General features: G+C 45.2%; 40 protein-coding genes and 2 tRNA genes (2 of these 42 running past the window's edge). 20 read left to right on the top strand and 22 right to left on the bottom strand.

Going from position 1 to position 57,671, the window contains the following annotated elements:
• The 3 genes in view from GFS24_RS22045 to GFS24_RS22055 are tightly spaced (at most 56 nt apart) and all read right to left on the bottom strand, a layout consistent with a single transcriptional unit that may run on beyond the window.
• Positions 1 to 76, bottom strand: the beginning of a protein-coding gene (locus tag GFS24_RS22045; protein WP_173003157.1) for a DUF5000 domain-containing lipoprotein. It extends 1,136 nt beyond the left edge of the window; 76 of the gene's 1,212 nt are visible here — the first part of the coding sequence; the start codon lies at positions 74 to 76; the stop codon falls past the left edge of the window.
• Between the two features lie 56 nt (positions 77 to 132).
• Complete coding sequence (locus GFS24_RS22050) at positions 133 to 2,055, bottom strand: RagB/SusD family nutrient uptake outer membrane protein (RefSeq protein WP_153663335.1); 1,923 nt, start codon at positions 2,053 to 2,055, stop codon at positions 133 to 135.
• Between the two features lie 20 nt (positions 2,056 to 2,075).
• A complete protein-coding gene (locus GFS24_RS22055) occupies positions 2,076 to 5,255 on the bottom strand; it encodes a TonB-dependent receptor (RefSeq protein ID WP_153663337.1) in 3,180 nt (1,059 codons plus the stop codon).
• Positions 5,256 to 5,922: 667 nt separating this feature from the next.
• On the opposite strand from GFS24_RS22055, the gene GFS24_RS22060 reads away from it, so the two are divergent.
• Complete coding sequence (locus tag GFS24_RS22060) at positions 5,923 to 7,575, top strand: NADP-dependent glyceraldehyde-3-phosphate dehydrogenase (RefSeq protein WP_371731301.1); 1,653 nt, start codon at positions 5,923 to 5,925, stop codon at positions 7,573 to 7,575.
• Between the two features lie 198 nt (positions 7,576 to 7,773).
• Here the strand turns inward: GFS24_RS22060 and GFS24_RS22065 are convergent, their stop codons facing one another.
• Complete coding sequence (locus GFS24_RS22065) at positions 7,774 to 8,334, bottom strand: helix-turn-helix transcriptional regulator (protein ID WP_153663339.1); 561 nt, start codon at positions 8,332 to 8,334, stop codon at positions 7,774 to 7,776.
• Positions 8,335 to 8,428: 94 nt separating this feature from the next.
• Between GFS24_RS22065 and GFS24_RS22070 the strand changes: the two genes are divergently transcribed.
• Positions 8,429 to 9,304, top strand: a complete 876-nt coding sequence (locus tag GFS24_RS22070) for a cytochrome c (protein ID WP_153663341.1) — start codon at positions 8,429 to 8,431, stop codon at positions 9,302 to 9,304.
• Between the two features lies 1 nt (position 9,305).
• Positions 9,306 to 9,854 carry a cupin domain-containing protein gene (locus GFS24_RS22075; protein WP_153663343.1) on the top strand — a complete coding sequence of 183 codons (549 nt, stop codon included), beginning with the start codon at positions 9,306 to 9,308 and terminating at the stop codon, positions 9,852 to 9,854.
• Positions 9,855 to 9,897: 43 nt separating this feature from the next.
• Here the strand turns inward: GFS24_RS22075 and GFS24_RS22080 are convergent, their stop codons facing one another.
• The 5 genes from GFS24_RS22080 to GFS24_RS22100 form a co-directional block, all read right to left on the bottom strand.
• The gene (locus GFS24_RS22080) at positions 9,898 to 10,227 is read right to left on the bottom strand and encodes a hypothetical protein (protein ID WP_153663345.1); all 330 of its coding nucleotides are present in this window, start codon (positions 10,225 to 10,227) and stop codon (positions 9,898 to 9,900) included.
• A 101-nt stretch (positions 10,228 to 10,328) separates the two neighbouring features.
• A complete protein-coding gene (gene clpX / locus GFS24_RS22085) occupies positions 10,329 to 11,570 on the bottom strand; it encodes an ATP-dependent Clp protease ATP-binding subunit ClpX (protein WP_153663347.1) in 1,242 nt (413 codons plus the stop codon).
• Positions 11,571 to 11,735: 165 nt separating this feature from the next.
• The gene (clpP, locus tag GFS24_RS22090) at positions 11,736 to 12,443 is read right to left on the bottom strand and encodes an ATP-dependent Clp endopeptidase proteolytic subunit ClpP (RefSeq protein ID WP_153663349.1); all 708 of its coding nucleotides are present in this window, start codon (positions 12,441 to 12,443) and stop codon (positions 11,736 to 11,738) included.
• A complete protein-coding gene (locus GFS24_RS22095) occupies positions 12,433 to 13,803 on the bottom strand; it encodes a trigger factor (RefSeq protein WP_153663351.1) in 1,371 nt (456 codons plus the stop codon). The genes clpP and GFS24_RS22095 overlap by 11 nt, the downstream gene beginning before the upstream one ends.
• 178 nt (positions 13,804 to 13,981) lie before the next feature.
• Positions 13,982 to 14,063: transfer RNA gene (locus GFS24_RS22100), tRNA-Leu, on the bottom strand.
• A 131-nt stretch (positions 14,064 to 14,194) separates the two neighbouring features.
• Between GFS24_RS22100 and GFS24_RS22105 the strand changes: the two genes are divergently transcribed.
• The 4 genes from GFS24_RS22105 to GFS24_RS22120 all read left to right on the top strand — a co-directional run bounded on the left by GFS24_RS22105 (position 14,195) and on the right by GFS24_RS22120 (position 19,707).
• Positions 14,195 to 16,429, top strand: coding sequence for a bifunctional (p)ppGpp synthetase/guanosine-3',5'-bis(diphosphate) 3'-pyrophosphohydrolase (locus tag GFS24_RS22105; protein WP_153663353.1), 2,235 nt, complete (start codon positions 14,195 to 14,197; stop codon positions 16,427 to 16,429).
• A 74-nt stretch (positions 16,430 to 16,503) separates the two neighbouring features.
• Complete coding sequence (locus GFS24_RS22110; protein ID WP_153663355.1) at positions 16,504 to 17,766, top strand: adenylosuccinate synthase; 1,263 nt, start codon at positions 16,504 to 16,506, stop codon at positions 17,764 to 17,766.
• A 96-nt stretch (positions 17,767 to 17,862) separates the two neighbouring features.
• Complete coding sequence (locus GFS24_RS22115) at positions 17,863 to 18,408, top strand: hypothetical protein (protein WP_153663357.1); 546 nt, start codon at positions 17,863 to 17,865, stop codon at positions 18,406 to 18,408.
• A 60-nt stretch (positions 18,409 to 18,468) separates the two neighbouring features.
• Entirely contained in the window at positions 18,469 to 19,707 is a 1,239-nt protein-coding gene (locus GFS24_RS22120) for an anthranilate synthase component I family protein (protein ID WP_153663359.1), read from the top strand.
• Here GFS24_RS22120 and GFS24_RS22125 read toward each other — a convergent pair.
• Positions 19,696 to 20,622, bottom strand: a complete 927-nt coding sequence (locus GFS24_RS22125) for a TIGR01777 family oxidoreductase (protein WP_253906556.1) — start codon at positions 20,620 to 20,622, stop codon at positions 19,696 to 19,698. The genes GFS24_RS22120 and GFS24_RS22125 overlap by 12 nt on opposite strands.
• Positions 20,623 to 20,810: 188 nt before the next feature.
• Here GFS24_RS22125 and GFS24_RS22130 point away from each other — a divergent pair, with 188 nt between their 5' ends.
• The 5 genes from GFS24_RS22130 (at position 20,811) to GFS24_RS22150 (ending at position 26,698) form a co-directional block, all read left to right on the top strand.
• On the top strand, positions 20,811 to 22,325 hold the full coding sequence (locus tag GFS24_RS22130) for a hypothetical protein (RefSeq protein ID WP_153663361.1): 1,515 nt from the start codon (positions 20,811 to 20,813) through the stop codon (positions 22,323 to 22,325).
• A gap of 15 nt (positions 22,326 to 22,340) precedes the next feature.
• The gene (locus tag GFS24_RS22135) at positions 22,341 to 23,321 is read left to right on the top strand and encodes a hypothetical protein (RefSeq protein WP_153663363.1); all 981 of its coding nucleotides are present in this window, start codon (positions 22,341 to 22,343) and stop codon (positions 23,319 to 23,321) included.
• 102 nt (positions 23,322 to 23,423) lie between these two features.
• Positions 23,424 to 24,116, top strand: a complete 693-nt coding sequence (gene purQ, locus GFS24_RS22140) for a phosphoribosylformylglycinamidine synthase subunit PurQ (RefSeq protein ID WP_153663365.1) — start codon at positions 23,424 to 23,426, stop codon at positions 24,114 to 24,116.
• Positions 24,117 to 24,146: 30 nt separating this feature from the next.
• Positions 24,147 to 24,602, top strand: a complete 456-nt coding sequence (locus GFS24_RS22145) for a protein-disulfide reductase DsbD domain-containing protein (protein ID WP_153663367.1) — start codon at positions 24,147 to 24,149, stop codon at positions 24,600 to 24,602.
• A 104-nt stretch (positions 24,603 to 24,706) separates the two neighbouring features.
• Positions 24,707 to 26,698, top strand: coding sequence for a protein-disulfide reductase DsbD (locus tag GFS24_RS22150; RefSeq protein WP_153663369.1), 1,992 nt, complete (start codon positions 24,707 to 24,709; stop codon positions 26,696 to 26,698).
• Between the two features lie 57 nt (positions 26,699 to 26,755).
• Here the strand turns inward: GFS24_RS22150 and GFS24_RS22155 are convergent, their stop codons facing one another.
• A complete protein-coding gene (locus GFS24_RS22155) occupies positions 26,756 to 27,673 on the bottom strand; it encodes a hypothetical protein (RefSeq protein WP_153663371.1) in 918 nt (305 codons plus the stop codon).
• Positions 27,674 to 27,819: 146 nt separating this feature from the next.
• On the opposite strand from GFS24_RS22155, the gene GFS24_RS22160 reads away from it, so the two are divergent.
• From GFS24_RS22160 to GFS24_RS22180, 5 genes are all read left to right on the top strand, one after another.
• The gene (locus tag GFS24_RS22160) at positions 27,820 to 28,503 is read left to right on the top strand and encodes a response regulator transcription factor (RefSeq protein ID WP_153663373.1); all 684 of its coding nucleotides are present in this window, start codon (positions 27,820 to 27,822) and stop codon (positions 28,501 to 28,503) included.
• Positions 28,500 to 29,825 carry a HAMP domain-containing sensor histidine kinase gene (locus GFS24_RS22165; RefSeq protein ID WP_153663375.1) on the top strand — a complete coding sequence of 442 codons (1,326 nt, stop codon included), beginning with the start codon at positions 28,500 to 28,502 and terminating at the stop codon, positions 29,823 to 29,825. The genes GFS24_RS22160 and GFS24_RS22165 overlap by 4 nt, the downstream gene beginning before the upstream one ends.
• A gap of 63 nt (positions 29,826 to 29,888) precedes the next feature.
• Positions 29,889 to 31,256: a TolC family protein gene (locus GFS24_RS22170; protein ID WP_253906557.1), complete on the top strand. Its 1,368-nt coding sequence runs from the start codon at positions 29,889 to 29,891 to the stop codon at positions 31,254 to 31,256.
• A 10-nt stretch (positions 31,257 to 31,266) separates the two neighbouring features.
• On the top strand, positions 31,267 to 34,506 hold the full coding sequence (locus GFS24_RS22175; protein ID WP_153663379.1) for an efflux RND transporter permease subunit: 3,240 nt from the start codon (positions 31,267 to 31,269) through the stop codon (positions 34,504 to 34,506).
• Positions 34,490 to 35,587 carry an efflux RND transporter periplasmic adaptor subunit gene (locus GFS24_RS22180; protein WP_153663381.1) on the top strand — a complete coding sequence of 366 codons (1,098 nt, stop codon included), beginning with the start codon at positions 34,490 to 34,492 and terminating at the stop codon, positions 35,585 to 35,587. The genes GFS24_RS22175 and GFS24_RS22180 overlap by 17 nt, the downstream gene beginning before the upstream one ends.
• Before the next feature lie 195 nt (positions 35,588 to 35,782).
• Here GFS24_RS22180 and GFS24_RS22185 read toward each other — a convergent pair whose 3' ends face one another.
• From GFS24_RS22185 to GFS24_RS22215, 7 genes are all read right to left on the bottom strand, one after another.
• The gene (locus tag GFS24_RS22185; protein WP_153663383.1) at positions 35,783 to 36,787 is read right to left on the bottom strand and encodes a sensor histidine kinase; all 1,005 of its coding nucleotides are present in this window, start codon (positions 36,785 to 36,787) and stop codon (positions 35,783 to 35,785) included.
• A gap of 153 nt (positions 36,788 to 36,940) precedes the next feature.
• Positions 36,941 to 38,644, bottom strand: a complete 1,704-nt coding sequence (locus tag GFS24_RS22190; RefSeq protein ID WP_216647488.1) for a hypothetical protein — start codon at positions 38,642 to 38,644, stop codon at positions 36,941 to 36,943.
• Positions 38,641 to 39,915 carry an MFS transporter gene (locus GFS24_RS22195; protein ID WP_153663385.1) on the bottom strand — a complete coding sequence of 425 codons (1,275 nt, stop codon included), beginning with the start codon at positions 39,913 to 39,915 and terminating at the stop codon, positions 38,641 to 38,643. Before GFS24_RS22195 ends, GFS24_RS22190 begins: the two co-directional genes overlap by 4 nt.
• Positions 39,908 to 40,963, bottom strand: coding sequence for a glycoside hydrolase family 130 protein (locus GFS24_RS22200; RefSeq protein WP_153663387.1), 1,056 nt, complete (start codon positions 40,961 to 40,963; stop codon positions 39,908 to 39,910). Before GFS24_RS22200 ends, GFS24_RS22195 begins: the two co-directional genes overlap by 8 nt.
• Positions 40,964 to 40,974: 11 nt before the next feature.
• Positions 40,975 to 42,462 (bottom strand): RagB/SusD family nutrient uptake outer membrane protein, encoded by a 1,488-nt coding sequence (locus GFS24_RS22205; RefSeq protein WP_153663389.1) that lies wholly within the window; start codon positions 42,460 to 42,462, stop codon positions 40,975 to 40,977.
• A gap of 23 nt (positions 42,463 to 42,485) precedes the next feature.
• On the bottom strand, positions 42,486 to 45,572 hold the full coding sequence (locus tag GFS24_RS22210; protein ID WP_153663391.1) for a TonB-dependent receptor: 3,087 nt from the start codon (positions 45,570 to 45,572) through the stop codon (positions 42,486 to 42,488).
• 124 nt (positions 45,573 to 45,696) lie between these two features.
• On the bottom strand, positions 45,697 to 49,755 hold the full coding sequence (locus tag GFS24_RS22215; RefSeq protein WP_153663393.1) for a two-component regulator propeller domain-containing protein: 4,059 nt from the start codon (positions 49,753 to 49,755) through the stop codon (positions 45,697 to 45,699).
• Positions 49,756 to 49,821: 66 nt separating this feature from the next.
• Between GFS24_RS22215 and GFS24_RS22220 the strand changes: the two genes are divergently transcribed.
• The 3 genes from GFS24_RS22220 (at position 49,822) to GFS24_RS22230 (ending at position 53,902) form a co-directional block, all read left to right on the top strand.
• Complete coding sequence (locus GFS24_RS22220) at positions 49,822 to 51,060, top strand: NAD(P)/FAD-dependent oxidoreductase (RefSeq protein ID WP_153663395.1); 1,239 nt, start codon at positions 49,822 to 49,824, stop codon at positions 51,058 to 51,060.
• Between the two features lie 132 nt (positions 51,061 to 51,192).
• Positions 51,193 to 53,325 (top strand): catalase, encoded by a 2,133-nt coding sequence (locus GFS24_RS22225; protein ID WP_153663397.1) that lies wholly within the window; start codon positions 51,193 to 51,195, stop codon positions 53,323 to 53,325.
• 238 nt (positions 53,326 to 53,563) lie between these two features.
• Positions 53,564 to 53,902, top strand: coding sequence for a hypothetical protein (locus GFS24_RS22230; protein ID WP_153663399.1), 339 nt, complete (start codon positions 53,564 to 53,566; stop codon positions 53,900 to 53,902).
• On the opposite strand, the gene GFS24_RS22235 is transcribed toward GFS24_RS22230, so the two are convergent.
• The 4 genes from GFS24_RS22235 to GFS24_RS22250 form a co-directional block, all read right to left on the bottom strand.
• Positions 53,886 to 54,755, bottom strand: coding sequence for a DUF4349 domain-containing protein (locus tag GFS24_RS22235; protein ID WP_153663401.1), 870 nt, complete (start codon positions 54,753 to 54,755; stop codon positions 53,886 to 53,888). The genes GFS24_RS22230 and GFS24_RS22235 overlap by 17 nt on opposite strands.
• Before the next feature lie 66 nt (positions 54,756 to 54,821).
• A tRNA-Ala gene (locus tag GFS24_RS22240) sits at positions 54,822 to 54,894 on the bottom strand.
• 108 nt (positions 54,895 to 55,002) lie between these two features.
• The gene (locus tag GFS24_RS22245; RefSeq protein ID WP_153663403.1) at positions 55,003 to 57,363 is read right to left on the bottom strand and encodes a TonB-dependent receptor; all 2,361 of its coding nucleotides are present in this window, start codon (positions 57,361 to 57,363) and stop codon (positions 55,003 to 55,005) included.
• A 111-nt stretch (positions 57,364 to 57,474) separates the two neighbouring features.
• Positions 57,475 to 57,671 carry the 3' end of a LytTR family DNA-binding domain-containing protein gene (locus tag GFS24_RS22250; RefSeq protein WP_153663405.1) on the bottom strand. It continues 517 nt past the right edge of the window, so only the last 197 of its 714 coding nucleotides appear in the window; the start codon falls outside the window, past its right edge; it ends in the stop codon at positions 57,475 to 57,477.

Genomic DNA, 57,671 nt, shown 5'->3' on the forward strand with positions numbered 1-57,671 from the left:
CAAGCTGGCCCTTTTCTTTACAGGAAGACCAAAGGAAAAGCCCCAGTAATAGTATAAGAATGTGATGCCTGTTCATATTGAATATTTTTATGTGAAGCATTGAATGATCAATTGAGTTGTAATGATTACATGTTACCAACCCGGAGATTGCAACAGGTTCCTGTTCACGGTAAGGTTATTTTCCCTGATAGGCCAGAAATAATCCTTGAGACTAAAAGTCATTGTGTAAATAGGACGTACGCGGTAATATGCTTCCGGTGTAGCCTGCTCAAGGTCCCATCCCGTGATAGGTTGATTGAGCACACTCATCGCTTCTTTCCAACGACGCAGATCATAGAAACGGTGGCCTTCAAAAGCCAGTTCTATCAGGCGTTCCTGGTGAATGATCTTGCGCAGACCATCTTTGGTTTGGTAAGCTGCAGGATTTTTTGCGTAGGTGGTCCATGCCGTTTCCACAGAAGGAATAGCCGCTCTTGTTCTTACAAGATTGATCCAGCTCAGGGCGTCCGCGGTAGGGCCATCCTTTTCATTCAATGCTTCAGCGTACAGCAGGTAAAGATCTGCCAGCCTTACTTCAGGCCATGGATAATCCCTGATGGTGAGCGTGGAGTTGGCGCCAATGATATTCTGATAGTTTACCAGTTTCTTTACCCAGTAACCAGTAGTGGAGTAAGAAAAGTTTACCTGTGCAGAAGATGCCTGTCCCTTTTTTGCTTTGAGGGTAATACTTTTAGTATCATCCGGAATACCATAGCCATACCATTTGCCGCCGTCAAAAGCGATGTTGGCATAAAAACGGTTTTCCCGGTCAAAGTGTAATGCTGCTGTAGTGTAACCTTCTTCAATATTGAACCGCTCGGAGTTGAGGGCAGTACGCAAACCATAACGGCCAGTATAATCCCATGTTCTATCCTCACTGATCGGCAGCCCGTTCTTTGTATAGAACAACTCTGCCATTTTCAGTGGTGGCGCCATTTGCCCGCGGGGAGCAGTGTTGCCGGCCTGTGCAGGGTCCAGTCCGCGTGGAATATTGAGGATCTGCAGCGGGTTGCTCATACTGTTCGTGTTAGCCCAGATGATCTCGGAGTTCCATTTTTCGGTTACGGCACTACGAAGGCTCATTTGTGTGACCGTTTCGGGAGCAAGCGGTGTTGCCAACGCGTCCGGCTTAAAAATGAAAAGTTTTAAACCTACTTCGTGGCAAAGATCAACCGCCTCTTTACAGGCTTCTGCGGCTTTGGCCCATTTGGTGTCATCTTTCGTTGTGTTGAACAATTTTATGCCCCTGTTATCTATATAGGAAGAATAATCTGCATTACCGTTGAACAGTGGGCTGGCTGCCGTAACCAGTATCTTTGCCTTTATGGCAAGGCAGATAGGTTTGGTGATACGACCCAGTTCGTCTGTTTCATTGGTAATTGTTACAGGCAGATCATCCTTTGCCTCATCCATCAGTTGAACGATATACGCAAAGCAGGAATCCACGGGATCACGGTAAACCCTAACGGCTTCATTGCTCGCTTCCAGCGGCAAATTTTCCTTGATCAATGGAATGGGACCATAATTACGCAACAGGTAAAAATGATAGTAGGCCTTCAGGAATTTCACTTCTGCAATCCAGCGCCTTCTGTCGTCAGTATTGATGTCCGGTACTTTGTGAATATTCTCAAGAAAAATATTACAGTCCCGCAGGCCAAGGAAAAGCTTTTTTCCTTGCTGTGTGCCGTCCCAGTAATTAGCATAAGGGTCTACCACATTCTGGAAACCACGTGCTATATGGTAAGGAGGAGGTTGCAGTGCACTCGCTACAAACGGATAAATAAGAGAAAGTTCATCGCCGCTTGTAATCCCGGGATTGGCAGAAGGGTTGCCAGTTGCAGGCATATAAGAGTAGCAGGTAAAAAGATATTTTTCTGCTTCCTTGCGCATGGTGAACGCATTCTCAATGGTGGCTATGGAATCAGGCACCACGTCCAGGTATTTTTTGCAGGAATTCAGCAATGGCAATACCAATATTGCCCCCACTATGATCCGCCATGTATATTTGATATTCATTTCTTGCTGTTTTTAATGGCTTAATTGAATGTGATGTTCAGACCAATGTTAATTACCCGTTGCAGCGGATAACCAAGACCATTTCCGCCTTGTTCCACATCCCATAATTTGAAGCTGGAAAGCACGAACAGATTGGTCGCATTCAGATAGAGGCGCAGAACACTGGTATGCAGTTTTCTCTGGAAGCTTTTAGGAACATTGTATCCAAGTTCCATTTGTTTGAGCCGCAGGAAACTACTGTTGCGCATAAACCAGGTACTTCTTTGTATGTTGTTATTCATCTGCGTCATGCTAAGCCTTGGCCATAGGGCATATATATTACGATTGTCCTCAGACCAATGATCATCTGCGTAAGCTTTCAGCAATTGTGATTCACCCACAAAAGGTGCTGTTTCTGCTGCATTTATCCAGAAAGATTCCCGGGCGGAACCCTGGAAGAATACAGAAAAATCAAAGGCTTTATATCCCGCTGAGAAACCTATTCCGTAAGTGATCTCCGGATTGGTAGGGTAGCCAATAGGTACCCTGTCTGCCGTGGTGATCTCTCCATCCCTGTTCACATCCGTGTATTTGATATCACCACCACCATATGGGCCAAAGTTTTGCCTGGGGGAATTCCTTGCTTCCTCATCATCTACAAAAAGCCTTTCAGCAATATATCCCCATTGTTGGTTAACAGGATAACCAACGCGGGTGCGATATGCTGCTTCATTGGGCAGAAAGGTGGGCTCTTCAACTACTTTAAAGCGGCCGGTAGCATAAGTGAAATTACCCATAACTTCCAGCCATGTGTCGCTGGTGAAGTTAGCAGAGTAATTCAGCGACAGGTCCACGCCACGGCTGGATGCTGAGCCCATATTGGCTCTTGTTGTATCAGCCAACCCCATTGTAGAAGGATTATTACTACGGTCCATCAGGATGTTCTTCCGCTGTGTTGTGTAGTATTCTCCCGTAAAGGTGAACTTGTTGAAAAGACCAAGTTCCAGGGCAATATTGCTTTGATAAGATTTTTCCCAGGTAATATCCTGGTTGGCATACCGGGTGATGGAATAACCGGGGCGGGTATATCCGTTATCTCTCCCAAAGGTGGCTCCTTTGGAGGCATCATTCGGATTGGTTTGGGATAAATAGAAGAAACGGTCTTCCTGGTTACCGATCGCATCATTACCCACCAGGCCGTAGGTACCTCGCAGTTTTAAATTGGTAACAGACTTGCTGTAGGGTTTGAAGAAATCTTCATTAGAAATGGTCCAGGCTACCCCTGCTGATGGGAAAAAGCCAAAACGTTGTTTTTCATAAAAACGTTCTGAACCATTATAGCCAAAGTTGAATTCTGCAAAATACTTAGAGGCATAATTATAAGTTAACCTGCCGGATACACCAGAGTTCCGGTAAGGCAAAGATAATTGTAGGGTGCTTTGGTTGTTGGGTGCTGCCGATGGTGGAGCAATTGTACTTCTCATGATGCCGATGAGCATGGCGTTGATACTATGATCCCCTATGGTTTTACCATAGTTCAGTGCATTTTCCCAATAGAAAATAGCGTTTATTCGATTACCGGAGCCACCGCCGCCATAAGCCTCCAGGTATTCTGTTCCCTGGTCAGGGTTTAGAGGAACAAGGGTGAAGTTTTTTGTTTGTCTGTCATAACCGGTTGCATTATAATAGAATGGATTATAAGCCCGGAGGATAGAAAAGTTGGAAGTACGGTTCACGTTCAGCATTGTGCGGAAGTTCAAACCGGGTATGAGGAAATCAAAGTTTTGTTTGAGTTCTGTTTGTGCGGACATAAAAGAGCGGGACTCATCTTTATACCCCATTACCATCAGGGCGTATGGGTTGATGTAACTTCCTCCCTGGCCTGCATTGCCAAACATAATATGTTTCACATACCAATGGTCTGCATCCTTTTCATAGTAAGCAGGAAACATCACAGGATTAGAGTGCATGGCCATACTGTACATCAATGCACCGCCTGAAGTGGCACCGCTTCCAAGAGGACCTTTATAGTCATCATAGTTACCGGATGCCCGTACTGTTAGTGTCGTGGTTTTTGTAAGATCAACATCTACGTTGGCACGGAAAGTATACCTGCCTATATTCACGTTGTTATTGAAGTTGTTCCGCTTGTCCACTTTCAGCATTCCATTATCCTTTGTATAAGAGCCGGAAATAAAATAGCGGGCCACCGTACCACCACCACTTACGTTCAGGTTGGCACGCTGGCTTGTAGCATACTTCCTGAACAGCATATCATCCCAGTCATTGGCCGGATATACATAGGGATTTTCACCGCTGGCAGTACGTTCTATCTTTTCCTCCGTATAGAGGATAGGTTCCAGCCTGTTACGGGTGAGGGTTGCTTCATTGGCCAGTTTCATGTAGGTAATAGGATCTGCCAGTTCTATTTTCTTCGTAGGAGCAGTGACGGAGTTTTCTACCCTTAAATTCACCTTAGCCGGGCCTTGTTTACCTCTTTTTGTTGTAACGAGGATAACACCGTTAGCACCTCTTGCGCCATATAATGCAGTAGAAGTTGCATCCTTCATAATGGAGAAGCTTTCAATATCATCCGGGCGAAGACGCGCCAGGTCATCCGTTGTAAGTTCTACTCCATCTATCAGGATCAATGGATCCTGTTTGTATCCAAAAGTGGTAACACCACGAATAAAGAAGTTTGCATTATCAGCACCCGGTTCACCACTACGCTGAAATGCGATCAGACCGGCTGCACGTCCTGCAAGGGCTGTAGTGAGGTTACTGGAAGGTACTTTTAGGTCCTCTACATTAATAGAGGTAACGGAACCTACCACTTCTCTCTTCTTCTGTGTACCATAAGCTACTACCACCGTTTCATTGAGGTTGCTGGCGGATGATTTCATAATGATGTCGATGGTAGTGCGGCCATCAGCTGAAATTTCCTGTTCCTGGAAACCGATCATACGCACGATAATAACTGCATTGTCCGGCACAACGAGAATGTAGCGGCCATTGACATCTGTGGTGGTACCAATAGAAAATTTGTTCTTCACCATCAGCGTTACACCAGGTAGCGGCGTACCGAGACTATCCTTCACAATACCCTTGATCTCATGATCGGCGAAGGCTGTGACAGGTGAATTGACAGATTCCGCTGCTGCATATTGCACCCGCAGGAGCAGTAGCAACAGGAAATTAAAGAGGAGTAATTTTTTTAACATGGAATTGAATTTTGTGAATTTGATAAAAGATCACGGCCGTAGCGGCGGTGTTTGAGAGATCGGATCATACCAGCCGGACTTCCGCGCGGGCGCCTCATCATTGTTCTCCCTTTCATAGCTGTGGTAGCGCTATTCATAGACGTTGGAATTTTGTAGTTCACTAATAAGACAAGATGAATTTCCTGTACTGCAAACGTTTGCAGGTATTGCCCTTAAATCTGCGGAGGAACCTGTTGTAAATGGTTACTGTAGCGTATTATCAAGCATAAGGATTGTCATTATGTCAATTCTGGTCGGTGGAATTCATGTATCTGCGATTTTAGTCTCGGTATAGGCAGATTTTTTCTTAGCAAAAACGGTTGATAGTATCTTTATTTTGGTTGAATAATTGCCACTCTGCTGCAATCGTTTGCAGCTATTGTAGAATGACCTTAAAAATAGGCGGGAAGTTATGAAAAATATAATACCAAATTAGCATTATGTGGTGTTATTTTATTTCAGAACGATGTTATTTTTACTACATCGATCTAAAATTGTCAAGTGGAGCCTGAAGAAGTATCCTTGTTGGTAGGGAAATGTAAAGCAAACGATTGCAATATTCTAATAGATTGATTCTATTAGGCTTACGGTTATATTTATATGTTTATTCTATAATACTTTCTATCTTGTGCAGATATTATTCCCAAACTATATGACCACTTTTGAAGAACAACTCAACAACCTTTTTCCGGCCGATTCCGCCATCCCCGAGGAATTCAGGCTGCCGGCAGAGGTCCATCAGCGAGAATATCTCTCGGATGGCGTTATGAAAACATGGACTGGCGAGGTGCACACTGTACTATCCCCCATTTGTATTAAAACCGAAAAAGGCCTGGAACGAAAAGTGATCGGTTCCTATCCGCTGTGCGGAGCAGAGGAAGCACAGGCTTCCCTGGATGCGGCTATCCTCGCTTATCGCGACGGGCGGGGAGAATGGCCTACGATGTCTGTTTCCGAAAGGATTGCCTGTGTGGAGAAATTCACCGGCAGGATGATCGCTAAAAAGCAGGAAGTAGTGCAGCTCATTATGTGGGAGATCGGTAAGTCCCTGGCGGATTCCATTAAAGAATTTGACAGAACGGTAGAGTACATCAACGCTACCATCGATGCGCTGAAAGATCTGGATCGTCAATCTTCCCGCTTCCAGATAGAGCAGGGGATCATTGGCCAGGTTCGTCGTTCCCCATTGGGCGTGGTGCTTTGCATGGGGCCTTTCAATTATCCGCTGAATGAAACATTCACTACCCTGATCCCGGCACTGATCATGGGAAATACTTTATTGTTCAAACCTCCCAAGCACGGTACTTTAGTACATTACCCCTTGCTGGAAGCTTTCAGGGACTGTTTTCCCAAAGGTGTGGTGAATACGATCTACGGCCGCGGCAATGTGATCATTGCACCATTAATGGAATCCGGCAAGATCAATGTATTAACGCTGATCGGTTCCAGTAAAGTTGCGAACCAGCTGAAAAAGATGCATCCTAAGGTAAACCGCCTGCGTGCTATTCTGGGGCTGGATGCAAAGAATGCAGCCATTATTACGGAGAAGGCAGATATTGATCTGGCGGTAAAAGAATGTGTGCTGGGATCTTTGTCCTTTAACGGGCAGCGCTGTACCGCTATCAAGATCGTTTATGTACATAAAAATGTGGCGGATACATTCCTGGAAAAACTGACAGCGGCGGTAGGAAAATTAAAATTCGGTATGCCATGGGAGAAAGACGTGTTCCTCACACCCCTGCCAGAACCTCATAAGCCGGGTTATTTGCAGAGTTGTGTAGCGGATGCAGTTGCACATGGCGCTAAGGTGATGAACCTGCATGGCGGGGCTGCAAATGCCTCTTTTGTGTATCCTGCCGTAGTGTATCCTGTGAATGAGAAAATGAAGTTGTACAGAGAGGAACAATTCGGACCGGTGATCCCTGTGATCCCCTTCGAGGATATTGAAACACCCATTGATTATTTGATTGCATCTGACCATGGGCAGCAGGTGAGCATCTTCACCAATGATGCTGCGGAACTCTCCATATTGATCGATCCGTTGATCAACCAGGTGAGTCGTGTAAACATCAATTGCCAGTGCCAGCGCGGACCGGATATCTTCCCTTTTACAGGAAGAAAGGATTCTGCAGAAGCAACACTTTCTGTTTCCGACGCTTTAAGAGCGTTTTCCATTCGCTCGATGGTGGCCACAAAACAAACAGAAGAGAACAAAGCGCTCATAAATGAGATCGTCAGCGGGCAATCTTCAAACTTTCTTTCTACAAAGTATATTTTTTGATAAACTGTAATGTCGCTGTGTTGCTAAAACTTAGCAGCACAGCGTTTCACTTTTTTCACAATTCTTCATTTTTACACATTAGTGTGATGGAAAATTGCAAACAGAAAGTTAAATTTGGGTTAATTACTTTCCTTACCAATTTATCAACCTAAAACAAACAGTAAGATCGAGAAAATTTCTACTCCTTGTAAAGCCGCCTCATTCGGGGCGGTTTTCTTTTGGAGTTGAGAAGAAATTAAACGAGAACGACTTAAGTTTTGCAGGCGGAATGCCGTACATCTTCTTGAAAGCCGTAGAAAAATGATTCGGCGAACTATAGCCTAAGTGATCCGCTACTTCATTCACATTCATTCTTCCTTCTGCGAGGATCTGGCGGGCAGTTTTCATTCTCATTTCCTGCACGTAGCCAAAAACAGTATATCCAAACAATTGTTTGAACCCTCTTTTCAATTTAAACTCATTCAATCCAAATCTTCTGCAAAGCAGGCCCAGGCTGAGTACCGGGTCAAGGTAATGTTCCTGCAGGAATGATTTCACCTGTTGCAAACGTTTAGCATCTGCAGGGTGGATACTTCTTGCCGGAATGGCTTTTACATTAAAGTGCAGCAATGCCTGGAGTGGATCCCACAGGTCTGCATACTGATCTTCAATTTCATCAGCTAAAGTGGTTTGTTCTTTTACCAGGAATGAAACGTGGTCTGTAAAGAACGCATGGTTTGCGATCGCATGTAGCGTATCGGATGGCATTTTTGGGGTCATTCTAAATCCGTTTTTCGTATATGTTTATCCGTTTATCGTACTATCCACCGGGGTTGAGTGGAATAACTTTGATGAAACAAAAATAGTAATAAACATGTTGCGGAAAATACTCAAATGGATAGGTGGCGGGATTGGTGTATTGGTGGCGCTGATCCTTATATTTTATTTTGTAATGCATATTGTGGTCAATAACAAGAGGGCCAAAACGTACAACGTAGAAGTACGGATGTTTGATATTCCTTCTGATTCCGCCTCCATAGCGGAAGGCGCGCATATCTACGCTACCAAAGGCTGTGGGGACTGCCATGGAGAGGATCTGTCAGGAAAGATCTTCCTCGACGACGGGATGGTTGGTACCATAAGAGCTGCAAATCTTACCTCGGGAAAAGGTGGCCGGCCTGCAAATTATACAGACCGAGATTGGATCAGGGCTTTTCGCCATGGATTAAGACCCGATGGTAAACCACTTATAATAATGCCTTCATATGAATATTGTAAACTGGCGGACCATGATCTGGGAAGCCTTATTGCTTATTGCAAATCTGTGCCTCCGGTGGATGCAGCACCTGCCAGTATTAAACTGGGGCCGCTGGGCACTGTACTGTCGGGTTTGGATAAACTTCCGCTGATCCCTGCAGATCAGATCAACCATCTTGAAAAGTATCCTCAGAAGATAAAGAAATCTGTATCTGTTGAATATGGAAAATATCTTACACTGTCTTGTACGGGTTGTCATAAACCAGATCTGAAAGGGGGAGATAACGTGATCCCCGGCGGTACGCCAGTGCGCGATATCACAGCCAGCGGTAACATTGGTAAATGGACACTGAGCCAGTTTATGAATGTATTGCGCACAGGCGCCACTCCGGATGGCCGGCAACTGAAGAATGAAGACATGCCCTGGCAAATGACGAAAAATTATACGGACGAAGAGCTACAGGCCCTTTATCTCTATCTAAAAACATTATAAGATGTCTTTGCCCCGTACTATTAGTAATCCTGTTATTGGTGATAAAGTAACCTTCCTGGAAACAACGGAAGAAACGGGTGGCTCTCATGTTACTGTGTTGGTAGAACTGGCGCCTGGCGGGAAGAACGGCTTGCATTTTCATACTACTTACCAGGAACAATTTGAAGTGCTGGAAGGAGAGTTGGGCCTGCGGATAGGGAAAGGGTTTTTTTTCCTGTCTAGGGGTGGGATGGCAGAAGTGCCGTTATATGAGCGTCACTTGTTCTTCAATCCAAGTGGTAAACGGCCTGTTACTTTCAAAGTAACCATCACGCCGGCCAGGCAATTTGAAGCCTGCCTGCGGGTTGCTTATGGTTTGGCTACGGATGGAAAAGTACGCAAGAGCGGCATTCCGCTTAAGTTAGCGCATCTTGCCATACTGATGGAAATGGGAGAAACTTACCTGACTGTGTTACCTTATTGGTTACAGGTCAGATTGTTTCGCTACCTTGGGAGGATTGCGAGGAGGAAGGGTGTTGAAAAAGAGTTGGAACAATATTATAAATCGTAGAGACGCAAATGGATGCGCCTCTACTTAAATGAGATCTTACATGTTATTTCTTTTCGTTGCCTTTATCAAAGAAGCCGGAAATTTTATCTTTTGCTTCTTTCACGATATCCTCCGCTTTGTCTTTCGCTTTTTCAGCCCAGTCTTCAACTTTGTCTGATACATTATCCAGGAAGTCTTCTGCCTGGTCCACAAACCCTTCTTTTTTGGGTTGAGGTGCAGCGGTGCCAAGGCCTGTGAACCAATTGTCTACATTACCTGCAATAGCCGCGGGTAGCTTACTTTTCACGAAATCTTTAACGGTATCAATGGCTTTAACGGCTTGCTCGTCGGTAAGGCCTGCTCTGTCTTTGAGGTTCTGTATAAGCTCTTGCATGGGTAAAAAAATTGATGGTTGTTAAAGAAAAGATACAACCGTAACAAGTTACGAAAAACAATGTATCTCTTCTCCAACAACCATCAATGGTTATAATAAGTTTACGCTACTTTCAACGTCACCAGGGTGCTTTTCTCCAATTTCTCTTCGGCGTAGGCACGTGTGAGCTCAAAGGACTTTTCATCTGTAGATGGTAAGTGGAACATCGCATCTGCCAGTAAGATCTCACAGATAGAGCGAAGCCCGCGGGCGCCCAGCTTGTATTCCAGCGCTTTGTCCACAATATATTCCAATGCATCTTCTCCAATCTTCAGATCTATTCCTTCTACCTGGAAGAGTTTCCTGTATTGTTTCACCAGGGCGTTACGCGGTTTGGTGAGGATATCTTTCAGTGCATCTTTATCCAGCGTGTTCAGGTACGTAACAACAGGTAAACGGCCCAGCAGCTCAGGGATCAATCCAAATTGTTTCAGGTCCTGTGAGTTCACATAGCGGAGGATGTGCTTGCGTGCATCTTCTTCTCTATCCTTATTCACGGTGAAACCGATGGAGTGGGTTTGAATCCGGCGGCTGATGATACGGTCTACACCATCAAATGCACCTCCGCATATAAAGAGGATATTCTGTGTATTTACCTTGATCAGCTTTTGCTCAGGGTGTTTACGGCCGCCTTGTGGTGGAACCAGCACTTCTGTACCTTCCAGCAGTTTCAGCAAACCTTGTTGTACCCCTTCTCCGCTCACATCACGGGTGATGGAAGGGTTATCACTTTTACGGGCGATCTTGTCTATTTCATCGATATAAACGATGCCTCTTTCCGCAGCTTCCACATCGTAGTTACAAACCTGGAGCAGGCGGGTGAGGATGCTTTCCACGTCTTCGCCTACATAACCGGCTTCTGTGAAAACAGTGGCGTCTACGATGGTGAAAGGAACATTCAGCAGTTTAGCGATGGATTTTGCCAGCAGGGTTTTACCAGTACCGGTTTCGCCTACCATGATCAGGTTGCTCTTTTCAATTTCCACATCATCTTCCAGCACCTGTTGGTTCAGCCTTTTGTAGTGATTATAAACAGCAACGGCCAGGATCTTCTTGGCATCGTCCTGCCCGATCACGTATTCATCCAGGAATTTCTTGATCTCCACGGGTTTGGACACTTTAGGAACAAACAGGGAAGGCGTGGATTTCTTTGCATCTCCGGAAGGTGTAAATTCCTGCTCAATGATCTCCTGCGCGTTGGCCACACAATTTTCACAAATGTGTCCTTCCGCACCGGCTATCAATATCCTTACCTCGTCTTTATTACGATTGCAGAACGAACAGCGTATTTTGGACTCTTTCATTTAATATTTTTTAATATGACATTCAGCTTCCCCTCGGGGGATACAAAATTACACTTTTTCGCGGTTAACGGGCAGCCGGACCAGCTGAAATTAACATACCTTTTGGTTACCCCGGAATAGCCGGGTTTAAATGAAAACGTCCCGCGTGGGCGGGACGTTTCAGGATTATTGAGGATTATTTTCCGCTGCTTTTTTCCTTGGATTCTTTTCGAGTACGTCATCAATGATGCCGTATTCTTTCGCTTCATCAGCTGTCATCCAATAGTCACGATCGGAGTCTTTCTCCACTTTTTTAACGGGTTGACCGCAGTGACCGGCAATGATCTCGTTCAGCTCTTTCTTGAGTTTTACGAATTCACGGGCTGTGATCTCGATGTCAGAAGTTTGACCTTCTGCACCACCATGCGGTTGGTGGATCATTACACGGGCATGTTTCAATGCGGTGCGTTTTCCTTTGGAACCAGCTACGAGCAGCACGGCGCCGAAAGAAGCGGCCATACCGGTACAGATGGTAGCGATATCCGGAGAAATGATCTGCATGGTATCATAGATCCCGAGGCCAGCGTATACGCTACCACCAGGACTGTTAATGTACATTTGAATATCGCGGTTGCGATCAGCTGATTCCAGGAATAATAACTGGGCAGTGATAACATTGGCCACATAATCATTTACGGGATCTCCCAAAAAGATGATCCGGTCAGCCATGAGACGGGAAAATACGTCCATCTGGGTAACATTCAGCTGACGTTCCTCAATGATATAAGGGGTCAGAGAATTGATCTGGTGACTTTTAGCGTAACTATCTACCACCAGGCTACTGATACCGCGGTGCTGGATGGCATATTTCCTGAATTCGTTGTTAATGTTCATGATGGTGATGTTTATGAGGTAATTTTACAAATTCTTCAGCGGATATTTCCTCTTCTTTCACGTTCACCTTTGTTTCTGCCCAGTCAAACAGCTTTTGAGTGATCATTTCGCGGTATGTTTGATCAACATATTTTTCATCCTGCAGCAGGCGGTCCAGGTAGCTATCCAGCCATTCTGCCTGTTCGCCGCCAATGCCATAGTATCCCATGATCTTGGCGCGGGCACTTTCTTTCAGTTCTTCGAAAGAAACTTCCAGGGAATTATCACGGATCAGTTTGTCGCTGATCAGTGTCCAGCGGAGCTGATGGTCGAAATTAGGGTATTCGTGCTCGGCTTCCTCAGCTGTTTTAGGCTTTTCACCACCTTTTTGCAGCCAGCGTTTGAGGAAATCTTTAGGAAGCTCGATGGGTGTTTCATGCACCAAAGTTTCAAACAGTTCATTGTGGAGATGGTTGGTAGCTTCCTGTTTCCAGTATTTACCGATCTCTTCTTTCAGTTTGTCTTTGAATGCTTCTTCTGTAGTGATGTCCTGGCCGGGATAAACTTCTTTGAAGAATTCTTCATTCAGTTCTCTTTTTTCGATCAGTCCTACTTTGGTAATCGTTAATTGGAAGTATTTCTTTTCGGCATCTTTATCATTTGCCAGTCCGAGGTCCTTCTGAACAAACTCTATGCGTTCTTTATCGAAAGCTTTACCCAGCTGGATAGTGAGGGTATCGCCTGCTTTTTTGCCCTGGAGTTTGTCCTGTACATCTTTAGAGAAGTATTTCACCAGCATGGAGTTCTCTTTCTTCTCAGCGCCTTCAGCTACATTGCCTTTAGCGTCGCTTTCCAGGAATTCTATGGTGAGTACGTTATCTTCAGAAGTAACTGTTTCAGGTTCAGACATTTTGCCACCTTTCAGTTGGAGGCGTTCTATTTCCTGTGCTACTATTTCATCTGTAACCTTTACGTTATAACGGGTAAGGGTAGTTTTATTGAGCAGTTGGGAAGCATCGAAAGCCGGTTTCAGTCCGATTTCGAAGTTAAAGTCGTATGCTTCAGGTACAGCGTAGTTGAAGTTTTTGGCTTCTGCGTCTAAAGGCAGGGGCTGGGCGAAGATCTCCAGTTTTTCCTGTTGCAGGTAACCCATCAGTTCTTTCTCAACGGTTTTCAATATTTCGTCAGCGAACAGGGCCTGGCCGCTCATTTTCTTGATCATGCCCGCAGGAACCTGACCTTTACGGAAACCCGGAATATTAGCGGTTTTAGAAAAATGCTTTACGGCTTTCTCGAAATTGGGAAGGTAGTCTTCCTGGCTCACTTTCACAGTGATCTTATCATTTAATAAACCAATGTTCTCTCTGGTTACGGTTGCCATTTGTTTTTTGTTAATATATTAAAACACAGAATATAAACTTGTTCAGGGCTTGAAGCACTTGTCTACGAAGATTGTGCCATGCACCTGCGGGGAGGGAGTCTCTGCCGTTTTAGCAGTTAGGACGAAGCGTTGGCAGTCAATTTTGACTTTGAACTGTCAACGCTCCGGGTGATGTTAGTGCGGGTGATAGGACTCGAACCTACATACCGTGAGGCACCAGATCCTAAGTCTGGCGTGTCTACCAATTTCACCACACCCGCAAATTCAAAAGCCCTTATTTTAAAGGACTGCAAAGGTATCGTTTTTTGGGAATTTTAAAAATATTTGAACCGGGGGTAGCCAATTTCCCCTGTTCCAATACTGCTGCTGATTTCGTAATTTTGATCTTAGCATGGAAACTGTGACCGTTCAAAAATATAATCTCGACGAAGAGCAGGAGAAAAAAGAGATCGTCCGGCATTACCGGGCCCTCTTACGGGCTCTCAAACCCCGTTTGAAGAAAGGAGACCGCGAACTCGTACGTACTGCCTTTGAAATGGCGGCGGATGCTCATAAAGATATGCGCCGTAAATCAGGCGAGCCCTATATCCTCCATCCCCTGGCTGTTGCCCAGATCACTGTTGAAGAAATAGGCCTGGGGGTACGTTCTGCCATCTGTGCCCTGTTGCACGATACAGTAGAAGATACGGAAGTGACGCTGGAAGATGTGGAAAGGGAATTCGGTACGGAGATAGCTCATATCGTTAACGGGCTTACCAAGATATCTACTGTTATTGACTCCAATACCAGTACCACACAGGCGGAGAACTTCAAAAAGATACTCCTCACGCTGGCGGATGACCCCAGGGTGATCCTTATTAAACTGGCGGACCGGCTGCATAATATGCGCACGCTGGACAGTATGAGCAGGGAAAAACAACTGAAGATAGCTTCTGAGACGGTATTTGTGTATGCTCCCCTGGCGCATCGCCTGGGCCTGTATATTATTAAGAGTGAGCTGGAAGACTTGGCGATGAAGTATACGGAACAGGACAAATACCGGGAAATTGCCCGCCGGCTCAAGGAAACCAAGCGGGAACGCAGCCGGTATATTAATGAGTTCATCAAACCTATTAAAGAAGTTCTCCAGGAAGAAGGATTTACTTTTGATATATACGGGCGCCCCAAAAGCATCCATTCCATCTGGAATAAGATCAAAACCAAGGGTGTTCAGTTTGAAGAGGTATACGACCTTTTTGCCATTCGTATTATCCTGGATTCCGCTGTGGACAAGGAAAAAGCGGATTGCTGGAAAGTATATTCCATTATTACGGACTTCTATCACCCCAGCCCTGAACGTACAAGGGATTGGCTGAGCAACCCTAAAAGCAATGGATACGAGGCACTGCACGTAACTGTGATGGGGCCTAATGGTAAATGGGTGGAAGTACAGATCAGGAGTAAGCGGATGAATGATTATGCGGAAAAAGGGGTAGCTGCTCACTGGCGTTATAAGGAAGGAAACCAAACTGTTCAGGAATCCAAGTTTGAGCAGTGGTTCACCCAGATCAGGGAGATCCTGAACAGCCCGGATTCCAATACACTGGACTTCCTGGCGGATTTCAAGAGTAACCTGTTCACGGAAGAAATATATGTGTATACCCCAAAAGGGGATCTGAAAATATTGCCGGTAGGCTCCACTGCACTGGATTTCGCGTATTCTATCCATAGTGCGGTAGGGAACAAGTGTATTGGCGCCAAGGTGAATTATAAACTGGTGCCGCTGAGCCATAAACTCCGCAGCGGAGACCAGGTGGAGATCATTACCTCCAATAAACAGAAGCCTTCAGATGACTGGCTGAATTTTGTGCTGACGGCCAAAGCCAAAAGCAAGATCAAAGACGCTTTGAAGGAAGAGAAGCGCAAAGTGGCCATGGATGGGAAGGAATTGCTGGAACGAAAACTGGACCATATGAAGGTTTCCGCCAGCCAGTACAACATCAATGAGCTGGTGCAATTCTATAAACAACCCTCGCCGCTGGACCTCTACTACCAGATAGCGGTGAAAAACATTGATCTGAAAGAACTCAAACAGTTCAATGTACTGGGCGATAAGCTGGAACCACCCAAACCGGTGAAATTGCCGGAGGTGATCATAGAAGAACCCCATCAGAAGCAATCTGCCAAGAAAGATGCGGAACTCATCATATTCGGAGAAAGTTCAGATAAGATAGCCTATAAGCTGGCAAACTGCTGCAGGCCTATCCCCGGGGATGATGTGTTTGGCTTTATCACCGCCAGTGAAGGATTGAAGATCCACCGTACCAATTGCCCCAATGCCGCACAGCTGCTGGCCCATTATGGTCACCGGGTAGTGAAAACGAAATGGGTGAAGAACCGTGAAATATCTTTCCTTACAGGTTTGCGCATTGTGGGAATGGATGATGTAGGTGTGATCCACAAGATCACCAATATCATTTCCGGAGAGCTCAAGATCAACATTGCGGGCCTTACCATTGAATCGAAGGAAGGTTTATTTGAAGGTTTGATCAAAGTTTTCGTGCACGATAAGGATGAACTGGAAGAATTAGTGGACCGCTTAAAGGGCCTTGATGGCATCCAGAGCATCAGCAGGTTGGAAGATTAAGGATTATTTCTACAACTATTCATTCAATCGCCTTATTTTTGCGACTCTTTTAAACCATAAATTACAATTCAACAATGGTAGATGTACTGCTGGGGCTGCAATGGGGCGATGAAGGCAAAGGTAAGATCGTAGATTACTTTGCGGGCAAATATGATGTGATAGCCCGTTTTCAGGGTGGACCCAATGCGGGTCATACTTTGTATGTCGATGGCCAGAAAGTTGTGCTGCACACCATTCCCTCCGGTGTGTTCCACAATAATACGCTCAACCTCATCGGTAACGGTGTGGTACTGGATCCCGTAACTTTTAAAAAGGAATGCGAGAAAGTATCCGCGCTGGGTATTGATCTGAAGAGGAATCTTTACATCTCTGAAAAGACGCATATCATTGTTCCTACCCACCGGGCACTGGATAAAGCTTCCGAGCTGTCTAAAGGACTGGAAAAGATCGGATCTACGCTGAAAGGCATCGGACCGGCTTACATGGATAAAACCGGCAGGAACGGTTTGCGTGTAGGAGATGTACTACATGCAGATTTTGAGGCGTATTACACTAAATTAAAGAACAAGCACCTTCAGTTACTGGCTAATTATGACTTCAGTGAAGACATTTCCGAGTGGGAAAAAGAATTCTTTGAAGCAGTAGCCTTCCTGAAAGAAATGAATATTGTTAGTGGTGAGTACTGGCTGAATGCCCATCTGAAGGCAGGAAAGAAAGTACTGGCAGAAGGCGCGCAGGGAAGCATGTTAGATGTTGACTTTGGAACCTATCCCTTTGTTACTTCATCAAACACTATATCTGCGGGCGTTTGCACAGGTTTGGGCATTGCACCAAAATGGATCCGGGAAGTGATCGGTGTAACAAAAGCATATTGCACACGTGTGGGTAGTGGTCCATTCCCTACAGAATTAGAAGATGAAACAGGTGAAACATTGCGCCAGGCTGGTCATGAATTTGGTGCAACAACAGGCCGTCCCCGCCGCTGTGGCTGGATTGACCTGGTGGCACTGGATTATACCTGCATTTTAAGTGGTGTTACCAAACTGGTGATGACCAAAAGTGATGTTCTGGATGCTTTTAAAGATGTGTACGCCTGTACCGCATATGAAATAGATGGAAAGCAGACGAAAGAAATGCCGTTTCAGCTCAATGGCCTGAGTATCAAACCAGTACTGGAACACTTTGCTGGCTGGTCCACGCCTACGGCCGATAGCCGCCAATACAATGCTTTACCATTGGAAATGAAAAATTTCTTATCTTTTGTGGAAAGCTATCTGGGGGTACCCGTACAATTCGTTTCAAACGGCCCGGGAAGAGATCAGATACTGGAAAAGTAAAGAGGAAAAAATACAAAAAAATCAGTCAAAAAAAAATTTGGCTAATCAAAAAAACTGTTAAAACTTTACGCAAGAATCTAATTGCAACGTACCATTATGAAATCAAAATCTGATAAAGAAAAAGAGACTAAAAAGACTGCTTCTTCACAGACTGACAAAGCCTCTGAAAAGAAGGCCAGTGCTAAGCCTAAGAAAGAAGCGGACGAAGATGAGGATGAGGATGAGGAGGAAACTCCCCGTAAGTCTGCTGCTCCAAAATCAGATAAGTCTGCGGCAAAATCCAAAAAGAAAGACGATGACGACGAGGATGACGATGACGACGATGATGATGACGATATGCCGAAAAAATCCGGTGTAAAGAAACCTGCAAAGGCTGGCGCGAAAAAGAAGAAGGGTGATGACGATGAGGATGACGACGATGGAGATGATGATATCGATGAGGATGATGATGCATGGGAAAAAACCGAAGACGAGGATTATGATCCCGACTTCGAGGAATTTGATATGCCTAAAGCTAAGGGCAAACGTGGCCGCCCAAGCACCAAAAAGGGCGATGACGATGACCTGGATATAGACGATGAATTTAAGGACATGGGTTTATTCAATGACCGGTTCGATGATGATGACGATGATGATTACTAATTTGTAAAAGTGCTATCATACAGTTTTCCTGTTAAAAATATAAGCGCATTTAAACAGCAAATGTTGAGCTGGGGCAACCGGTTCAACATTTGTTGTTTTTTAGACAATAATGATTACCGGCTAAGGGGTCAACGCGCAGAAGCATTGCTGGCAGCAGATGCTGTAGAGCAGTTGCAATGTAACGCCGGTACTGCATTTGAGCAGCTGCATCAGTTTCATGCGGCTAAGCCCGGCTGGTTATTCGGCCACCTGGGTTATGATCTGAAGAATGAAACGGAAAAACTCTCTTCCTCACATCCGGACGGTATACAATTCCCTGATCTCTTCTTTTTCAGACCCCGTTATCTCCTTCTTTTACAGCAAGAGCAAGTATTGATCAGTGGGGAAGACCTTACTGAAACAGCTGCCCGTAAAATATATGAAGCCTGCCTGGCGGAAGATGAAAACCCATCCAGAGAAGTGACCTGGGCGCCCTTTAGCCTGGATGCGCGGATGGATGAAACGTATTACCTGGCAGCAGTGCGTGCGTTGCAGGAACACATCCGTAAAGGCGATTGTTATGAAGTGAATTTTTGCCGCGAGCAATTTGCCCATACTGACATAGATCCGCTGGTGTTATTCCGCCGGCTCAATGTTTTATCTCCCTCTCCTTTTGCTGCTTATTATCGTACAGGAGATAAATACCTGGTATGCTCCAGCCCGGAAAGGTTCCTGCAGAAAGAGGGGAGTACCCTCATTTCCCAACCTATTAAAGGTACCATTACCCGTGCTGCAGATCCGGCCAGGGATGCAGTGTTGCGTCAGGAATTGCTGAACAGTGCAAAAGAAAGAGCAGAGAATGTGATGATCGTAGACCTGGTGCGTAATGATCTTTCCAAAACTGCGGTGCAGGGAACAGTGAGTGTGGACGAGCTTTTTGGGATCTACGCTTTTCCGCAGGTGCATCATATGATCTCAACGGTGAAGGCTACACTGGATGATCATTTCCATTTTACGGACGCTATCCGCGCGGCTTTTCCCATGGGCTCCATGACGGGTGCACCCAAATTAAGGGTGATGGAACTGATTGAACAATACGAGCAAACAAAACGCGGCCTCTTTTCCGGCGCTGTTGGTTATATCACACCGGAAGGAGATCTTGATCTCAATGTGGTGATCAGGAGCATCCTGTATAATGCAGAGAACAACTACCTGTCTTTCCAAACAGGCTCTGCCATTACCTTTAACAGTACACCGGAAAAAGAATGGGAGGAATGCCTCTTAAAAGCGAAGGCTTTGAAAACGGCATTAGGATTTTAAAGACCCGATGATCTGCTTCACCGCTTCTGTTACAACCGGATAGGAGAACTGGAACCCGGTTTGCTGGATCTTGGCAGAAGAAACCTTTACACTTTTCAATACTTCAATACTCATCTCCCCTAATGCGAGTTTCAGTCCAAAGGCTGGCACATGGATCGTGATGAAGCTATTTCCTTTTGCGGCGCGTGCCAGGGAAAATACGAGTTCCTGGTTGGTTACAGGCTGCGGTGCCACTGCATTATATACGCCGTTCAGATTATCGTTCACGATGGCATTGAAATACAACCTCACAATGTCCTGCAGATGGATCCAGGAAACAAACTGGTCTCCACCGCCCATTACAGTAGCAAAGCCAAATTTCAGCGGTCTATAGAATTCTTTGAGGGCACCGCCTTTGAGGCTCAGCACAATACCTGTTCTGAAGATGATCACTTTTTTGCCCAGGGTTTCTATTTGCCGTACGCTATTTTCCCAGGCCTGGCAGGTGGTGCCCAGGAAATCTTCTGCAGGGGGATCGTTTTCTGTAAAGGCATGATCTGTGAAACCGCCATAATAACCAGTGGCAGAGGCGCTGATCACTTTCCTTACTTTATTGGGATGCAACCGGAGCTGATCGAATAAAAGCTGGCTGCTTTGAACGCGGCTATCCACTATTTCCTTTTTGCGGGGAGCCGTCCAGCGGGCATCCGCTACACCGGCACCTGCCAGGTGAATGATGTGATCTGCTTCCTGTAATGCTGTGGTATCCAGTGTTTTGTGAGTAGGGTCCCATGGGGCGTACCTTAACTGAGGATGGTCTGAAGACATCTTTTTACGTGAAAGGACGATTACTTTATATCCTTTTTCCAGTAACAGGGAAGTGAGCGCCCGGCCTATAAGCCCGGTACCGCCGGTAATTAAAACCGTATCCATCATGGTAGTGCCAGCTTTTTGATAATATACACCCTAAAATTACACAATAAATTGCGCTCATAGGAAATATCCACCTTACACCCTTTCATCCCTTTGCAATAAGATAATTTTCGTGTAGGTTTGAAAGCAGAAGCATGCATAAAATAGCCAAGTGTTACGTTTATCCTGTATCAAACCATAAATAGTTATCCATGCGCATTCGATATATCTTACAGTTTTTTGCTCTCCTGCTGTGTAGTACAGTCGCAACTGCCCAAAAGGTCACTTATTCAGAACCGGAGCGGGATGATTATAAATCCACGGAATTTGAGATCATCGGAAAGATCTCAGGCAATATCCTTGTATATAAAGCTGATCGCGGAGATTATAACATTTCCGTATACGATAATGGTATGCAGCTGAAGGATCGGGTGAAGCTGGACTTTTTACCTAAGAAACTGATCAGTGTAGACTTTGTGAACTATGGGAACAAGGCTTATATGATCTATCAGTTCCAGCGCAAGGATGCTGTATACAGCTTCTGCGGTATCGTGAATAGCATGGGCGTTTTTGAGACGGCCCCGGTAATGGTGGATTCTACCCGTATCGGCAATTTTTCCAAAGACAATAAAGTTTATTCTGTAGAAGTATCGGAAGATAAAAGCCGCATCCTGGTGTACAAGATCAACCAGGATAAGGAAGATAACCATGTTTTCTACACTTTCCTGTACGACAGTGCTTTTAACCTGGTGAATAACAGTCGTGTTTCCCTGCCGATGGAAACCAAACGCCACTTCCTGAGCAATTTCAACCTTAATAACGACGGGGACCTCGTTTTCACTAAGCTGGAAAGGACTTCTAACCGGGATTATATCACCAGCGGGAAAGTAGTGATCAAAAGAGCAGTGGTGGACGACTTTGAATACCAGGATTTTGAATCGAAGGGTTTGTTGCTGGATGAAGTGAAAGTGAAGCTGGACAACCAGGATAAGCAGGTGCTTGTAACGGCCTTTTACTATAAACAGAAAAGAGGCAATGTGGAAGGGTTGTATGTGATGCGGCTGGATTATGCCAAACGGGAACGGTTATTTGAAAAACTGGTGGCCTTCAGTGCAGAGCTGAAACAAAGCGCCCGCGGGGAATCTTCTACTTCCGCCGCCTTCAACGATTATTTTATCCGCAAGGTGATCAATACCAAAAATGGTGGCTTTTTGCTGACAGCAGAAGCGTATTATACCACTTCCCGTACCCAGCCATGGAACCGCTGGAATTACATGTACGGCGGTTATGGCGGATACAGCCCTTATTATTACTCACCTTATTCCCCTTATTATTATAATCCCTATGGCTGGAATGATGCCCAGGGAACCCGTTACCATTATGATAATGTGGCCATCCTTTCATTCGACGACAAGGGGGAATTGGAATACAGCAATTTTGTGCATAAAAGTCAGTTCGACGATGGAGCAGACCTTTACCTGAGTTATATGCTGGTAAATGTGGGCAGTGAGCTACATTTCCTGTTCAATGAACTGGATCGCCGGCAGTATGTATTGTCTGAAAACACCATTGGGCCGGATGGCAAAGTGAACCGCATGCCTACGCTGCGTAACCTGGATAAGGGTTTCACCTGGATGCCCCGTTATGGCAAACAGATCAGCAGCCGTACCGTATTGATCCCCTGTATTTACAGGAATTATATTTGCTTTGCTAAAATTGACTTTTAATTACACCTTTGCACCGTGATACGTTTTTTTAGATCAGGCAATCCGCTAACGGTTTTGCTGCTGTTCATCTACACGTTGCTCGTTAAATTCTACTATCTTTTACACCCATCCCTCTATCAGGCAGATGGTTCCGAAGGTTTACTGTACAATGGTTTAACCGGCTGGCTGGAAGGGATAGTGGGCAAGAGCCCGTTCTTTTTTACCTCACTGGTGCTGCTCCTGCAGTTCCTGCAGGCTTTGTTGCTTACCCGTACCATCAATAATCACCGCCTTTTTGCCAAAGATACTTACCTGCCGGCCATGAGCTTTTTGCTCTTCACCTCCTTACTGGAAGGCTGGAATGTGTTTTCCCCGGCATTGATCGTGAATACTATCATGCTGTGGATCTTTGCCAGCATTTCTGATCTGTACATGCGCTCTTCCGCAAGGGATGTGGCTTTTAATATTGGTTTTGCCCTGGGGATCTGCGGGTTGTTCTATTTCCCGGCCATCCTTTTTGTGGTATTGTTGTTCCTGAGCCTGCTCATTATGCGGTCTTTCCGGTTGGCGGAGTGGATAATAGGGTTGCTGGGGCTGTTTTGCCCGTTTTACCTGCTGGGCACTTACCTGTTCCTGGCGGATAAGTGGGAACTGATCAATGAAATGCCCCGGATCGGGTTCCATTTACCAATGATCACAGATTATAAGGTATGGGGTGCCCTGATTGCCAATGTGCTGTTCTTTGCAGTGGGTTGGCTGCTTTTGCAGCGTACTTTCAAGAAAATGCTCATCCAGGGGCGGAAGATCTGGGGGACGGTGATCGTTTATGTGCTGGTGGCCATGTTCGTGCCTTTTTTCAGTGAACATTTCTCTCCTAACTACTGGGTTTTGGTGGTTTTGCCTATTTCCATGTTTGTGGGGAATGTTTTCTGGTCTATCACTAATAATGGTATTGCAAGCGCTATACACATACTCGTTTTAGCATATGTCATTGTAATGCAGTACTTTTCACATTAGGCCTTGTGTTAGTGGAATCATAATTTCTATGAGCGGTTATTGTAAATTCCCCAAGGCTAAGTAATTTTGTTCTTTCCGAAATAAATTAACGTAGATAGTAATATGAAATTTGGTGTTGTTACATTTCCGGGCTCAAACTGCGATCAGGACATGATTGATGCATTGCGCTACGACCTGAATCAGGATGTTATTGCGCTTTGGCACAAGGATAAAGATCTTAGTATGTTTAGTACGGAAGATTGCGTATTACTGCCTGGTGGCTTTTCTTATGGCGACTACCTCCGTTGCGGGGCTATTGCCAAGTTCAGCCCTATGATGCAGAGCGTGATCGAGTTTGCCAAAAAAGGCGGACGTGTGATAGGTGTTTGTAACGGATTCCAGATCCTTTGCGAAGCCGGCCTTTTGCCAGGTGCATTGCTGAAGAACCAAAACCAGCAATTCATTTGCAGGAATGTCTACATGAAGAGTGAGAACACCCAGGCTTCCATTACAAAGGAAGTAACGGGCAGATCGCTGATGATCCCCATCGCGCATGGCGAAGGCAGGTATTATGCTGACGAAGCTACACTGGATGACCTGTTCAAACACAACCAGGTGCTTTTCCGCTATTGCGATGAGTTTGGCAATATTATTGAACAGGCTAACCCGAATGGTGCTATCCGCAACATTGCAGGGATCTGTAATAAAGAGAGAAATGTTTTTGGAATGATGCCGCACCCTGAAAGGGCTTCCAGTGATATACTGGGCAACCGGGACGGGCAGCTGATCTTCCAGAGCCTTATCAATAACAATTAAGATCAACCACCAACCAGAAAAAAAAGAACTATGAAGAAATTACTCGTTGCATTGTGCTTGTTTGCACTGCCAGTGCTGGCTTTAGCACAGGAAGAAAATCCTGTTAAATGGGCATTCACATCCAAGAAGGTTAATGCTACCACATATGAAGTAACTGCCACAGCTACTATTGAAAAAGGCTGGCACGTATATGCACAGGAAGCTGGCGAAGGCCCGATCCCTACTTCTTTCAAGTTTGCGAAGAATCCACTGGTAGTACCCAATGGTAAAGTAAAAGAAGTAGGTAAACTGCACAAAGCATTCGACAAGAACTTTAACTCAGAACTGAAATATTACGAGAACGCCGTTACATTCGTTCAAACCGTTACCGTAAAAGGTAAAGCAGCCACCAAAGTGAAAGGTTCTGTAGAGTTCATGGTCTGCGATGATCATCAATGCCTGCCACCTGCAGAAGTAGAATTCGCTGTTAACGTGGGAGGAAAGTAAGTTGACCACTCCAATACATCATTAAAGTATAGCAGGAACGAGTTCTTTACAGGAACTCGTTTTTGCATTTACATTCTTTACAATCTGTTAAGTCTATCATATATATGAAGTACTTTTTATTATTCCTTACCAGCTTCCAGCTAATGCTCTGGCCTGCTCTGCGTGCGCAGGATGCAGGTAATGCGGAGAAATATGTGAAGTGGACGTTTGCATCAGAAAAGATAGGAGAAGGAGAATACATCTTAAAATTCAAAGCCAATATATCCGAAGGCTGGAAATTATTCTCTACCACAATGGGAGATGATGATCCCAATACGCGTGTTATCCTGGATACCATCAGTAATGTAAAGGCTACTATTACCGCTTTAGGATATGAAGGTGATCAGAAGAAAGCGCCGGAGCCTTTAATGGATAACAAGGAGATCACTTTCTTTGAAAAAGAGGTAACAGTTACGTTGCAGGTTAAATACAATGGCACTGCTGGTGATAAGCTGAAAGGAACGCTCAATTATTTCATTCTGAAGGGAGAAGAAATCCTTCCGGAAGAAGCAGCATTCCGTTTTACAGTGGATGCAGCTGGTAATCTTTCAGGGTCAGAAGGTGGCTTACAGGCTTCTGCGGACCAGGCCAATAAATTAAAAAGAGAGAATATTGATCTGAAGAACCCGGTGAATAAAGTAGGTGGGATCGGTAACGAAGGAGAAACAAGCCCCTGGCTGATGTTCTTCCTCGGATTCGTAGGTGGATTATTCGCGCTGGTTACTCCCTGTGTATTCCCTATGATCCCTTTAACGGTATCTTTCTTTACCAAAAGTGCGCAGGATAAGAAGAAAGGCATTTTCAATGCCAGCATGTATGGCTTCTTCATCTTCCTGATCTATGTATTGTTCAGTGTACCTTTTCACATTGCAGGTTTAGCAGAACCGGAAATATTCAATAATATTTCCACCAACGTATGGCTGAACGTATTCTTCTTTGTGGTATTTATAGTGTTCGCCATATCCTTTTTCGGATATTTTGAGATCACATTGCCCAGTGGATTAGCCAGCAAGGCGGATTCCAAAGCAAATAAAGGAACACTGGTAGGAATCTTCTTCATGGCGTTAACGCTGGTAGTAGTTTCCTTCTCCTGCACCGGACCTATCCTTGGTTCTTTGCTGGCCGGTTCTTCTTCCGGTGGCGCATGGTTGCTGACGGCAGGTATGGCTGGTTTTGGTGTATCACTGGCATTGCCTTTTGCTTTGTTTGCCATGTTCCCCAACTGGTTGAACTCTTTGCCAAAGTCAGGTGGATGGCTTAATTCCGTGAAAGTTATACTGGGCTTTATTGAAGTAGCGCTGGCGATCAAATTCCTCTCCAATGCTGATCTTGTTACGCACTGGGGCTTCCTGCACCGCGAAACATTCTTCCTGATCTGGATCATTATTGCTTTGCTGGCTACACTCTATCTGTTAGGGTTGATCCGCTTCCCGCATGATAGTCCTGTAAAGAAGTTAGGTGGCGTAAGGATCTTCTTTGCAGTGATCTTTGGTGCTTTAACATTGTACCTGCTTCCCGGCATCACGAATACAAAATATTCCAACATCAGATTGATGAGCGGATTTGCACCGCCCATGTCTTATAGCTGGTATGATAAAAAAGGTGCCGTAGAACCGGATGTGATCAATGATTACGATAAGGCACTGAAACTGGCTAAAGAACAGAACAAGCCTATCATGATAGACTTTACCGGCTGGGCTTGCGTGAACTGCCGTAACATGGAAGAGAACGTATGGACAGATCCTGAAGTACATGCACTGATCAAGGAGAACTACATCCTCGTTTCCCTGTATGTGGATGATAAAAAGAACCTGCCGGAAGAAGAGCAGTTCCTCCATACCTTCCCTGATGGCCGTAAGAAACCGATCAAAACTATCGGTAACAAATATGCGACTATGCAGACGGTGAATTTCAATAACAACTCACAACCTTTGTATGTATTGATCAGTCCTGATGAACAGTTGCTCACACTCCCTGTGGCCTACACGCCAGTTATCAAGGAGTATGCAGACTGGCTCAGATCCGGTATTGATGCATTTAAGAAGGTAAAGAAATAAAACAGCAAAGCCGTCCCACATCGGGACGGCTTTTTTCTTTCCGGTGTATCCGTTTAACTAAAATAACGACTGGCCGCAGCCCTGATAAGTTTTGCCATCAAACAGGATGGTAACGGTCATGGGATGTTTTATATCTGCATCATCCGTACACCGCTTATTCTCAAATTTGGCGGTGAGGGTATGACCTTTAATATTTGTAGAGAATTCTGTCGCTTCCTGATCTCCTTTCTGTGCATCACTAATAGGAAATTCATATTTATCCCGGTCGTAGTTCATGTGCAACACGATCTTTTTATGCGGGATCACTGCAATACTCCATCCCGGTTCATTACCAGCGCCCCAATGAGATGCGCCATCTTTACGTACAATGTTGGCTGCTTTGCTCAGATCTTTACGATCTGCTTTCACTGCTGCCAGTACTTTTTCTACCAGTTTAGCTACTTCTGCAGGTTGTAAACGGTAATCACTTGGTGCAGCGGGCGATTGATAACCCGTAAATGCCGCTTTTTCTAGACTGGCCAGATCTGCTGCAGCACGGGTTTCGGTTTGCAATACAGAATCATTGCCATAGTAAAAGCTATTCTCTGTTACATTGTTTTCACTTTCCACGATCTCCCGAAGCATAACAGGTTTGCCGGACAGGGAATCTAAATAGATCCATGTTTGTGGCGCTTTGATCCGTTGATCTCCTTCCGGATAGAGGTATAAACGAAGTGGTTGTCCACTATTATTGAAGATAGCCACTGCTCCGTTGGAGTTCTCTCCGTTTAAAAAATCATGCAGCGTGAGCAGGCAATAATCGGAACCGGCTTTTTCATCGATGTCTCCTACATAAGTACTGATATCCGTAGGCGTACTGCTTACGGCCGCAGGAGCTTTTTGCGTACTGTCTGCTACCGCCTCTTTTTCTGAAGAGGGCCCGGCACAGGCGGTGAACACGATTGCTAAAAGGAAGAATAAAGAATATGGTTTCATATTTATAGGTTTACGGGAGGTGTATAAGCAAATCTTCTGCCAGAATAATTTGAACTAGAACAACCTATTGTTTATCAGCGATATATGTATTTAGAACCCCTTTCACTTCAAGATTGCTTCAAATTTGTGTGTAATTTGCAGTAGATATGAAAGTCTTGCTGATAGAGGATAACGAAGAACTGGCCAGCAGTATTTCTGAATTTCTGGGTAGGGAGGGGTATATCTGTGAAGTGAGCTATAACATCACGGACGCCCAGGATAAGCTGATCTCATTTCAATATGATTGTGTGCTGCTGGATATCATGTTGCCGGATGGGAATGGATTACAGATCCTGTCTTTTCTAAGAACAGAGCGCATACAAAGCAGCGTGCTGATCTTGTCTGCCAAAAATTCGCTGGACGATAAGATCGTGGGGTTGGAAGAAGGTGCGGATGATTATCTCACCAAACCTTTCCATCTGCCGGAACTACATGCCCGCTTGCGGGCTATTTACCGTCGTAAGAAGCTGAACGGGAGTAATATCATTGCCTTTAACGAGATCAGTTTGAATATTGATACCCTGGAAGCTACTGTGAACGGGCAATTACTGGATATGACGCGTAAGGAGTTTGACCTGCTCCTTTATTTTGTAGTGAACAAAAACCGGGTACTTTCCCGCCAATCCATTGCCGCACATCTGTGGGGTGATTATACAGACAATTTCGCGAACTTTGACTTTGTATACCAGCACGTAAAGAACATCAGGAAGAAGATCAGCGCGGCTAACGGAACAGATTACATAGGAACAGTGTACGGATTGGGATACAAGTTTAATACTTCCAAGCAATGAAGCTCGTTGATAAATTTACTTTATGGTTCCTGGGTATTACTATGATCATCATACCTATCAACAGTGTGATCACTTATTATAGTATCAAGCGGGAAATTGACAGGTCTGCTGTGGAGCGTCTGAAACATGTGAATGTGCGGGTGGCAGAGCAGATAGGAAAGGGCCAGCCGCCGGGGGAATATACTGCCGGCTGCAGGGTGTTGTTTGCCAAAACGGACACGGCTTTTGCAGCGGATCATTATGTGATAACGGAAAGGGATGTTACGCAGGACCCCTTGCTGAATGATAACGACCGCAAGATCATTGTTACTTCTTACCATAATATTCATGATCAATATTACAGGATCACTTCCGGCGATTATGTATCCCGCTCAGAACAGATCCTGGCGGGATTGCGGATCTCCATCATGTGGAAGCTGATCATCCTGATAGCGTTGGTGGTATTAACGGCCAGGGTGGCTTCCCGGGTTGTGCTCACCCCCTTTTACGGCACCATTAAGAAACTGCAGCATTTCAACCTGAAAGCCAAAAAGCGGCTGGTGTTGCCGGAAACGCGTACCAAAGAGTTCAAGGACCTGAACCTTTTTGTGAAGAAAATGACGGATAAAGCGGTGGATGATTATAGCTCCCTCAAAGAGTTTTCCGAAAATGCTTCCCATGAACTGCAAACGCCGTTGGCCATTATCCGCAGCAAGCTGGAATTGTTATCAGAATCTGATATCCAGGGAGACCAGGCCATCCTGATCGCGGATATGAATAATGCGGTAGAGAAGCTGACACGCATCAACCGTTCGCTGATATTGCTTTCCCGCCTGGAGAACAATGAATATGAAGCTACGGAAGAGGTGCCGTTTGATCAGTATACCAAAGACGCCCTGGCGGCTTTCTGCGAACTGATCGCCCTCAAAGAACTGACGGTAAAGAGCAATATCGAAGAACCCGTTTGCCTCAGGCTGCATGCCTCACTGGCAGACATCCTGCTCAATAACCTGCTCAGCAATGCCATCCGGCACAATATGCCGGGCGGTACCATAGAAGTGATCCTGAACAGGGAGTTCCTGATGGTGAAAAATACAGGGAAAGCCCCTGACGGACCTATCGACGACATGTTCCAGCGGTTCAAAAAAGGAAGTCAGTGTAATAATTCTATCGGAATTGGTCTGTCTATTGTAAAACAGATCTGCGACATGAATTCCTTTGAAATCCAATACCACTATACATCCGGGCTGCATATCCTTATCGTGAACTTCCCCCCGGAAACAGATTCTTCAAAATTGCTTCAAAATGATGAGCGCTATTTGCATGAGAGAATTCAGCTTTAACGCTGCCATGCATAATCGCACATTTCATTAAAGATGACTATACGCTACAAGGTTCATCTGCTCATGTTAGCTATAATTTGTTGCGGTACCTGGAATGCGCAGGCACAGGTATTGACAATGAAAGACGCTGTACAAACGGCTTTGAACAATTATGGAACCATTAAAGCCAAGGCCAATTACCTGAACGCTTCCCGGGCCACTGTTACCCAATCCAGGAGAGATTACCTCCCCAATCTGAGTGTTTCGGCCCAGCAGGATTACGGAACCGTCAATGGCCAGAACGGCCCGCTGTACGGTTTTGGCGGTCTTGGGGTAGCTTCTTCCGGTTTGCCTTTACCTTCTCAGAACTGGAATGCAGCGTTTGGCGCTTTGTACCTGGCCAATATCAACTGGGAATTTTTTGCTTTCGGACGGGCTAAGGAAAAGATCAAAACAGCAGAATCTGTGGCGGCACGTGATGAGCGGGACTGGCAACAAGAACAATTCCGGCATGAAGTGAGGGTGGCTGGTGCTTACCTGAATTTACTGGCGGCCCAGCGTTTAACCAACTCCTGGGAACGCAACCTCGAAAGGGCGGACACTTTCCGTGCAGTGGTTACCCGCCGTGTGCAGAATGGATTGATCGCAGGGGTGGATTCTTCCCTGGCCAATGCAGAAGTTTCCAATGCCAGGATAGCCCTTACAAAAGCAAAAGATCTGGAACAGGAGCAGGGCAATATTCTGGCGCAATTACTGGGTGTAGCACCCGGAGAATTTGTGCTGGACAGTTTGTTCATTACCCGCCTGCCGTCAGCGATTACAGATACTGCGGTCCTTAACCCGGATGCACATCCTCTTTTACAATATTATAAAAGCAGGATCATGCTGAGTGAAGAACAGGAGAAATATATCAAAACATTCAACTACCCGGCTTTTAGTGTTTTCAGTGTATTACAAACGAGGGCTTCCGGTTTCCATAATGATTATGCGCAGGACCAAAACTCTTATACGCATAATTACTGGGAAGGGATAAAACCTACCCGCAGTAACTACCTGTTGGGTGTTGGTGTTACCTGGAACCTGACGAGCCCTTTAAGGGTACGTCATCAATCTGCGGCGCAGGACTTTACTTCCAAAGCATTGCAGAATGAAATGGAAGTGGTGGACCAGCAGTTGAAAGCACAGGTAGTATTGGCAGATACCAAAATGAAGAACGCGCTGGATAATTACAGGGAAGCGGCTGTGCAGATCAAATCTGCGGCAGATGCCTATTTGCAGAAAACAGTGATGTACCGCAACGGGTTGAGTACGCTGGTAGATGTAACGCAAACGCTGTATGCATTGAACCGTGCGGAAACCGATCGTGATATTGCCTATAGTAATGTGTGGCAGGCGCTGTTGCTGAAATCTGCGGCAGTAGGCAACTTCGGGTTATTTATCAATGAATTCTAATAGCTAGATAATGGGACTGATTAAAAGCGCACTGAACAAACCGATCACGATCCTGGTGTTAGTAGCAGGATTATTTTTCTTCGGTATCAAAGCGGTGCGGGACATTAAGGTAGATATCTTTCCGAAACTGGAATTACCGGTATTATATATTGCGCATCCGTTTGGTGGGTACACACCTAACCAGATGGAGGCTATGTTTGCCAAGAACTATGTGAACATCCTGCTTTTTGTGAATGGACTGAAATCCATTGAAACAAAGAATGTGCAAGGGTTAACCCTGATGAAGCTGAGCTTTTATGAAGGCACCAACATGTCTCAGGCGGCAGCAGAAGTATCTGCGTTCAGTAACAGGGCACAGGCTATCTTCCCTCCGGGATCACAACCTCCTTTCATCATTCGTTTTGATGCTTCTACTTTGCCGGTGGGCGAGTTGGTATTGAGCAGTGATAAAAGAACGAACAATGAGTTGATGGACCTGGCGAATGTGTATGTAAGGGCATCCTTTACGGCCATTCCTGGTCTGGTTGCGCCACCACCTTTTGGTGGTAACATCCGTACCGTGGTGATCAAAGCGGATCCGGAAATGCTGCGCTCACACAATCTTACACCGGATCAGCTGGTGGAAGCACTTCGTTTGAATAACCAAACGGCTCCTTCCGGTAACGTGCGTATCGGTGATAAGAACTATCTCACCCCTACTAATACCAATATCCGTAATATCAAAGATTTTGAAAACATCCCCTTGTTCAAAGGAGGTGTACAAAACCTTTATCTCCGTGATGTGGCCACTGTTGAGGATGGAGCAGATATCGCTGCCGGTTATGCCCTCGTAAATGGTAAACGTTCCGTATATCTGAACGTGGCTAAATCTGCAGATGCTTCTACCTGGGAAGTGGTACAAAACCTGAAGAAAGCTATTCCAAAATTACAGGCAGCATTGCCGGAAGATGTAACACTCACGTATGAATTTGATCAGAGTACTTATGTGATGAATGCAGTGAAAAGCCTGGTGAGTGAAGGTATCATTGGTGCGGTGCTGACTGGTTTGATGGTGGTGTTATTCCTGGGAGATCTCAGGGGTGCATTGATCGTGATCATGACTATTCCGGTATCTATTATTTCCGGTGTATTGTTCCTTAGCCTTTTTGGCCAAACGATCAACATCATGACGCTGAGTGGCCTGGCTTTGGCCATTGGTATCTTAGTGGATGAAAGTACGGTAACGATTGAGAATATACACCAGCACCTTGATATGGGGAAACCCAAGGCGCTGGCCATCTGGGATGCCTGTAAGGAGATCGCGTTCCCGAAATTGCTGATCCTTTTCTGTATCCTTGCCGTGTTTGCACCGGCATTTACAATGACGGGTATTCCCGGATCATTGTTCCTGCCGCTGGCTTTGGCTATTGGTTTCTCCATGGTAGTTTCTTATTTCCTCTCTCAGACTTTTGTACCGGTAATGGCCAACTGGCTGATGAAAGGTCATCGTAAAGGGGAACATGTTCCAACTGTGGGAGAAGGCGATACCTGGGATCAGAAGAAAATACTGGTAGAGCGTGCAGACAGTAATGCAGATGGAAAAGTAAGCCGGTTTGAAAAGTTCAGGGCACGTTTTATGCGGTTCATCAATCGCATGATGCCTTTCCGTAAACCTATTGTGATAATGTATCTTGTAGTGATCAGCGGGATCGCTGTATTGCTTCTGATGAATATCGGACGGGATGTATTGCCGAAAACAAATGGCGGTCAGTTCCAGGTAAGGATACGTTCTGAAGAAGGTACACGGATGGAACGGACGGAACAGCGGACATTGGTAGCACTTAAAAGTATAGAAGAAGTGATCGGTAAAGAGAACATCTCCATCACCTCTGCTTACGTTGGACAACACCCTTCACTATTCTCTGTAAGTCCTATTTACCTGTTCATGCCTGGTCCCCAGGAAGCGGTGATACAGGTGAGTTTGAGTAAAGAGTATCATGTTGACCTGGATGAACTGAAAGAAAAACTGCGCGCTAAGATAAAAGAGCGTGCACCGGAGTTGAGTTTATCCTTTGAGCCCATTGAACTGACGGATAAGATCCTCAGCCAGGGTTCTCCCACACCTGTGGAGGTGCGTATTTCAGGAAGGAATAAAAAACTGAACGAAGAATACGCAGAGAAACTGATGGCTAAGCTGAGAGGGGTTTCTTACCTGCGGGATGTGCAGTTATCTCAATCCACCAAATATCCTGCTATCAATATTGAGATTGACCGTACCCGTGCAGCACAGCTGGGTGTGGATATGACAGATATCACACGTTCTCTGATTGCCTCTACTTCTTCTTCCCGTTTAACGGAGAAAAATGTTTGGGTGGATGAAAAGGCTGGTTTGATGTACAGTGTGCAGGTGCAGATACCGGAGAATAAAATGACTAGCGTAGATGATATCGGAGAAATTCCGATCCTCAAGAATTCTGCACGCCCGGTGTTATCAGATATTGCGACATTAACGCAGACCACCACATACGGAGAGAATGATAACCTTGGCGCAATGCCCATGCTTTCCGTAACAGCGAACCTGAACGATAAAGACCTGGGTACTGCCACTAAAGATGTGCAGGCGGCCATTACTTCTCTGGGTGAATTACCCCGTGGATTAACGATGGAGCCGATCGGTCTTTCTAATACATTAACGGAAACATTGGATAGCCTGCAATCAGGATTGCTGATAGCTATTGTGGTGATCTTCCTGATGCTTGCTGCCAATTTCCAGTCGTTCAGCGTATCCCTTGTAGTTTTGACAACGGTACCGGCGGTAATATTGGGTTCCCTTGCATTACTGATGATCACAGGCTCTACTTTGAACCTGCAATCCTATATGGGGATCATCATGTCCGTAGGGGTATCTATTTCCAATGCGGTGCTGCTGGTCACGAATGCAGAACATTTGAGGAAACATAACGGCGATTCGCTGGCTTCTGCCAAAGAAGCTGCGGCACTCCGTTTTCGTCCTATCCTGATGACGAGCCTTGCGATGGTGGCAGGTATGATACCTATGGCAATAGGCCATGGAGAGGGTGGAGACCAGGTGTCACCATTAGGCCGGGCTGTAATTGGAGGGCTGGTAGCTTCTACATTTGCGGTGCTGATCATTCTGCCTTTGGTATTTGCCTGGGTACAGAAAAAAGCATCTATCATATCCGTTTCCCTTGACCCAGAAAATAAAGAAAGTAAACATTATATACCTGCATTGTATGATCACAATAACTAATAGAATACTGATAGCAGCCGTCGTGCTGGCTGGCTGCGGTGTTTCGCAAAGTAAAACAGACACCCATAAGGACGAAGCTGCTTCGGTTCCTGCGGTTGCCACCTTTGCATTGGAGAAAAATATATTTTCAGCATCCCTCAGAATGCCGGGAGAACTGGTGCCGTTTCAACAGGTGGATCTATACGCCAAGGTGAGCAGTTTTGTGAAAAAGTTATATGTGGATGTGGGATCTCCTGTATCCGCAGGGCAGGTATTGGCAACATTGGAAGCACCGGAATTAAGTTCCCAACTGGCAGGTGCAGAATCAAGACTGCATTCACAAGAAGCTGTATACCTTGCCAGCAAGGCTACTTACGACCGTTTATATACAACCAGCCAAACACCGGGTACTGTTTCTCAGAACGACCTGGACATGGCATTCGCTAAACAGAAATCAGATTTCGCACAACAGGAATCAGCGAAGGCTGCTTTCCGGGAGATCTCTGATAACCGCAATTACCTGGAGATCAGAGCACCTTTTGCGGGTGTGATCAGCAGCAGGAATGTGAGTGCAGGTGCATATGTTGGCCCTTCCGGTAAAGGTTCTGAAATGCCGATGTTCTCTTTACAGGAGCAAAAGAAATTGCGTTTGGTGGTAGCGGTGCCGGAAGCTTATACCAGTTACCTCAGTGGTAAAAGTGAAGTGGGCTTTACCGTGAAATCTTTACCGGGCCAGCCGTTTAAAGCAAATGTAAATCGTCTTTCCGGTGCACTGGATTCCCGTTTACGTTCTCAGCGGGTGGAAATGGATGTGTTAAATAACGATAAGAAATTATTACCGGGTATGGTAGCGGAAGTAAGTATTCCGCTGAATACAGTGGATAGTGTGTTTATTGTACCGGTTACAGCGGTAGTGAATTCTACAGAGAAAATTTTTGTAGTGCGGATCAAAGACCAGAAAGCAGAATGGGTGGAAGTAAGGAAAGGCAGGGAAGCAGAAGGTAAAGTGGAGATATTCGGAACATTGAACAGCGGAGATATATTAGTAGAAAAGGCAAATGACGAGATCAGGAATGGCTCAGCTTTAACTTCTAAAAAGTAACAGGAATTATGCTTATGTAAAAGGGAGCCAATGATGAAAATTGGTAACTAGAAAGAGGTTGACGAATCATAGATTGGATAGAGAGAGAGGGGAACAGCGCGGTGATAGGCGTTGTTCCCCTTATGTTTTTTAGGCTGAGGGTTTGCCGCGCAGCAAAGGGCGGAGTTTTTTTTATCTTTTGAGAGGGGTGCTTTTTTATTCCTCCATGTGTTTTAACACATGGCTGGCAATAAGAGGTATCACTACTTTGAAAATCCCCTCTTCTTCCACAATGGAGATTGCCTTTTTCTCTGGCAGTAATGCATACCGGGCACTGATGTTGTGCAATCCTGTATTTTCTGATGGTGGTGGATTCTTTTTCTTTTGGAGGTTATTGCAGATATGCAGTTGATCTTCCTCATCTGTATAAAAGCGAATGGTAAGCGGGTTGTTCTTTGATACCACATTATGTTTTACGGCATTCTCTACCAGCAGTTGTAATACAAAAGGAGGGACGAGGAAATCATCATAGTATTCATTGAGCTGCATGTCTATGATCAGGGCATCATTGAAACGGGTATGCAGCATCAGCAGGTAGGAAGAGAGGAAGGCTCTTTCCTCTTTAAAAGTAGTGAGGGCCTTCCCATTATTTTTTAGCAGGTAGCGGTATACAGCCGCCATGTCTTCCACATATTGTTCTGCCTTTTCAGGATCCTGGGAAATCAAGGTGGTCAGGCTGTTGAGGCTGTTGAAGAGGAAGTGTGGTTTGATCTGGTCTCTGAGGAATTTGTATTGTACCTGAAGGCTGCTCTTCCGTGTTTTTTCTGATTCAATGAACAGCCTTCTCCATTGCCGTATGTAATACAAACATTCGTAAGCGCCTATCACCAGTGAGCAACAAAGCAGGTTCAAACCGGCAATAAAGGCAAATTCATGATGCAGGCCTATCCATGTGGCGAAGAGATGATCTATGCCGGCCACCAGTAGTGAAATGGGCAAACCAAACAACACAAGGAGGCGGGTCTTCTTTTGAAGATGGAGGATGCCGCGTGCTTTTATGCGTGTGAGTAAAATGATCCAGAGCGCACTTTCGCTGGCCATGATGGCATAGAATGCAGATGCGGTGATCGTCAGGTAGCTGATCGTTGCAACGTGAAACAAGAGCTGCAAAAAGAGGAAAAGAAAAACAGGTGCGTACCACCTTATTTTTTTTGTCGTCATTACAAATAGATTTATTGGGGCCTGGTAGCTAACAATTATTGGGGCACAAGTTAAGTGTTGAAATCAGACATGGGTATCACATAATCATGTGTTTAACTAAAGAAAAAACGCCCAAGTTATCTTGGGCGTTGCGTAGAAACACGCAGAATTCGTTTATTGTACGTTGTAATCCACTACAATATTTTCCACCAGCATCTTATTTCCTTCGTACACTACTTTTTTACCGGAAGGTACAATCACGATAACAGCTGCCTGTTGCGGTGGTATGATGATCTTTTGGTCTCCTGAAACTTTCCTGGCTATAAAACTACCTGTGGTGGTATTGTAAAGATCTGAGCGTTCATCTAATGATAAGGTGATCTCTTTACTTTCCGGATGAGGATTGTAATAGAGGAAAGAGGGATATGCTTTATCCCGATAGAAATCTGTAGCCAGTAAATTTAATTGCAGGATGCCCGGCACGTCTGTTGGCCGGATGATACTGCCAAAGATACCAACGTGGGCGCTGCCGTAAACACTGAACTGGGATACTTCAGGATTTTTGCCGGGTACCCAGTTGGGGCCGTCTCCCTGGGCTACAGGTCCTTTGATATGCGCATATTTCTCAAAGCCGGAAGTGCGGATGATACCTTCATATCCTATCACCCCTTTTGTAATGGATGCGAGTTGGGGAATCGCTTCATGATCATCCGGCATATGTTCCGGATAAAAGAATCGTGCAGCATTGGCTGCGTTGAGCATCCACTTGCCGATGGCGGTTGCGTAAGACTGATCATATCGTACCATGGGTATAAGCGGCCATGCAAAATCGTAAGTGTTCATGAGAAAACCGTATCCACCATGATCAACGGTACTACCTACCACGCCTGAAATGTCCATACCATTCCAGTTACCGGTGAGCACACCCCAGCCTTCCCTGCAAAGTGGTGTGCCGTCAAAACTCCATCCCAGCATTTTGTTCACGGAAAAATCCTTTCCCTGTTCCACATTTATCCTTGCTGCGAGGTAAGCACCAAAGGGCATGAGTAATTCATACGTGGGATTGAGCGGTTGCGACTGTAATGCTGTTAAAGCACTGATAGCGCCGGTAAGATATTTTTGATCGCCGAATTTTTTATAAGCAGCGTACAATACCCATGCATGACCTGCAGCCGCATCAGGCTGTGCGCAGATCTGCGTTTTCATGGGACGCATTTTGCCGTAATCGAAATAAGAGAAATTGTAATCACCATGCAGAAGAGAATCAGCGAGGTAGAATTTGTCTGCAATGCTCCGGGCAATACTGTCAAAGCCCGGCTCATTGGGATACTTATCATAGATGGCGTAGAACAATACATTGGGAAATACATCGTACCACCAGTCGCGGCCATAACCGCCACCCAACAATGCTACTTCCGGACAAGTATTGTTCATCATGATATTCCAGCCGATGTCCTTATTGAAATAATTTTTCAGCATGCTTACATAGTTGAAGCGCTGATGGGATTTATCGATACCCACCAATGATGCTCCCAGTATGGCGCCCATGCTGGCAAGGGCTTCATGGAACATGCCTTTGTTATTAGCGGGGCCTTGCCGTACATCGCCGATGGCTGTATATAAACCTACAACGGTTTGCGGATAGTTCTTCTGGCTGCTGTCCAGCCATACCAATGGCCAGTATTCGCCGGTGGCATTGGGGTCATAGGCAATACTGTCGAACCGCAATGCCAGCTGATGGTAATCTATTATTTCAAAGGGCTGCGGCAGGTTAGGCATGCCATCTACCCTGGCCAGGTTTTGCTGCGGCATGGCCTTTTTAGGAGATTCCTTACAGGCCAGCAATAACAATAGAGAGAATAGGATCAGATGCTTCATATAGCCATTAATTTTTCTTCTTCTTTAGGTGCTGTTTCTTTCATTATTTCTACCCTTTCCCGCATGATCACTTTTGCTACATAGATAGAACTGAGTTGCAGCACTGCAATAATAATGATGGCATACCGGAGTGCGATCTCCACGGAAAAACCATATGCCAGTATCAGGAAAGTAGCTGCACCCAGGAAGCGGCCTACGTATAAACCGGCTTCATGATTAAGGATGTAAGCAAATTCTCCCCTGTTCTCTTTTTTAGAGAGGATGTCTATCACACTGAACTGTATCGGGAAGTAGGCCAGGTCCATTAATGGTTTGGCCAGTAACAGGAAAAGCATGAATAACACCACGCCCACTTCGTTATACAAAATACCATTAAAAAGTGCGGCAATAGCGAATAAAATAAGGCCGCCAGCAAAGATCCTCAAACGGTGTGCGGGACCAGATATCCTGCCAATGATATACATCAGTACGGCGGCAATAATGGCACCAATGGATTGGGCAGTACCCAATGCCCCTTCTTTTCCGAGTAACAACATGATCAGCATAGCCGGTGCCGTTACCAGGAATCCCTGGGCCAGGCCTTTCAGCAAGGCCAGGAACAATAACTTATACCACAAAGGATGGAATTTAAAGAACACATATTGCTTTTGCACGGGGTTGCTGAAGGTACCTCTGAAACAAACAATGGATGCGAGTATTGTTACCAGGAACACCAGTCCTGTTATGATCAGGTAAGCAGTATGTGCCCCTGCTGCACCAGCCCATGATTCAATGAACCAGCCAATGGCTACAGGGATCACTACTGCAATGATGGTATAGAAAAATGTTTCCAGTCCGTAATAGTAATTCCTGTTACCATCATGGGTGATGGCCAATGCCAGGTAATCCCGGTTGGCCCAGTAGAAACCAAAGGACATACCCATGGTGATCCCTGCCACACCAATACCTGTAAGGCTCAGTGTTTTGAGGGACATCATGATCATCATGGATACGCCGCTGAGCAACATGCCTGCGGAGTACAGTTTCCTGATGTTAAAATGTTTCAGCAGAAAACCGTTCAAGAGGAAAGTAAGCGGTATGCCGGTATAGATCGTTAATTGATAGATCACCACTTTGGTAGGATCATTGGAGCTGCGCATCACATAAGCGGCCACAAAGATATCTATCACCGGCAGCACAAATGCGTACACAATATTCGTCATTACGAGGATACGAAAATTATGCGGCTGACTATTGAAATGCGCGACTTCAGACCTTAGTTTCTTAAGCATGATCGTATTTTAGTAAGGAGAATATTTCTTTGATAGAAAGTGTGGCGCCACAAACAAACTCATCAGAAGCGCCGTAGTACATCGTAATGGTATCACCTTTTACGATGTGCCCATTGGTGAATACCACATTGCCAAAAAAACCGGTGAGCTCATAAGGTGCAGTGGGTATCATAATGGCTGCTTCTGTGCGGGCCAGTACTTTGGAAGGGTCATCGAGGTCCAGCAGGAAAGCGCCGAGGCAGTATTGATGGAGTTTGTTAGCGCCATGGTATATTTCCAGCCAGCCTTTATCTGTTTTGATGGGTGCAGCGCCTGCGCCTACCCTGGCATTGTCCCAGCTTTCTTCCCGGGTTTTCACAATACATTTATGATTGCCCCAGTGAATACCGTCAGGAGATTCTGCGATCCAGATATAATTTCCGCCAATGTCCACACTGCTGGGGCGGTGCAGGGCATAATATTTTCCGTTGATCTTTTCTTCGAAGATGGCGCAGTCTTTATTGTGTGGCGGAAGGATCATACCATGCGATTCAAATTCCTTCCAGTTGGTGGTAGTGCGTAAACCTACACCCACACCACTGTCTGAAACGGCGGTGAAGGTGAGGTAGTATTTATGATCTATTTGTGTTACCCGGCAGTCTTCCACACCAAAGGATTGTAACACACCTTCGCCATATAAAGAAGTATAACCCTCGGGCTCATAGAACCGTACGCCATCGTCACTGCAAAGCAGGCGGAGATGGGAGAGGGTGGTGAGATAATCCACGCCGTGATAACTAATCACACGTGCGTCTGTGGCTATCAGTGCCGGGTCATCTTTGGCTATTTCAATGATCTTTGTACCCGTTCCGGTGAGGATCGGGAAGGAGATCACATCCTGTTTTTGTTCCGGTCTTTCTGCTACTCTTACTATCAGCCATGTTTTATTTTCATATTGAAAAACGCCGGGGTTTAAAAGGCAGGTGATCTGTAATCCGTCACTGCTGGCTTTCAGGTCTCCGGGGGATAACAATGGGTTTGCTTCAAATCTCTTTGCTATATCGCTCATGTCTGCTACTTTTAAAAGCCTGTGTTCTGTATAATAGTGCCGCCTGATTTATCTATTTCACCTTGTGGAATGGGATAGAGATAATTTTTATCCTGGAAATTTTTACCCATGGCAACGAGTACTGTTTTGGCAGTTTCCCATCTTTTCAGGTCATAGAAACGATGTGATTCAAAACCTAACTCTACCCTGCGTTCACTTACCAGCCAGGTGTTAACCAGGGCCTTATCTGTGGTAGCAATATTCCTGTCTGGCAAAGTGCCGGCTGGTGGTAAAGGACCTGCAACGGAAGGACTGGTTCTGGCGCGTGCGCGGATGGCATTGATGATACCAATGGCAGCAGGAAGATTATTGTTTTGCATGTAGGCTTCTGCTTTCCATAAGAGCACATCAGCCATGCGGATGAATATTTTATTATTAGGCGCATCATCATTCCCTTTGTTGCTGGTAGTTGTGGTGCCCAGTAATTTGTAACAAGCCTGGTTAGCGATGTCTGCTGTGTATAGCAACCGGGGATCATTTGCTTCAAAGGCGTTGACGAAATTAGTGGTAGGTGCTATGAAGCCCCAGCCCTGTAAAGCACATAAACCATTACCGTTCCTGGGGTTCTTGCCGGATTGATGATCGTAAGAGAAGATCACTTCTTCATCTGCGAATTCTTTGGCTACGCTGAAGTTATCAAAGTAGTTGGCATTGAGACGATAGAAATTCAAACCTTCCAGTTCAGTAACAATAGCGATCACATCTGCCCACTTTTTACCGTATAGGGCTACTTTAGCCTGTAAGGCCATCACGGCACCTTTGGAAACCCTCCACTTTTCTGCATCATCTGAGAATTTAGTATTGGGCAACAGGGTTTTGGCTTCTGCGAGATCTTTACTTATTTGTTCCAGCACCACTTCTTTCTTTTCTCTTTTGGCCACTTTGTAAGCTTCTGCGAAATCCTTCAAAGGTTTCAGCAGGAGGGGTACATCTCCAAAGTTGTTTACGAGTTCGAAATAATAATAAGCTCTTAAGAAGTATACTTCGCCCAGTAATTTTTTTCGCAGTGTTTCATCAATGCCGATCTTGCTTGTAATAGCAGGATCTGTGAGATAGCTGATGGAAAGGTTTGTGCGGGAAACGCCTTCAAAATCATAACTCCACTGGCCATTAAAACCACCGTTTGCAGCAGTGAAACTAAAGTTGGCATACTGATCCATCCAGGCCTGGTCACCATCAGGATTCCATTTCTTCTGCATGTCGCCGGAGGCGATATCCTGCAAAACAAAATCGTTGCGTGTTACAGTACCACCGTCCCATTGCCATTCTCCCAACAGGTTTAAGGTATTGGAAAGCATCTGATAGGAAGAGACCACAGAGGATTTAACGGTTCCCAGCTTGGGGTCTGTATTGATCTGATCAGGTGTGAGTAAACCAATGGGATCTTTATATAATTGCTTTTTGCAGCCGTAACTAAATATGAGTACTGTAACTGCGATAATGCTATAGATTGATTTCATGACTGTTACTTTTAATGCGGTGATTAGAACTGAACATTTACACCAAAGAGTAATGCGCGCGACTGTGGATAGGTACCCTGATCAAAGAAGTCAGTAGATTCAGGGTCCAGGCCTGTATAGTCAGTGATGGTGAACAGGTTCTGGGTGGATATGTACAACCGTACATTTTGAATACCGGTGTTTGTTCTTTTCAGTAACGAAGCAAAGGAATAGCCTATTTCCAGATTTTTCAGGCGTAAGTAGGAAGCATCTTCCACGAAAATATCAGAAGTTCTGCTGCTGCCGTTATCCCGGAAAGTAGAGCGGGGAACAGTGTTGCTGGTTCCTTCGCCATGCCAGGCTTCCAGTGTACGGATGCTGTGGTTGAAAGGACGGGTATCATAATCCGTGATCTTTCTCAGGTCATTGTATTTGTCTACTCCCTGTACACCCTGGAACAGGATGCCGAGATCGAAGTTTTTAAAACTGCCGGATAAACTTAATCCGTAGGACAGTTTGGGATTAGGGTTACCAATGAATGTGCGGTCGTTATCATTGATCTCACCATCATTATTCAGGTCTTTGAATTTTATGTCTCCGGGTTTTATATCCTCTGTATTGAGGGTATTATGTAAGTGGCTGGTTATTTCAGCTGCATTCTGATAGATGCCTTCCATTACGTAACCGTAAAAAGCACTTAGCGGATGCCCTGCCTCAGATCTGGAAATGTTGGTGGGAATATTGGGTAGATTGACGTGCAGTTTTTCCACGGTATTGGTAACGGTGGCCATATTCGCATTGATGCTGTATTTAAATGCCCTGTCGTTATTTTTGATGTTCAGTGAAACTTCAATGCCTTTATTAGATACTTCACCTGCATTTAAGATGGTTGGTGAAACATTGCCTACTAAACTGGGCAGGGAAATAGGCAGCAAAATGCCGGATGTATTCTTGGTAAAGTAGTCTACAGAAAGATAGATCTTGTTACGAAGTAACCCGATGTCTATGCCGAAGTTGTTTTGTTGTGTTGATTCCCATTTCAGATCAGGGTTACCGTAGCGTGAAACCACAAATCCTTCTCCTACTTTACGTAACAATGTGAGATAGGTGTAATTGCCGATCTCCTGGTTGCCCAGCGTACCCGTACTCGCTCTGAGTTTCAGGTCAGATAACCAGCTAACGTCCTGCAGGAATTTCTCCTGGGAGATCCTCCATCCTACGGAAGCGGAAGGGAAATAGCCCCACTGGTTATTAGGCGCAAAACGGGAGGAGGCATCTGCCCGCAGATTCACTGTGGCCATATAACGAGTGTCGTACACATAAGTAGCAGAACCAAACAAGGAGAACAAAGACCATTCAGAAGCGGAGCCGCCATTGGTTACATCGGCTGATGAATTACCATAATCTAGATACTGGAAAGTGGTGTTGATGTATTCATACCTGTTACGGGACCCGCCGATGGAAGTGGCATAATTGGAGATGAATTCCGTGCCTAATAATGCACTGATGGCATGTTTGCCAACTGATTTTGTATAGTTCAGCGTGTTATTCCAGGTGATGGTGTATTCTTCACCTCTGTCTTCTATCAGGTTATTGGGCCTGTTCTTGCGTCCCTGGCCTTTATCCTGATCAGCTCCTCCACCATCATCATCACCAAAGTTCAGATTGAATGCCTTGTTGTGGGTCATGTTCAGATCAAGACCAAAATTGGTACGCAGTTTTAAGGATTTATCTTTCAGGAAGGCATATTCTGCATATACGTTACCAAAGGTTTTGCGGCTGTTCCTTTTATCATTTGTGAAATAAGCAAGTGCGAGTGGGTTGCTGCTGTATTCATATTCACTTTCCCATCCACTGGCGCTGTTCTTATAAAAAGGCAGGTCTGTAAATGGATCAGACTCTTTATAAGTAGGATCATCTTTACTCTTATAAACAGGGATCACCGGTGGGCGGATCAAAGCATGGCGGATGATGCCGGGAGCGTCTCCTTTTGAAGATAATTTATCCTGCAATTCATAAGAGAACACAAGGTTCAGCCCTGCTCTTAACCTGTCTGTTATATTAGCATTGATATTTGTTCTGAAGGTGTAACGTTTGTATTTATCGTGATCATAGGCCACAATTCCATCCTGCCTGTAATAACCTCCGGATAGCAGGAATTGCACCTTCTCATTACCACCTGTGGCGGTCAGCTGCAGATTCTGGGAATGCCCCAGTTCAAATAATTCTTTTTGCCAGTCTGTATCCGCCAGATCGGCTCTGCCTTTATCAGGGGTATATGGATTGGTTCCTCCAAAGTCGGAATTGTTCCAGCTTTCTTCCATTTTGCTCATATACTGTTCCCTGTTGAGCATTTTTGGAAGATTAGCTACTTTCTGGATACCGTTGAAATAGTTGATATCCACTTTTGTGGGGCCTTTCCTGCCTCCTCTTGTTGTTACTACTATCACACCGGCGGAAGCCCTGGAACCGTAAATGGCAGCTGCGGAGGCATCTTTTAATACAGTAATGGACTGAATGTCTGCAGGATTGAGGAAAGTAATATCCCGGGAAGGAATACCGTCTATTATAAATAATGGACTGTTATTACCGATGGTTCCTTCTCCACGGATGCGGATGCTGATCTCTTCACCCGGTGCGCCGGTGCTTTGTGTGATCTGCACACCGGCTACCTGGCCTTGCAGGGCTTGTGCCACATCCGGAACCTTTCGCTGATCAAGGTCTGCCATGTTCACGGTAGAAATGGCGCCGGTGAGGGAAGCTTTTTTCTGACTGTTATATCCTAATACCACTACTTCGCCTAAACCTGTTTCCGCAGGTTCCAGGGCAATGGTCAATTCCGTTTTACCGGCAACAGGTACTTCCTGTTTCTGGAAACCAACAAAGCTCACTACCAGTACAGCATCAGATGGTGCGGTGATAGAAAAGGCGCCGGTTGCATCTGTAGAAGTGGTGCGGGCACCATTTTTTACCTGAACGGAGGCCCCTGCTAAAGGCAAACCGAAAACGGAGGTGATCCTTCCGCTAATTTTAATGTCGGTTGAAACGGAAAGATTGACTTTAACGTCGGTTGATTGGGAGAAAGCGGAAAATTGAAAACACACTAGTAATAGCGTTAGTATTTTTTTCATAACAGCGATTTAAAAGAAAGTATAACGGGAATGTGATTACAATGTAGACTTTATGGGTACGGGGCTTATACACTATAGTTACATTTTACTGTACTATAGTTACACGGGTATGAAATTCAATGGTTTATGGCTGTGCGGATTGCTGCCCGCGATATTCGTTAGGCGCGCAGAGGTAGCGTTTTTTAAACTCCCGGAAGAAGTAAGACTGGTTATTAAATCCCGTTCTGTAGAAAATTTCAGACACGGTGAACTGGGTGGAAGTGAGTAAATGTGCCGCATGTTTCAAACGGATGTGTTTAATGAACTCTCCGGGTGTCATGTTTGTCATCGTTTTTAACTTACGATACAATTGCATTTTGCTGAGGGCCAGTTCTTTTTCCAGGATAGCGGCATTTAGTTCCGGTTCGTCCAGTTTCTCTTCAATGATGCGCACCAGGTTTTGGATGAACTGTTTATCCGTATCCGGCATGTCTGCTGCTGAAATGCTTTCATTGTTCCTGAAAAGGTCATGCATCCGCTGGCGGTATTCCAGCAATTTCCGTACCCGCACCATTAGGTGGGCAATATGGAAGGGTTTGGCGATATAGGCATCTGCGCCCACTTCGTAACCTTCCGTTTTATTTTCCACCGTGCCTTTGGCTGATAATATAATAAAAGGTATCTGGCAGGTGGCGGGAGCGTTCTTTACTTTGTTGCAGAGGGTGAGGCCATCCATGTCCGGCATCATAATGTCACTGATGATCAGGTCCGGGACTACTTTCGTCATCAGGTCCAGCGCCTCTTTCCCATTTTCTGCTTCATATATGGTGTAATGGTCTTTTAAGATATCTTTCAGGAGGTAACGGATGCCGGGTTCATCTTCTACCACCAAGATGTTCTTACGGCTGTTATCCGGCCCCAGCTGTTCAATGATGGCCTGTTTATTATTTTCTTCGGGGGAAACAGCGTGGGAAGTTTCCTTGTAAGCTGTGAGGGACTCATACAGATAAGAGGGCTTGTCTGAAATGAGCTGGGAATTTTCGCCGGTGGTAGTTAAAGGCAGTTCCAGTTTAAAGGTGATCCAGTCTTCTTCACAAGTGGCCGCTATTTTTCCCCGCAGCATGGTCACCAGTTGTTTGGTGAAAGCAAGACCGATACCTGTCCCGAATTTTTCATTACCGGGTTGGGCTACATAGAACTTGTCGAATAACTTATCCAGTTGGCCGGCCGGGATGTGGCAGCCGGAATTGCTGACGGTTATTTCCAGCTGGCCATTATTTTCTGCGGCGGTGAGTAATATTTTTTTGCCACCGTGTTTAAAGGCATTGGACAAAAGATTGAAAAGGATCTTTTCCAGTTTATCCTTATCTACCCATGCTTTGATATCCGGTGGGATGTTCCGCTGGTAATCAATTCCGTTTTGTTCACTGAGGGGAACAAAAGGATCTGCAAGGTTATTCAAAAGGTCTGATACATGCAGGTAGCTGTATAGGTTATTATGAAAACCCGCTTCTGCTTTCCGGAATTCCATCAGTTGCTGTACAAGATAAGTAAGCCGGGAAGCCTGCTGGTGAATGAGGTTAAGGAAATATGGTTTCTCCTTTTTATCCATGAACCGTTCCGCGGAACCCATGATCAGCGTAAGCGGTGTTTGTAATTCATGCGCTATGTTCGTGAAAAAGCCGAGTTGCCCCTGGTGAATTTCTTCTTCCCGCACCCGCATCAGATGTTCTACTGCCAGTTGATTTTGGTTCTTGCGGTATTTGTAGAATACATAACCCAGCAAGGATAATATGATGGCATATACGAGGAATGCAGGGAAGGTGAGCCAGAAATATTGCTTCACGTCGAGGTCCAGCAGCGCGATGTCATTTGTCCATACCCCTTCTCCGTTAGACCATTTTATTTTGAAAGTATAATGGCCCGGCAATACATTGCTGTAGGAAATTTTCCCATTGGTGCCGGGGTAATGCCATACTTTATCATAACCATCCAGGTAATAAGCGTATTCGCATTTCTCTGCATTGAGGAAGCTGATGGCTTTTGCATCCAGTTCAAAATAACCGTCTTTGCGGTGAATGGAATAATCCAGCGTTTTATTACCTGCAGGCCGCAATACAGTGCCATGGGTAGTTACACCGCCCATGATCAGATTGGATACTAACAAATTAGGGCACCAGCTGGTATTCCTGATCCGTTGCGGCAGGAAATAATTAAAGCCGGAAGTGCCACCAATAAAAAGATGATCTGCTGCATCCTTCCATATGGCGCCGTCGCAGAATTCATTACTCTGCAAACCGTCTGCCTGCTGGTAATAAGAAACGGCGGGTTTATCCGGTTGCACTTTGGCAAGCCCTTTATTGGTGGTTACCCAGATGTTGCCGGCTTTGTCTTCTTCAATAGCATGAATAGTATTATTGGGTAAACCATTTTCTGTGGTGAGCTTTTGGAAAACGGGTTCTTCTTTTACAGCATCTGCCTGGTTGATCCAGTTGAGGCCATAACTGGTACCTACCCAGATCCTGTTGTGGCTGTCGTTGTAAAGGGAGAGCACATCATTGTTGGAAAGGCTGCCTTCATAAGTAAATGCTTTGAAGGTTTTAAAACGCCGCGTCCTTTTATCCAGCAAGCTTAATCCGCCATACCGGCAGGCGATCCATAAATGATCATTGTCTCCTTTCGCGAGGGCGTAGATGATATCATTTGCCGGGCCGGTATTGTCGCCGTTGAAAGTGTATTGTTCCAGGAAAACAAGACTAATACTGCCATTATTATTTACGCGCAGTTTCAGATGGATGAGGCCATAACTGCTGGTGCCTAACCATACGGATTGATCTTCATCCTGTAAAATAGCATACACGGAACCGAACTCCGGATGCTGGTCGTAACCTTGTATACTGGCCCATTTGTGGAACTTCCGGTTGTGGGTATCATATACGCCGATCCCTTTTCCATCTGTGCCAATGTAGATCAATTGATCTGTACCTTTTTTGAGAGCGAACACAGCATTATTATCCAGTTCTCCGGGAGACAGGAAATATTTTCGTTGGGTGAGATCAGATCCGGGCTGCCAGAAAGCGGGCAGTTCAATGATGCCACTGCCTTTTGTGCCTACCCAGAGGTTGCCGTTCTCTTCACAGAATGCGCGGACCGGTTTGCTGTAGGGCATATCGGCATCGGCTGTGGCGATGGAGCCGAAGGGTTTTGTTTTAGGGAATATTTTGATCAAACCATTCCCGTCTGTGCCATACCATAAGATCTGTTCACTACCCAGTGCCCATGCTGTTACACGGATGTTTTGCATTTGCCGGGCTTCCTGTTCCAGGAAAGCAGCAGGTTGGAATTGATTATCAAATACGCCAAATCCTTTGCCAGCCCATGCCAGCAGGTAATGATCATTATAATTCACCATGGCAGTGATGCCATTTTTCATTTGTAATACGGGTTTGGGTGTAGTGCCAATAAGCTGGTATAACTGATTATCGATAGTGGTGAAGAAGAGTTGTTTGTTCAGCGGGAAGAAGTTGGTGATCTTTTGTTGTGCCTGGAAGCTGTGTGCTTTTTTGAACAACTGCCCGTTCCAGCTATATTTTTCCAGATCGCCTGTGTTGTTGATGAGCCATAAAAAGTTACTGTCATCAAAAGCGAACCGGCTCACCTTTGTAAGGGGCTGAGGGAATTTGAAAATGCGAAAAGAGTCTGCTGTGGCATCATAGACGGTGAGGCCATGTTTCTGTGTGAGGCAGAATACAGCACCGGAAGTATCTACCGCCAATTGAAATTCCTGCTCACTGATCCTGCTGCGCTGGTGTTGCTGGTAGAAATAATTATAGATCTTGCCGGTTTGTTTTTCGTACCGGGAGATGCCTTCGATGGTACTGATCCAGATATTTCCTTTACTGTCCTCCGTGATATATTGTATCACGTTGTTGCCTATACTTTTCAGATCATTCTCTTTGCTGTAATTGAACACGTGGAAGGAAGTGCCATCGTACCGGTTCAATCCATCCCAGGTGGCTACCCAGATGATGTCGTCCGCATCTTTATAAATATAATTGATGGCGCTGTTGGAGAGGCCGTTCCGGTTATCTAAGTTCTGGAGGAAATATTTATCTGCAGGCTGAGCATCCGCACCAAGGAAGCATAAAAGGCAGCCAAGGAGGAAACATAATTTTAATGATTGTAGCCTGAATACGAGTAACATGGTATATGCGTGGACATCCTAAATTTAATCTTTTTCAGTTACTTTTTAAGGAGTATCTTTCTGGAAATGAACACGATAAAGGAAACCGCCGTTTGTATCATAGGGGCAGGCCCCGCCGGCGCAGCAGCAGCTTTGCAATTACATCAGTATAATATACCCTGCATAGTGGTAGATAAAGCCATATTTCCCAGGGATAAAGTTTGCGGAGATGGCCTGAGTGGAAAAGTACTCTCCATCCTGAATAATATAGATCCCGCAATTGGGGAAAGGTTGCAGGCGTTACAGGACAAAGAGGATAGCTGGGGCGTAACATTCATTGCCTCTAACAGGGCCTCTCTCGATATTGCCTATAAACCGGTGAATAATGGTGCTGCGGGTTTCGTTTGCAAGCGTTTAGTGTTTGATAATTTCCTGGTAGATGAAATGAAACGCTGCGGGAATATTGAACTGCTGGAAGGAAAAGCGATCGATAAATATACTTTGCAGGAAAACGGGTATCTGCTCAGTGATGCATCCGGCACTTTACAGATCAGGGCACAACTGGTGATCGTGGCCAATGGGGCACATTCCGGTTTTACGAAAGAAGTGGCAGGCATACAGATGGAGCCGAAGCATTATTGCGCAGGCCTTCGTGCGTATTATAAGAATGTAAAAGGACTGCATCCAAAAGGCCACATTGAATTGCATTTCCTGAAATCCCTGCTGCCCGGTTATTTCTGGATCTTCCCTTTGCCCAATGGAGAAGCAAATGTAGGTGTGGGCATATTGAGTGAAATAGTAAGAAAGAAAAAGCTGAACCTGAAAAAGATGTTACAGGATACTTTGGAAAATGATCCTTTACTGAAAGATCGTTTTGCAGATGCGGTACTGGTAGATAAAGTAGACGGATATGGATTGCCTTTGGGCAGTAAACAACGGAACCTGAGCGGGGAACGGTATATGCTGATAGGAGATGCCGGGCACCTGATAGATCCTTTTACGGGAGAAGGTATTGGCAATGCTTTGTATTCCGGCAGGTTTGCAGCAGAGCAGGCAAAACTGGCTATTGCGGCTAATAATTTTTCTGCGGAACAACTGAAAGCATATGATGATGTGATCCATTACAAACTAGGTCCTGAGTTAAAACTAAGTACACGTTTGCAAAAACTTGTACAACGCCCATGGTTGTTTAATTACCTGATGAAGCTGGGCATGGGGAATAAACAACTGCGTGAACTGATGTCCTGCATGTTCTATGAACTGGACTTGCGGAAGAAATTAACGAAACCTTCTTTTTACTTTAAGTTATTGTTTAACAGGGCTTAATGGCACATGTTGGGGCTGAATGTCCCCACCATGGCATATATGTATTTTTTGAATTGACTGTTAGTAATTAGTAGTTTGTTTGTTAGCAGCGTGGCATGAATTTGATGAGGGAATAGTAAAACCTTATCTGTTATGGCAAAGAAACGCACTATCCCAAAGAATGCTCCCGACAAAAAATTAGCAGACCTTAACCCAGACCGTACAGACAGTACGGGTGAACTGATGACCACCGATCAGGGCCTGAAAATTAATGACGATAATAATTCTTTAAAGGCTGGTGAACGTGGGGCTACGTTGCTGGAGGACTTTATCCTCCGTGAAAAGATCACGCATTTTGATCATGAACGTATCCCTGAGCGGATCGTGCATGCGCGCGGATCTGCAGCGCATGGATTTTTCCAGGTGTATAAGTCCATGGAGAAATATACGAAGGCGGGGTTCTTACAAGATCCTTCCGTTAAAACACCCGTATTCGTAAGGTTCTCTACTGTTGCTGGTTCCCGCGGCTCTACAGACCTGGCGAGGGATGTGAGAGGTTTTGCCGTGAAGTTCTACACGGAGGAAGGCAACTATGATCTGGTGGGTAATAATATGCCGGTATTCTTTATCCAGGACGCTATGAAGTTTCCTGACCTGATCCATGCCGTGAAACCGGAACCAGATCATGAAATGCCGCAGGCAGCTTCTGCACATGATACTTTCTGGGATTTTATCTCTTTAACACCGGAGTCCATGCATATGATCATGTGGGCGATGTCCGACAGGGCTATCCCACGTAGTTTACGTATGATGGAAGGTTTTGGGGTGCATACTTTCCGTTTTATCAATGCAAAAGGAAAATCCCATTTTGTGAAGTTTCACTGGAAACCTTTGCTGGGGATGCATTCTGTAGTCTGGGATGAGGCACAGAAGATATCGGGCAAAGATTCGGATTTTCACCGCAGGGATCTGTGGGAGGCTATTGAAGCGGGGGCTTTTCCTGAATGGGAGTTTGGTGTGCAGATAGTACCGGAAGAAGATGAACATAAATATCCATTCGATCTGTTAGATCCTACTAAAATAATTCCGGAAGAAATTGTGCCCGTAATGCGGATCGGTAAAATGACGCTGAACCGTAATCCAGATAATTTCTTTGCTGAAACAGAACAGGTGGCTTTCCATCCCGGACATTTGGTACCGGGTATTGATTTTACGAATGATCCACTTTTACAGGGACGTTTGTTCTCTTATACCGATACGCAATTGTCCCGTTTGGGCAGTCCTAATTTTCATGAGATCCCCATCAACCGTTCTATCAACACCGTACATAATAATCAGCGGGATGGCCACATGCGTCAGCAGATCAATGTGGGCAAATCCAGCTACCATCCTAATACTACGGGAGGCGGATGTCCTTTCCAGGCTAAGATGGCAGAAGGAGGATTTACTTCTCATGAAGAGCGCATCGATGCCAGGAAAGTGCGTGGGCGCAGTAAGAGTTTCATGGATTTTTTCAGCCAGGCTACATTGTTCTATAACAGCCAGTCTGAAGCAGAACAAAACCATATCGTGGATGCACTGTGTTTTGAATTAGGTAAACTGGAAACGCCGGCTATCCGCGAACGCATGGTGGGTTTGTTAGCAAAAGTAAGTACATCGCTGGCACAGCGTGTGGCGGATGGATTGGGTATAAAAGTAACAAAACCACAGGAGCCGCTGAACCACAATTTTGGCGCGGATGCTAATCCGAAAGATTTTCAGAACAAACCAGCACAGCAGGGCATCGACAAATCGCCTGCATTGAGTATGGCTAACACAAGAAAAGATACGATCAGCACAAGGCAGATTGCTATCCTGGCAGCGGATGGGGTAGATGGCGCTTCTTTGAGTAAGATGAAAGCTGCGCTGGAAGCAGAAGGTGCGAAGACAAAAGTGATCGCGCCACATGGCGGGATGATCAAAAACGCGAAGGGCGCAGATATTAAAGTAGATATGAGTTTCCTAACGGCTGCATCCGTTTTATTCGATGCCGTTTTTATTCCGGGAGGAGAAAGAAGCGCTGCTGCTTTGATCAATGAACCAGATGCTATTCATTTCATCAATGAAAGCTACAAACATTGCAAAGCGATTGCTGCAGATGGACAGGGATCGGATGTATTGAAAGCGAGTTTTGTGGGAAGTAAAAAAAGCGATGGGGTGATCACAGGTGAAAAAGCATTGGAGAAAGCGTTTATCAAAGCTATCGCACAGCATCGTTTCTGGGACAGGGAAAAGGTACCGGCATAATGTAATATAGGATAGATAATGAAGGCCCCGGATGGATAAATCCGGGGCTTTTTTGTTTCAAAATGTTGTTTTATGGCTATTAATGCTTATTTTATGTTTCGATTTGTTACAATTTATAACCCTTAATTAACCAAAATGAAGATCGCACCCGATTAAAAAATTTAACCTGACGGGTTTCCTAAAAAACGAAAAAGGCCTTAAGTTGTGGAGCTTAAGGCCTTTTCTTATACCTGTATCTATGAATCAATTTAGGAACTTCTATTTCGGTTTTGCATTGGTGTACCTCATCATCAATTGGATCTTTCATAACGACCAGCAAAAACTGATCATCGAAACAGTGGTACTGGCTATCAATATGGGCTTTCTTTTCTTATACACCCAGTATGAAAATACCTGGACCAAAGTAGCCGTTATCTTATCTCAGTTACTGGCGGCAGGGCTTTATGGCTTCTTTACCATTCAGATGGTGTTCAGTGCCAATACCGCATTCAGTATGCTTTCTTTTGTGTTGTACGATCTGTTCCTGTTCTTCAGCATGTTATTCTTTAACCAGATCGTATTTAAGAAGACTTTGTAAGCGTGCTGATTATTTTCAGTTTATCAATGATCAATATCAAAATGAATATTGTTGCGGTAAGGCAAAGCAGAGACACTGCCAGTATGGAATAATATTGTATCGTCCACTCCAGCGCAACTTTCAGACGGCTAAGGAAACTGATGCCCTTTTGGGGTGCGCCTTCAAAGAGAGAAAACCGGATGGTACAGAATTCATTCTCTACATCAAAGTTCCCGAGTTCAACACCCAGCTCCTGCAATCTTGTTTCTATTTCCAGGATCTTATCGTGCAGGGAAACATAATCGCTGATCACACCACCTCTTGATCTGAGTTCGTTCAGGGAGAGTAAGGTTTTTTCCAGCGAGGCTTTCTTTGCATTCAACTGCCTGTACTCATTTGTTTTATCGATCTTGGTAATTTCTGTGGAGTTGATCTTGCCGATGCCCTGGATGTTCAGATAGAAGCTGTCGAATTTTTCCGGGTTGATGCCTATCATCAGGTGAACTTCCCGGTTGCCTTTGTTGCCGGTGTTTTGTTCATACTGAATAACGCCTTTAAAGTCTTTTGTTTTGTCTTTGATCTCATTGGCATCCTTTTCAAACTGGGAAGTCCGGCTCTTAACCGTGGCTGTTTTCTCATATTTCTGAGAAGAGGCAAAACTGGCCTGCTGCCCAACATCTGTTCTGCTGACTTTATTCTCCGAAGCGTAGTTCTTCCTCAGATTATCTACACTGCTGAAGAAGTCCCCGGAATGCTGCATGGCGGACACCACATCTGTGGCTATATACCCGTAGATAAGCCTGCAAACCAGCATAAGAAAGAAGAGCGCGCCAAACCATTTGGCTATTTTCCAGAATCGTTGTTTTAAGGTCATAGGAGAAGGGTTTTGGGTAAAAACTAAAAGGCCTTAAGTTATGAAACTTAAGGCCTTTTTCTTTCGTGGAGGATATCGGACTCGAACCGATCACCTCAAACATGCCATGCTTGCGCTCTACCAGATGAGCTAATCCCCCGAAGGCTTGAATGGAGTGCAAATTTAGCCGCTTTTTTGATAAAACAAAAAATAATTCTCCTGCCCCCGGGGTAAGTATATTTTTATGCCATATATGTGGCAGGGGCGCTTAGAACTGCACCCTGTACATCAGGTCAGGAAAAAAGCCGATCTGGTTTAAGGTGCCTACCTGTTTCAATACCTGGTTATAACGTTGCACAAATACATTCTCCCGGTTGCTTACATTCTGCAGGTCTAAGAAGATAGTATGGGAGATCTTGCGTTTTGCATTGTTCAGGCGGAAGCCAAAACGAAGGTCTGCCCGGAAGTAAGAAGGGAGCCGTTCTGTGTTGTATTTGGATTCATCCAGGATTTCCCTTCCCGCTGCAACAGAGGCAGGAACATCTACAGGTGTGTAATACCTGCCCCCTGCATTGGCTACCTTGAGGTCTATCGTGAAAGCATTCTTTCCATCCCGGCCTATCTTCCATTCACGGCCTGCCAGTACATTGATCACTACCTCGTTATTAAAAGTGGAAGTTCTTTCCACACCATCACTGCCCTTATACTTTGCATCAAAAATGGAGGCGGTGGTGAGGAGATAAAATCCACTGCTGAAAAACTTTTCTACCGTGAGTTCTAATCCTGTATTCGTGCCGGTACCATTATTCACTAATCCGGCTTTTTCAGGAAAGGTGAAGTCTGCCCCTGCATTAAGTACAGAGAAACCACTGGGTCGTTGTTCTACCGGCGCATCGTAAACAGATTGATGATAGAGCTCTGCTTTCAGGCGCCAGTCGCGGGCAAAAGACCAATCGTAACCCAATACATAGTGATGTGCTTTGGTAAGCCCCAGTTCACGGTTGCTTTGATCATAAGTACCATCCGGCTTTTTTGATTGATACAGATATATCGGTAATGCCTGCTGCTGACTGTGCAGGCCATAACTGAACGTGATTGTTTTCGTTGGGTCGATGGCGTAACTTAAAGAAGCCCTTGGTTCTATATTGGATGTTTCATTAAAGCTGTAATAAATGCCGTGTATGCCGGCATTGAGGGAGAGTTTATCCGAGAAACGATATTTGCCCTGCAGGTAGGGTTGCAGTAATAAAGAGCTGCCATCATATTCTCTTGTTGTGACCCAGTCCGGCTGATCCAAACGGGTTTGAATGTAAGTGTCCAGCCCCTGTATCTCAGCCAGCACACCACCTCTTACTGAAAACTTTGTATTGATCTTTGAATTGATATAGGTGGACAAACGAAGACCTGTATTGGTAGTTGTTCCGTAAACAACATGTTTCCGGTCTGTTTCGGTTTCATTATACTTGTAGGTATCACCTTCGTTGCCGGAATAGGAATAAGAAAGAATGGAACGGATGAAGGAATTGCGGCCTACATCAATCGTATGTTTGAGACCTATCACACCCATCCTTGAGCGGAAATAAACATCTTCATCTTTATTGGCAAAGAGGTCTGTGGAATCAATATCCTTCCCGATAAAATCTATCTGGCTGATGCCGCCCATACCAAATAAACTGAACTTGCCCAGTTTGGAATCTGCAAAGCTGAGGTTAAAGATCAGGTCCTGGTATTGTGGTGTGGCTGCTGTACCTACATTCAGTCCGATTGATTGTGCCAGTTGTGCAAAAGAATAACGATAGCCTATCAGGAAAGATGCACCTTTTTTACCAACCGGACCTTCTATCATAGCTTCCAGACCACTGAACATGTTCAGCTGTAATGTTTTTTCTACTTTCTCTTTATTCCCTGTGCGGAGGGCAATATCAAATACGGCGCCGGTAGCATTACCATATTCTGCAGAAAAGGCACCTGTATAGAAATCAGAGTTCTTCAAAGCATTCGTGTTTAAAGCACTTACCGGGCCACCGGTTGTACCCAGCGTGGAGAAGTGATTGGGATTAGGGATCGGGATGCCTTCCATCCTCCATAATACAGCGGTGGGGGAGTTACCGCGAACCACAATATCATTGCGGGAATCATTGGTAGTGGCTACTCCTGCAAAGTTACTGGCCAGGCGGGAGGGATCATTCCTGCCACCTGCATAACGGGTTACATCGTCCATATTAAAAGAGCGGGCGCTGCTACCGGCAAATTCATTGGCCGCATTGCCCTTACGGGTTCTGCCGGAAGAAATAGTCACACCGCTTAATGCACTAACGTGCTGATCCATGGGAATGTCCAGCACTACCTGTTTTCCAGAGGTGACCAATACTTCAGGAATAGCCACTGTTTTATAACCCAGGAAGGTAAAGGAGATCCTGTGCCGCCCTGGCGATACGCCTCTTATTACATACCTGCCTGTTGAATCTGTTGTAGCCCCCATGCTGGTACCAGTGAGCTGTACAGCTACATGGGGCAATGGTCTTTCTGATGCTTTGTCTATTACAACACCGCTGATGGTTTGGGTATTGTTCTGTGCAAAAGCAGAGAGCTGGCCAATCATCAATAGTGTGAGGAGAAAGTGTTTCATAGCGAATAGTTGTGCGTTAAGCAACTAAATAACACACTCCTTCCTACACGTAAAAACGAAGTAGGCCACTACACACAACAACACGACATCCACACGTTATGTGCAGACGAGTTAATCTTTGAGGTTCCTGGGGTCTATGATGGAAAAGAGATCATCGCGGTAAGAATCGCTGATGGGGATGATGTGTTCATTGATATAAATGCGGTTCTTCCGGATGGCTGTTATTTTATCCAGCGAGATGATATAGGATTTGTGTACCCTTATAAACCTGGATGGTGGCAGCTTTTCAGAGATGGCTTTCATCATCA

Source organism: Chitinophaga sp. SYP-B3965 (genome assembly GCF_009647655.1).
Taxonomy (GTDB): domain Bacteria; phylum Bacteroidota; class Bacteroidia; order Chitinophagales; family Chitinophagaceae; genus Chitinophaga.

Coding starts and splice junctions, on each gene's coding strand:
- GFS24_RS22115 (WP_153663357.1), top strand. CDS start 17,863: ATGAAATCAAAATCTGATAAAGAAAAAGAGACTAAAAAGACTGCTTCT.
- GFS24_RS22145 (WP_153663367.1), top strand. CDS start 24,147: ATGAAGAAATTACTCGTTGCATTGTGCTTGTTTGCACTGCCAGTGCTG.
- GFS24_RS22220 (WP_153663395.1), top strand. CDS start 49,822: ATGAACACGATAAAGGAAACCGCCGTTTGTATCATAGGGGCAGGCCCC.
- GFS24_RS22105 (WP_153663353.1), top strand. CDS start 14,195: ATGGAAACTGTGACCGTTCAAAAATATAATCTCGACGAAGAGCAGGAG.
- GFS24_RS22155 (WP_153663371.1), bottom strand. CDS start 27,673: ATGAAACCATATTCTTTATTCTTCCTTTTAGCAATCGTGTTCACCGCC.
- GFS24_RS22160 (WP_153663373.1), top strand. CDS start 27,820: ATGAAAGTCTTGCTGATAGAGGATAACGAAGAACTGGCCAGCAGTATT.
- GFS24_RS22245 (WP_153663403.1), bottom strand. CDS start 57,363: ATGAAACACTTTCTCCTCACACTATTGATGATTGGCCAGCTCTCTGCT.
- GFS24_RS22165 (WP_153663375.1), top strand. CDS start 28,500: ATGAAGCTCGTTGATAAATTTACTTTATGGTTCCTGGGTATTACTATG.
- GFS24_RS22175 (WP_153663379.1), top strand. CDS start 31,267: ATGGGACTGATTAAAAGCGCACTGAACAAACCGATCACGATCCTGGTG.
- GFS24_RS22075 (WP_153663343.1), top strand. CDS start 9,306: ATGTCTTTGCCCCGTACTATTAGTAATCCTGTTATTGGTGATAAAGTA.
- GFS24_RS22055 (WP_153663337.1), bottom strand. CDS start 5,255: ATGTTAAAAAAATTACTCCTCTTTAATTTCCTGTTGCTACTGCTCCTG.
- GFS24_RS22110 (WP_153663355.1), top strand. CDS start 16,504: ATGGTAGATGTACTGCTGGGGCTGCAATGGGGCGATGAAGGCAAAGGT.
- purQ (WP_153663365.1), top strand. CDS start 23,424: ATGAAATTTGGTGTTGTTACATTTCCGGGCTCAAACTGCGATCAGGAC.
- clpP (WP_153663349.1), bottom strand. CDS start 12,443: ATGAACATTAACAACGAATTCAGGAAATATGCCATCCAGCACCGCGGT.
- GFS24_RS22195 (WP_153663385.1), bottom strand. CDS start 39,915: ATGCTTAAGAAACTAAGGTCTGAAGTCGCGCATTTCAATAGTCAGCCG.
- GFS24_RS22210 (WP_153663391.1), bottom strand. CDS start 45,572: ATGAAAAAAATACTAACGCTATTACTAGTGTGTTTTCAATTTTCCGCT.
- clpX (WP_153663347.1), bottom strand. CDS start 11,570: ATGAAAGAGTCCAAAATACGCTGTTCGTTCTGCAATCGTAATAAAGAC.
- GFS24_RS22095 (WP_153663351.1), bottom strand. CDS start 13,803: ATGGCAACCGTAACCAGAGAGAACATTGGTTTATTAAATGATAAGATC.
- GFS24_RS22185 (WP_153663383.1), bottom strand. CDS start 36,787: ATGACGACAAAAAAAATAAGGTGGTACGCACCTGTTTTTCTTTTCCTC.
- GFS24_RS22065 (WP_153663339.1), bottom strand. CDS start 8,334: ATGACCCCAAAAATGCCATCCGATACGCTACATGCGATCGCAAACCAT.
- GFS24_RS22215 (WP_153663393.1), bottom strand. CDS start 49,755: ATGTTACTCGTATTCAGGCTACAATCATTAAAATTATGTTTCCTCCTT.
- GFS24_RS22120 (WP_153663359.1), top strand. CDS start 18,469: ATGTTGAGCTGGGGCAACCGGTTCAACATTTGTTGTTTTTTAGACAAT.
- GFS24_RS22200 (WP_153663387.1), bottom strand. CDS start 40,963: ATGAGCGATATAGCAAAGAGATTTGAAGCAAACCCATTGTTATCCCCC.
- GFS24_RS22125 (WP_253906556.1), bottom strand. CDS start 20,622: ATGATGGATACGGTTTTAATTACCGGCGGTACCGGGCTTATAGGCCGG.
- GFS24_RS22080 (WP_153663345.1), bottom strand. CDS start 10,227: ATGCAAGAGCTTATACAGAACCTCAAAGACAGAGCAGGCCTTACCGAC.
- GFS24_RS22180 (WP_153663381.1), top strand. CDS start 34,490: ATGATCACAATAACTAATAGAATACTGATAGCAGCCGTCGTGCTGGCT.
- GFS24_RS22150 (WP_153663369.1), top strand. CDS start 24,707: ATGAAGTACTTTTTATTATTCCTTACCAGCTTCCAGCTAATGCTCTGG.
- GFS24_RS22050 (WP_153663335.1), bottom strand. CDS start 2,055: ATGAATATCAAATATACATGGCGGATCATAGTGGGGGCAATATTGGTA.
- GFS24_RS22190 (WP_216647488.1), bottom strand. CDS start 38,644: ATGAAGCATCTGATCCTATTCTCTCTATTGTTATTGCTGGCCTGTAAG.
- GFS24_RS22070 (WP_153663341.1), top strand. CDS start 8,429: ATGTTGCGGAAAATACTCAAATGGATAGGTGGCGGGATTGGTGTATTG.
- GFS24_RS22235 (WP_153663401.1), bottom strand. CDS start 54,755: ATGACCTTAAAACAACGATTCTGGAAAATAGCCAAATGGTTTGGCGCG.
- GFS24_RS22230 (WP_153663399.1), top strand. CDS start 53,564: ATGAATCAATTTAGGAACTTCTATTTCGGTTTTGCATTGGTGTACCTC.
- GFS24_RS22205 (WP_153663389.1), bottom strand. CDS start 42,462: ATGAAATCAATCTATAGCATTATCGCAGTTACAGTACTCATATTTAGT.
- GFS24_RS22170 (WP_253906557.1), top strand. CDS start 29,889: ATGTTAGCTATAATTTGTTGCGGTACCTGGAATGCGCAGGCACAGGTA.
- GFS24_RS22130 (WP_153663361.1), top strand. CDS start 20,811: ATGCGCATTCGATATATCTTACAGTTTTTTGCTCTCCTGCTGTGTAGT.
- GFS24_RS22225 (WP_153663397.1), top strand. CDS start 51,193: ATGGCAAAGAAACGCACTATCCCAAAGAATGCTCCCGACAAAAAATTA.